Source organism: Rhizobium sp. N324 (genome assembly GCF_001664485.1).
Classification (GTDB): Bacteria; Pseudomonadota; Alphaproteobacteria; order Rhizobiales; family Rhizobiaceae; genus Rhizobium.
Genome location: NZ_CP013632.1, coordinates 112267 through 168747, shown reverse-complemented (window position 1 = coordinate 168747; position 56481 = coordinate 112267). Strand labels below are relative to the sequence as shown.

Sequence of the window (56481 nt, the reverse complement as noted above, 5' to 3'; positions counted from 1 at the left end):
TACTCGGCAGCGACTGCCCTGGTCGAAGGTGGACGGGCATTGGCACCAAAGCCCGGCAGCATCTCCCTGATCCTTCGGCAACCGATGGGGGTCGCGGCGGTCATTGCGCCTTGGAACTCTCCGGTTATTCTGACGATCCGATCACTCGCCCCAGCGCTTGCTGCTGGATGCACCACGGTCATCAAGCTCCCGGCGCAAGTAGCACAGACAGCGAGCGTCATGGCGGAGGTCATGGCCGAAGCAGAAGACCTGCCGAATGGCGTGATCAATTTGTTTTTCGAGAGCGGGCCTGAGGGCTCTGCCTATCTCGTGGATTCGCCGGAGGTTCCGGTTGTCAGTTTCACCGGGTCGACACGTACCGGCCGAGCCATCAGCAGCACCGGCGCGAAGTATCTCAAGCGCTTCGGAATGGAGCTCGGCGGTAAGACGCCGATGATCGTCTTTGACGATGCAGACCTTGATGCCGCCTTGCCGGTTCTGGAAAAGGCGCTGACTGTCTTCAGCGGCCAATTCTGCATGACGGGCTCCCGCTTGCTCGTGCAAAATGGGAAATACGAGGCCGTTCGCGACGGCTTGGCTGAGCGGTTGCGCAACGTCAAAGTCGGCCCTGCCGCCGAACCATCCAGCGACATGGGGCCTTTGATCGACCGCGCTAACGTCGAGCGGGTCGATGGTGTTGTCGAGGCCGCTATCGCAGCCGGGGCGAAGGTGGTCGAGCGTGGCGGTCCCATCAAAGAGGGTTTGCTCGCAAGCGGAGCGTTCTTCCGCCCAGCCCTTCTGGAAGTCTCCGACAACAGTCTCGCCATCATCCGAGAGGAAACCTTTGGTCCGGTGCTGACGATTCAGCGGTTCTCAGACGAGGCGGAAGCGATCCGGCTTGCCAACGACAATGAGTACGGACTGTCGGCCAGCATTTGGACACGCGATGTCGATCGATCCTTGCGCGTTGCGCAGGCGCTCGAAGCGGGCTCGGTGTGGATCAATGACTGGGCGAAAGTTTACGACGGTACCGAAGAGGGCGGGTTCAAGCAGTCTGGCCTTGGCCGCCTGAACGGTCTGGCGGCGCTCGACGATTTCATCGAACACAAGCACATCGCGCTCAAGCCGGGCTTGACGCAACGCTAACACCCCAAGGTCGCTCAAAAGGAGGAATAACCATGTCTACCGATACGAACGCCGAGAAGAAGTTATCGAAAGCAGAACCAGCGTCGCCGACATCGCCTTTGGGGGTGTTGCAGTCGATCCTGTCGAACCCGACCGACCTGGAGTTCGTCAAACAATTCACGACAGACGATTTCATTTATGTTTCGCTGAACTATGAGCACCCGGAGCTGAAACGGATCATGCCTTGGGCTGGTACCAACGAAGGTACCGAGGGGCTAGTTCAGACTTTCGTCGATGTCGGCCGTTACTGGACAACAGACAACTTCGAAATCCAGGACAGTTTCGAAAATAAGAACGGCGCGGCGATCTTCGGCACGTTCACCTACACATCAAACGTTTTGGGTAAAACGGTGACGTCGCCCTTCTCGGTTCTGGCGCGCGGCGAGAACGGCAAATTGTCCTACGTGCAGTTTATGGAAGATACCTTCGCAACCGTCCGCAGTTTCAGAGATGGCGGTGGGTATTCTATCAAAGCGAACCCGGATGGGTCCGAAATTACCGTCTGAAGGTAAGTCCCCTCGCCCGGCTTCAACTAACGAGCAGCTCTCTCTCTCAGCCGGCAGTCCCATCGTCCGGGGGGCACGGCACCATGCTTGATTGCAAGCATATGTGTGGGGCGTGACTGAAAACAGCGCCGATCCGCAAAAGATGGTCGAATGGCTCATGGTCGAATCCTGTGCCGAGCACCTGCGCCAGCATAGGCGGTCTCGAATGCCGAGCCGATCTGCAGGGCAAGCTTCTGACTTATCTCGATGGTCCCGGCAAGCCGTTCGTGCGCCATTTCCTGGCGATCAACCGGTGGGGCAAAGCCTGATCCAAAGCCGTCTTTGGAAGGAACAGGCATGATCGCGCCCTCCCTATAGCGGGAGGACCGGCGACACCGCAGCGCAACGTAGTGGGAGTCCTGCCGAGAACTACGGTGACTGAGTTTTTTGACAATTAAATATCGATATCAGGGGACCTCGATGCCGACAGCGTCATGCAGTTCGTCCACGTAACAGGGATACTCCTGCCGCTGGCGGGCAGAGACCTGCGCGTCAATGTCAATGAGCATGATGGCCGAACTGGTTTCAGTCCGCCCAGCCAGACCGCCCGCGGGAGTGATGGCAAAGCCGCCCCCGCCGAAGCATGGACCATCCCCAGATTGCCCAATCCTGTTCGAACTGACGACATAACTCAGTGAGGTAGCGGGGCCACGGTGACCGGCACTGCTTAGCAGCTACCGGCTAGACAGTGACGTCGCAGCGGCTGCATTTTTAGCTTCTTCGATGGAAAGGCGAACCGCTCGCTTCATGGCATCCTTTTCCCCGAATATCGCAACAAAAGCCGTGGCACCTTCCAAACGGGCTAATGTGTCAGTCGCGATGTTCCGAGCTACATCGGCTGGCATGGCGCGGGACAAGATGCTCGCCAGATTATCGCGGTGCGCTTGAAAAAAGGCTCGAACTGCATCCTTGGCAATCGGGGTCTCGTCACTCGTGCCATAAGCAAGATGCAGGCCTACGCATCGCCCGCGATCGGCGAGAGTGGTTGCAATCAGTTCTATGACCTCGAGGAACTCGGCGTCCCATTGCCTTGATCCTAGGTCTCTTTCACCGAATGTCTCTTGCAAGGTGAGATCCAGGACCGCCGGAACGAGAGCTTCCTTGTTGGGGAAGCGGACGTATAGCGATGATTTCTTCAGGCCCACGGCATCCGCGAGGTCGTTCATCGATGCGCCGGCATACCCTCTCGATCGAAACAATTCCCTCGCCGTCGATACGATCGTTTCTCTCATGACTTTCATACGTCTTCTCCGAGCCAGGCTTCTACGACACTTGATACAGCAACCTTGAAGGGTTGACAACCGACCGTTCGGTCGTATTTTACATCCATCCGTTGACTGTTGGTTTGCCGAGACGTTTGAGAAGGAGTTCCAAAAATGGTCGTAAGCTACAAAACGCAAAAGGTTAGAGACATCGAGGTTTTCTACAGAGAGGCCGGTTCAAAGGAAGCGCCGGTCCTACTCCTGCTCCACGGTTTTCCGTCATCCAGCCACATGTTCCGTGATCTGATCCCGCTGTTGGCAGATCGGTACCGCGTCATCGCACCAGACCTTCCTGGGTTCGGTCGAACGATCTCACCTCCACGTGGGGATTTTGCTTACACATTCGATAATCTCGCCGCTGTCGTGACTGGGTTCACAGAGGCGCTCGGCCTCAGCCGCTATGCACTTTACGTGTTCGATTACGGCGCACCGGTCGGGTTCAGGATGGCGACGGCCAATCCGGAGCGGATCACCGCCATAATCAGCCAGAATGGCAACGCCTACATTGACGGGTTCAGTGATGAATGGACTGCGTGGGAGGCCTATTGGCGGGAGCCCTCCACCGAAAACAGAGAGACATGTCGGGCCTCGTTGTCTTCGGAGGTTATCGAGAACTGGCAATACCGCACCGGTACATCAAAAGAGCGTCTTTCGCCCGATGGTTACCAACTCGATATCGCGTTCATGTCGCGGCCGGGTGCGGAAGACATTCAACTCGATCTTATCCTCGACTACAGAACAAACATCGACCGGTATGGGGAGTTTCAAGCGTATTTCCAGGATCATCAACCACCGTTCCTGGCGGTCTGGGGCAGACATGATCCAGCATTCGTCCCGGCGGGTGCCGAGGCCTATAAGCGTGACCTGCCCGCCGCGGAGGTCCATCTGCTCGATACCGGCCATTTCGCTTTGGAAACACATGCAGAGGAGATTGCTCAGTTCATCCGGAGCTTCCTGATCAGACACGTCTAAGCCCGATACGACAGTCTCGTGGTCGAGTTTGGCTCCAGGATCACTGAAAAGGAAACAATGGGTGAAGCTTCGCGGGGGAGACAGGTTCAGGTTTTATGAACCAGTCCCAGCGTTCCAGCTCACGCAACAGAGTTTTGCACGTCGCGCACCTACAGGATGCCAGCAAGCTCCACGAAATATTGTTCGCTAGTTCGGTTCGCAGCTTCGGCATCTTTCGCAAATGACTTGAAACACATCAACTTACCGTTGGAAGAAAGGAACAGATACATGATCAATCTTGAAGGCAAACGGGCATTGGTAACTGGCGGGTCGCGAGGCATTGGTGCTGCGATCGCATTGGCGCTGGCGGAAAACGGCGCAAATGTCGCGTTCACATACCAACGCTCCGCCGAAAAGGCTTCAAAGGTAACTGAAGCGATCGAAAAGATGGGGCGCCGCGTCGCTGCAATCCAAGCTGACAGTGCCGACCCCGAGGCAATTGCTAGCTCAGTAAGGGAGGCCGTCTCCATTTTGGGCGGGCTGGACATCCTTGTGAACAGCGCTGCGATCGGCCACAATGGCATGATCGTCGACCTAGATGTCTCAGCGTATCAGACGTTGATGGATGTCAACGTACGAGCTCCGGTCCTGTTCGCGAAAGCCGTCATCCCGCATCTCGGCAAAGGCGGCCGCATCGTCACAATCGGCTCGGCGCTGGGGGAGAGGGTACCGTTTCCCGGCATTACTCCCTACGCAATGTCCAAAGCAGCACTCACATCCTTCACACGCGGTCTTTCGCGTGAACTTGGTCCGAGTGGTATCACCGTCAATCTCGTGCAACCCGGAGCAACCGATACGGAGAGCAACCCGGCGGATGGACCAGCTGCAGACTTGCAGAAGAGCTTGACGTCCTTGGGGCGTTACGGCGAACCGCGGGAGATTGCCAACGCCGTGGTGTTTCTCGCAAGTCCGGCTGCGAGTGTCATTACGGGTGCCATTCTAACCGCAGACGGCGGAGCGATCGCCTGATTTTCTCTCGTGAAATTCCGAATAGGATAATGGTGCCCACCGTTGATCGCCTGTGCATGCCGGCCATTGATCACTTCGGTGGGCGTCTTCTCCATGCTTCTACTTTTGACAATAGGAGACCTTGATGGCCAAGCCTGAACTTTTCGTCACACCCGGGTATGGGCAGAAATTTCATGAGCTTTTGCACTTTTCACAAGCGCTCAAGATTGGTGATCGCATCGAGATTTCCGGCCAGGGCGGATGGAACGATGAGCTTGAAATCCCGGATTCGATCGTGAGCGAGATCGAGAGAGCGTTTGAGAATGTCCAGCGAACCTTGGCCACGGCTGGCGCGAAGTGGAGGGATGTCGTCCATGTCAATTCTTATCACGTTGGAGGCTTTCCACTGATTGTGAACGAGACGATTGCCGGTCTTTTCCGTAAGTACATGCCCGATCGCGCTCCGATTTGGACGCAAACCGGTGTGGAAGCCCTTGGGCTCCCCGCCATGCGAATTGAGATCCGTGTCACTGCCATCCTGGAATGACACTGGTGCCTGCCACGGCTGCATTAGTGCGCAATGACTAGTCGCGCTGAGCAACGGCCGAACCAGGGCTGTAGCCAGCTGACGCCTCAACGCGACCAGAACCTCAGCCTTCCACCAAGGAGAATGTGATGAAGACCGACAGCTGCCCCATTCCCACACCGCAGGAGCGCTCCTTCCTAGCCATCCAGCAAGCCGCCGAACAGACGATGCTTGAGAAGGTGGCGCGCGCCATCTCCGATGCAACAACCGAAGTTGCAACGAACGTTCGGGACGCCGGTTTGGGTTTCGAACCGACCAGTGAAGGCTACTTCATGTTTGCGGTTCAGCAGGCAACGTTCGTGCGCCTTTGTGGAGGCAATCCGGATACGCTGCGGGGAGGAAACCCGGAGGTTGGCGATCATGTCGTTCGGAACTGTCGCAACATCATTGACACCTATTGGAAGAGCCAAAATGCACACACCACGAGCTGCAAATTGGGATTAGCGGTGAATGACAGTTAGCCGTGCCGTTACGGAAAAGGAAGAACAGATGAAGGCTGCAGTCTATGACAATCCTGGTGTTTCGGCCGTTCTCGAATATGTCGACATGCCGGATCCCGTCTGCGGGCAGGGCGATGTGCTCATTGCCGTCGAGGCTATTTCCATCGAGGGAGGCGACCTCATTAATCGCCGTTCGACGAAACAGCAATCGCGGTGGATTGTCGGTTACGCCGCCGCGGGGACAATTGTCGCAGTCGGCGAAAACGTGAGGAACCGAACCGTCGGAGAAAAGTGGCGGCCTTCGACATGCAAGGGATCGCATGCCGAACTCTGGGCGGTGCCGGGAACACGCACATGGCTGGTCCCCGACGGCTTGAGCATGGCCGAGGCGGCGGTAGTGCCGATCTCATTCGGTGCGGCCTATCACTGCGTAATCACCAAGGGCCAGTTGAAGGCCGAAGAGGCGGTGCTGATCCATGCTGCTGCGGATGGACTCGGGATTGCTGCGGTTCAGCTGGCGCGTCAAGCCGGGGCGAAGGTGATCCGCGGGGCTCTAATCGCCGTTGGATGAAGCCCCCGCGGCCAAAGCGCTTCCTCATGTACTTGGCCATCGCAAAGGAGGGTCGAACCATCGCCATGTCGGTGACCGCCGACAAAGATGTTTTGAACGAGCTTGTGCCGGCCGCAGAAGCCATCGCGCAGTCATCTCTATTAAGCCTGGCAACTAATTTTGGGAGCGCCTCGCTCACGGCTGCGTCTTCGCCGCGGCAACAGACGCGACGAGCGGTACCTAGGCGCTGTTATCGCCTTGAGCGGACTCGAACTGTCGGCACCATATTCATCTTCATTTGTCTTCGCCACTTCGAATCAAATCAGCTGCTTAGCCTTGAAAGACGGCCTACTCTCCAAACGGAAGCTCAATTTCTTCGCGGTTTCTTTTGCGCCCTCGGTCAGGACCGTGTTGAGCCGCTCGGCATCTTGTGCTGGCAGCATTCCCGCCCCGGTTCGAATACCTTCTCGCCATGTAGGCCCGCGCTTCCATGCTTCGTTGTAGACGAGCGCCAAGTCGCTAGATCGCCTTGTCTGCCGCAGCGCTTCGAAGAGCAGCGCAGCTTGTCGGATGTCCTTCTCACGCTTCGCCGGCCCCTGCCCGTCGGTGTTTCGGCGGCTGGCGACTATCAGCTTGTGGACGGCATACCGGGACGGATCAGGGACGACGACCGGAACACCGCTTCGGTGGAGCAGCATTGTCCTGACTGGTTCGCTTATGAGGAAGTCGAGAAAGCGCAGTGGATCCGCGCTGGCGCCACCAAGAGCGGGCATCTTCGCCGGCTGATCGATGTAGTCATCCGAACCACGGTTCGACGTCAGGAACTCAACCCTGTAGCCGTCGGCATTCTGAAACGCTGACGAGACCGCGGCTCCCGATCGATGTGGAACTGGACGAAAGCTGGCGTCGACGCCCTGCAGCAACTCAAGGATCGGAGGCAGACTATCTTCGACCTCCCGACTGATGGCATAGTCCTGGGCGATGTCAGCATCGCCGGTCAGGATCGCAGCCATGGGAAGACGGACACCGAGCAGCCCTGAATAGCACTGAAAGGCCACCGTGCCTATGAGAATACCCCGGAGCCGAAAGAGACCGCCATCGGCAAGAGCCTCGACGATATCGCCCGACATGGCGTCAGGGGCGATCATCCCGCCTTCGCGGGTCAGGGTATTTACCAAGCGCCTGCGAGCGCGTAGATCGTCCTTGTCCCGCTTATGATCAGCTACGCGCTGTGCGATAACCGGATCATCAGCGGAACCGACGTAACGACGTTTCGTACCACCATGTCCATTCGGGATGTCGAAATACCAGTACTTGCGCCCCTTGATGTTTGCCGGTGTGAACCGACCCTCCGGAGGGAAATCGGCCGTCCAAAGCGGCGTCGAGCGACCGCTGACCGAGCTCAGCGAGCATCGTCTGATACATGAGGTCGATAGACTTCGTAGCTCGTCCCCAGTGTTATACTGTTTTTCAAAAACAGTATAACAGTCGTGAGGATAGGATGCCGCCTCTATCGCCTTGAACAGACTCGAAGCGTCCAATCTGAGACGTTCACCGCAACAGGCTTGCAATCGATCCTGGGTTAAAAGGCGGGCAGCGCGCCATGCTCACCGTTCGAACCGCTCCAGCATTTTTCTCAACTGCGCGTTTTGCAGCGTTAGCTTTCTGGCCAACTGATCCCTGAGCACCCTGATCTCGTCGTCAAGGCTCGTCTCGTTTGCAGTGTGGATAACCTGGCGATCGTTCGCTATCGCCACCGCTTCCTTGCCACGACTCCGTTGCTTGCGCGGTGCGACCTCGACTGTTCTCTTGGTCCTATGGGTATCATGTGCAGCGGTGACGGCGATACCAGTACCATCGGATAGAGCGGGATCAGCGACCTTCACGATTTTGCCGACGACTTCGCCGTCGAGCTTGTCGTGGACATCGTTCTCGGCTTCTTCGGAATGCACAGGCACCGCAGAGATTGCAGAGGCTTGATCGTGAGGAGGTAGCTCATCGCCTGCCGGTCGAGTAGCGCTAATCAGGCTCTCCTCGGCAGGCGTTTCAGTCGGACCGGAAATAACCAAAGGGTCCGGCGTAAACTCATCTGTCGAGCCGCTTTCTCTCTTTTGTGCGCGTCCCGGTGAGATCAGTCGGGTAAGGAATTTCCAGGGAGACGCCATCTATCCGACCTCGCGTTTTATCCCGCAAGCAGGCAGTGAGTATTAGTTTCAGCAACAGCATTCACCGTTGCCAAATTCTACGTCTTGATAAGCATGGAAATGCGGCGGGCGGTTGACCGGCTGCTTTTATCAATCGAGCTTCAGCCGCTTGCGCAGATCGGCATTTTCAGCGCGAAGTTTTTCAGCCAGAAGCTTGCGCAGCCGTTGATTTTCCTCTTCCAACTGCAGGAGATCTGCCATCTCATCGATCGCCGTCATCGGCGCGGTCGCGGCTGCCTGCACCGCCTTTGGAGCACGGCCCACAGGTGCACGCTTGGCGCTCGCCGCAGCTTCGATCCCCTTTGTCTTGCGCCCTCTCCTCTTCGCACCACCGGCGCCGGCCAGAGCAGCTGCTGGCTCTGCCGTAGTGTCAGCTGACGCGGTTTCGAGTGCCGCGGCTTTCTTGGCGCGGGGCTTGCGCTGTTTCTTCGGCGCAATCGGCGTTTCGACAACAGTCGGCCCATCGGCACTGGTTGTCGTAGCAGTCTCGTCGGTCATGCTCATCTCCTGTGTATTTGATGCAGTTGTTGACGGCCCGAGGGGCAGTGTCAACAACGACTCGGCTTGATCTGCTTTTGGCAAAGACATTTCTTTGTTGGAGCCACTCTGAGAGCTACCCGACAGATAGGGCAATGCCTCTTCCTCTAAGTCGCGAGCGACAGACTTTAGATCCACGTTACCCCAGATCGAGTTTGACCTGGTATCGAGTTTTCGCCTGCCGCTTCTGTATTCGACGGCAAAACTGCGTTGCGCTTTTTTCAATATAAGAGACCTTGGAGAATCCACGGATGGTGTGGTGATGCGCTGGTCCATCACGAATAGCGCCAACCGGACTGCCAGTCTATACCACCGTCACATCCGATTCACCGCAGCATCTCCGGGGTAGAATATGTGGCTAATCTAATAGGGGACGCTATACGCTCAAAGCTATGAACGGAAGCGGCGGCCAGTGGTTCGAACATTTTTCAAAAGGTTCCCGTCGATCCATTATGCGATCTTTCTGGCCCGGAACGTGAACACCATAGCAACAAGCGGGCTGACCTTGAAAGCTCACGCTGTGCCAGCGACATAGGAGCTGCCCAATCGGCCGAAACGGCTGTGGACTGACAGCTAGACCGATATCTCCAGGTCACGAAGTCGATCGTCGAGGAGACCTGTAATGCGCGGGCGACCTAATTCTTTTGGGTCGCTTTTCGCGCACCGTACACGCGTTATAACAATCTTGGCCGGAAATCCGGAGAGGGGTTAGAGGTCGGCCGGTTCACGCCCCTTAGCTGATCATCGGAGCTGCCGCAGGAGGCTTTTCGCACGCGCATAGTCCACTTGGGATTGCGCATCCATGCCGTGAGGGATCAAGAGCAACGAACTGGAACACATCGTCGACCTTCACGCCAGTCGGGCTTGCCCTGCGCGGCCGACCAGCCCACAAGGTGGTGTGCACGCTCGGCGACGCAGCGCATATCCTGATTAAGAACTGGCCTTCCGATGACGGCGAGGAATACGTCAGCGCAGTGAAGGCCTGCGTCGATGCGATCAGCGGCCAGATTGCTCCGGAGCAATTTCGCCAAATATTTTTGCGTGCGGCCAATGAGGCAGGTATCGCCGCGCTAGCCGTCGTTCACCGATGAGAACTCCTGTGGAAATGCTGAGCCATCATACTCAACTCTGCCTTCGAACATCGGCGGGCTGTTCTTACGCCCATTTGCCACTGGCTTGAGACCGAGTGGCCCCGGTCAGTCGCGGCGCCATAAGCTCGCGCGCTCGCCGGGGTCGCCTTGCGGCTCGTGCTGAGAATAACTAAGATTGCTGTGCTGGCTTTCTCGCCTTGAAACACCCCGAGCCGCCGACACATCGGGTTAGATTGTCGATCTGGTTCGGGAGAAGGTCTGCCCCTCGTTTGATTGGACGTCCTACCGCGCGCGCCACGTTCTGTCCCCTCGCTTAGAGCGCCTTTTCCAGTTCCGGCAGAGCCTCGAACAGATCGGCGACCAGACCGTAGTCGGCAACCTGGAAGATCGGCGCCTCCTCGTCCTTGTTGATGGCGACGATCAGCTTCGAATCCTTCATGCCGGCCAGATGCTGGATCGCCCCGGAGATGCCGGCGGCGATATAAAGCTGCGGCGCGACGACCTTGCCGGTCTGACCGACCTGCCAGTCGTTCGGCGCATAACCGGCGTCGACGGCCGCACGGCTGGCGCCGACGGCAGCCCCGAGCTTGTCGGCAAGCGGCAGGATGACTTCCCGGAACTTCTCCGCCGAGCCGAGTGCCCGGCCGCCGGAAAGGATGATTTTCGCCGAGGTCAGTTCCGGACGATCGGAAGCCGACAGCGCATCGTCGACGAAACGCGACAGGCCCGGATTGGAGATTGCCGCGATCGCCTCCACCGTTGCCGAGCCGCCTTCCGTGGCTGAGGCAAACGAGGCGGTGCGCACGGTGATCACTTTCTTGGCATCACTTGCCTGCACCGTCTGGATGGCATTGCCGGCATAGATCGGCCGCTTGAAGGTGTCGGGGCTGACGACCTCGATGATCTCCGAGACCTGGGCGACATCGAGCAGGGCGGCGACCCGCGGCAGCACGTTCTTGCCGACCGAGGTGGCGGCCGAGAGGATGGTGTCGTAGGCGCCGGCGAGCGAGACGATCAGGTCGGCGAGCGGCTCGGCCAGATTGTTAGCCAGTTCGTCGCTTTCGGCGAGCAGCACCTTGGAGACACCGGCGAGTTTGGCCGTGGCATCGGCCGCAGCCCTGGCGCCCTTGCCGGCGACGAGAATATGAATATCGGAGCCGATCTGGCTTGCGGCCGTCAGCGCCTTGGCGGTCTGGTCGGAAAGGCTGACATTGTCGTGGTCGGCCAGAAGAAGAATGGTCATGATGGTGTTCTCTCTTTCCTGCCTTAAAGCACGCCGGCTTCGTTCTTCAGCTTGTCGACGAGTTCGGCGACCGACTTGACCTTGACGCCGGCCTTGCGGCCCGAGGGCTCCTCGGTCTTCAGCACCTTCAGCCGCGGCGTGGTGGAGACGCCGAAATCAGCCGGGCTCTTCTTGTCGAGCGGCTTCTTCTTCGCCTTCATGATGTTCGGCAGCGAGGCATAACGCGGTTCGTTGAGACGCAGATCCGAGGTGATCACCGCCGGCAGCTTGATCTCGATCGTCTGCAGGCCGCCATCGACCTCGCGGGTGACCGTTGCCTTGCCGTCACCGATCTCGATCTTCGAGGCGAAGGTCGCCTGCGCCGAACCGAGCAGGGCGGCCAGCATCTGGCCGGTCTGGTTGCTGTCGTCGTCGATCGCCTGCTTGCCGACGATGACCAATCCCGGCTGCTCGGCATCGGCCACGCCCTTGAGGATCTTGGCGACAGCCAGCGGCTCGACGGCATCATCGGTCTCGACCAGGATCGCCCGGTCGGCACCCATGGCCAGCGCGGTGCGCAGCGTCTCCTCGGCCTTGGCCGGACCGATCGACACCACCACCACTTCCTCAGCCTTGCCGGCTTCCTTCAGCCGCAGCGCCTCTTCCACCGAGATCTCGTCGAACGGGTTCATCGACATCTTCACATTGGCAAGCTCGACACCGGAACCATCCGGCTTCACCCGGATCTTCACGTTGTAGTCGACGACGCGCTTGACGGGCACGAGAATCTTCATGGCCTATCTCCATCTTTGCCAATGTGTTAGCTGTGCCGACAAAGCTGCCCACTGCGCCGCGGCGGGCTTATGGCGCAGGCATCTCACGTCGATATTCAACACGCATTCGCCGAGCTAGGTCTTCGATGACCAATCAAAGGGAACCGCGCCATTGTGCTCACCCAACTTGGGCGATCTCCTGTTGGAGGTAAGCGCAGTTCCAGAGAAGATGATTGGTGTCCGGATGCCTGCAATCCCGTCATTTATGATCGACATTCCTCGATGCGCGACTTGCGGATCCGCGAAAACGTCTTCCACAGTGTTTATCGGTCCGGCCGGAACCCCCACGCGCGCCAGGTCGGCTAGCAAATCCGTCCGTTTGAACAGCTTCGTCCGCGCCTCCATCACCGACGTGAGTTCCTCTCGATGACGAACCCTGTCCGCGTTCGTCTTGAAACGGGCGTCGGCGGCCACAGACGACAGCCGCAGGACATCGCAGACGCGTGCGAACTGGCTGTCGTTTCCGCAGGCGATAATGATATTGCCGTCTGACACCGGGAATACCTGATATGGCGCGATGTTCGGATGCGCATTGCCGAGCCGCGTCGGCGCCTTTCCGGAGGCCAGGAAATTCATCGCCTGATTGGCCAGCACAGCGACCGTGCTATCGAAGAGGGACATATCGATATGCTGTCCCTTACCTGTGCTGTTCCGGAGGATCAGGGCGGCCTGGATTGCGATGACCGAATAGAGGCCGGTGAAGATATCGCCAAATGCCACGCCAATTTTCTGCGGTTCCCGGCCCGGCTCACCAGTCAAATCCATGATGCCGGCCATGCCCTGGACGATAAAATCATAACCTGCACGCCCGGCATATGGGCCGGTTTGGCCGAAGCCGGTAATAGAGCAGTAGATCAGCCTCGGATTGATCGCCTTCAGACTCTCGTAATCGAGACCGAACTTCTTCAGCCCGTCGACCTTGAAGTTCTCGATCACGACGTCCGCGTTTGCGATCAGTGCACGAAGTCTGTCGACGTCTTCCGCCGAGTTGAAATCCGCCGTTATGCTCAGTTTTCCGCGATTGCAGCTATGGAAGTAGGCTGCAGCGACATCATCGCCATCGCTGATGAAGGGAGGTCCCCAGCGGCGCGTATCGTCGCCCTCCGGACTTTCCACCTTGATGACGGTTGCTCCCAGGTCGGCAAGTGTCTGTCCAGCCCATGGACCGGCCAGGATACGCGCCAGTTCGACGATTCGAACGCCTTCAAGCGGAAATTGCATCGGTAACTCCTTTCATCATTCCCAAGCCCGCAGACCAACATCCTGCCCTACATGTTCGGATAGACCGGCCCCTCGCCGCCCTGTGGCGGCACCCAGTTGATGTTCTGGTTGGGGTCCTTGATGTCGCAGGTCTTGCAGTGCACGCAGTTCTGGGCGTTGATGACGAAGGTGTCCTGCCCGTCCTTCTCCACCCATTCGTAGACCCCGGCCGGACAGTAGCGCGTCGACGGGCCGGCATAGATGTCGTGTTCCGAACGCTTCTGCAGGCCCATGTCCTTGACCTGCAGATGCACCGGCTGATCCTCCTCGTGATTGGTGTTCGACAGGAACACCGAGGACAGGCGGTCGAAGGTCAAAACGCCGTCCGGCTTCGGATAGGCGATCGGCTTGTGCTGCGCGGCCGGTTCCAGGCTTTGCGCATCGGTCTTGCCGTGGCCAAGCGTGCCGAAGAAAGAAAAGCCGAACAGCGTGTTCGTCCACATGTCGAGGCCTCCGAGCGCCACACCGAGTGCCGTGCCGAACTTCGACCACAGCGGCTTGACGTTGCGCACCCGCTTGAGATCCTTGCCGATGTCGCCCTTGCGCCAGTCGTTCTCGATCTCGGCCACCTCGTCATGGCTGCGGCCAGCTTCGATGGCAGCGGCCAGCTTCTCGGCCGCGAGCATGCCCGACAGCACCGCATTGTGGCTGCCCTTGATGCGGGGAACGTTGACGAGACCGGCCGAACAGCCGATCAGCGCTCCGCCGGGGAAAGACAGCTTCGGCACCGACTGATAACCGCCCTCGGTGATGGCACGCGCCCCATAGGAGAGCCGCTTGCCGCCCTCGAAGGTTCCGCGGATCGCCGGATGGGTCTTAAAGCGCTGGAATTCCTCGAAGGGATAAAGGTAAGGGTTCTTGTAATTGAGATGAACGACGAAGCCGACCGCCACCAGATTGTCTTCGAGGTGATAGAGGAACGAACCGCCGCCGGTCTTCATCCCCAGTGGCCAGCCAAAGGAGTGCTGCACCAGGCCCTGCTTGTGGTTCTCCGGCTTGACCTGCCAGAGTTCCTTGATGCCGATGCCGAACTTCTGCGGCTCACGATCCTTCTGCAGATCGAACTTGGCGATCAGCTGCTTGGCAAGCGAACCGCGCACGCCTTCGCCGATCAGCGTGTACTTGCCGCGCAGCTCCATGCCGCGGGTATAGTTCGGGCCGGGCTCGCCGTTCTTCTCGATGCCCATGTCGCCGGTGGCGACACCGATGACCGCGCCCTTGTCGTCGTAGAGCACTTCGGCGGCGGCAAAGCCCGGATAGATCTCGACGCCGAGCTCTTCGGCCTTGCCCGCCAGCCAGCGACAGACGTTGCCGAGCGAGACGATGTAGTTGCCGTGATTGTTCATCAAGGGCGGCATCAGCGCATTCGGCAGGCGGATCGAGCCGGCCGGGCCGAGCAGCAGGAAGTGGTCTGATGTGACTTCCGTCTTGAACGGATGATCGGCCTCGTCGCGCCAGCCGGGCAGCAGCCGGTCGATGCCGATCGGATCGACCACGGCGCCGGAGAGAATATGGGCGCCGACCTCGGCGCCCTTCTCCAGGACCACGACCGACAATTCCGGATTGACCTGCTTCAGCCGGATCGCCGCAGAAAGACCGGCCGGACCACCGCCGACGATCACCACGTCGAATTCCATGCTCTCTCGACCCTCGCCTACGTGTTCTTCGCTCATGATCGATGCCTGACAATCTCGAGGTTGAAATGCGATGGGATCAGCGGGTTGGCCGCGCCGGAACGTAGCTGTAGTCGTAGAACCCGCGTTGCGCCTTGCGGCCGAGCCAGCCGGCCTCGACATACTTGACCAGCAGCGGGCATGGGCGGTATTTGCTATCAGCCAGTCCTTCGTGAAGGACCTGCATGATGGAAAGGCATGTGTCCAAACCGATGAAATCGGCCAGTTCGAGCGGCCCCATCGGATGATTGGCGCCGAGCTTCATGCCGGTGTCTATGGCTTCCACGTTTCCGACACCCTCATAGAGCGTGTAGATCGCTTCGTTGATCATGGGGATGAGGACGCGGTTTACGATGAAAGCCGGAAAATCCTCGGAGACGGTGACGGTTTTGCCGATGGATTCGGCGAAATCCCTCGCAATAGCAAACGTCTCCTGATCCGTACCGATGCCGCGAACTAGCTCGACCAGCTTCATAACCGGTACCGGATTCATGAAGTGTATCCCTATGAAACGATGGGGCCTGTCGGTCGACGCGGCGAGCCGCGTTATGGAGAGCGACGATGTGTTCGTCGCCACGATCGCCTCGGGCTTCAGGGCGGGGCAGACGCCCGTGAAGACCTTTCTCTTGACGTCTTCATTCTCACTGACCGCTTCGACGACCAAATCGGCGCTCGCCAGATCCGAGAGCGAGAACGCTCCCTTTATTCGGGAGATCGCTTGCGCAGCCGCCTCGCCCGGCATTTTGCCGGATTCGACCTGCCGTTCGAAATATCCGGCACTTGCTTCGATGCTCGCTCGCACTCGATTGCCATCGAGGTCGTAGACCATTGCCTCGTACCCGTGTTTCGCCACGACTTCCGCGATGCCAGTCCCCATCTGGCCGGCGCCGATGACGGCGACGGTAGATATCTTATTCGCTATAGGCATGCTGCCTCTCGTTGATCCGGAGATTGAAGGACGATCTCTGCCAAACAGTTTATGGGGAATTAGAAGAACGCCTGGAGGCTCGTCTGGGCCCGCCCAAGGATCAGGGCGTGGACGTCATGGGTGCCTTCATATGTGTTGACCGTTTCCAGATTCTGCGCGTGGCGCATGACATGGTATTCGATCTGGATGCCGTTGCCGCCATGCATATCCCGGGCCTGCCGCGCGATATCCAGCGCCTTCCCGCAATTGTTGCGCTTGACGAGCGAGACCATTTCCGGGGCCATCTTGTGCTCATCCATCAGGCGGCCAACCCGAAGCGAACCCTGCAGTCCGAGCGTGATCTCGGTCATCATATCGGCGAGCTTCTTTTGATAGAGCTGCATCCCTGCAAGCGGTTTGCCGAACTGCTTGCGGTCCAGGCCATATTGACGAGCGCGGAACCAGCAGTCCTCGGCCGCTCCCATGACGCCCCAGGAGATGCCGTAACGGGCGCGGTTGAGACAGCCGAACGGCCCCTTGAGACCGGAAACGCCGGGCAGGAGCGCATCCTCGGTAACCTCGACACTGTCCATCACGATTTCGCCTGTGATCGAGGCACGCAGCGAAAGCTTGCCGCCGATCTTCGGAGCCGAAAGTCCCTTCATGCCCTTTTCGAGAACGAAGCCGCGTATTTCATTGTTGTGGGCCTCGGATTTTGCCCAGACGACGAAAACATCGGCAATCGGCGAGTTCGAGATCCACATCTTCGAGCCGCGGAGTCGGTAGCCGCCTTCAATTTTCTCGGCGCGGGTTTTCATACCGCCGGGATCGGAGCCGGCATCGGGCTCGGTCAGGCCGAAACAGCCGATCAGTTCACCCGAAACGAGGCTCGGCAGATACTTCTTCTTCTGCTCGTCAGAGCCGTAGGCGAAGATCGGGTAGATGACCAGTGAGGATTGCACGCTCATCATCGAGCGATATCCGGAGTCGATGCGTTCGACCTCGCGAGCCACAAGGCCGTAAGCGACGTAGGATGCGTTCGCGGCCCCGTACTCTTCCGGCAGCGTCACACCGAGAAGGCCGGTCTGCCCCATCAACCTGAACAGCGCCGGATCGGTCGTTTCCTCGAGATAGGCGTCGTGGACGCGCGGCAAAAGTTCGGATTGTGCGAAAGCCGCAGCGGACTCGCGGATCATCCGTTCATCTTCGGTCAACTGGTCATCGAGCAGAAAAGGGTCATTCCAAGAAAAGGCCAAGATCGTTATCCTCCCGTTGAGGTTTTTGGCAGTTCAATTTGATGAAATAAAAGCCGGTTTTCCACCATCGAGAAAGCGAGGTTTACTCATCGGCCTATGAGCTGTAGTAATAGCCCATGGCAAACCTCTCGCGACGGCTCCTTCCCTCGACCTCCGCTCTCGCCGCTTTCGATTCCGTCGCACGGCTGAACACCTTCTCTGCGGCGGCCGAGGAGCTTTCGCTGACGCAGGGTGCCATCAGCCGGCAGATTGCCGCGCTGGAAGAACAACTGGGCGTTTTGCTTTTCGAGCGCACCAGCCGTGGTGTCATCCTCACCGACGCCGGCACCGACTATGCGCGGGCAATTGCCGCCGCTCTGGCGGAAATCCGTTCCGCGTCACTGCATGCCATGACCAAACAGCATAACGATCAACTCAATCTGGCGATCCTGCCAACATTCGGCACCCGCTGGCTGATGCCGCGCATTCCGCAGTTTGTCGCCAGACATCCGGAGATCACATTGAACTTCGCGACGCGCATAGGAGTGTTCGATTTCGACCGCGACGACATCGATATGGCGATCCATATCGGCCAGCCCGACTGGCCGGGTGCGGAAAGCACATTTCTCATGGAGGAGATGGTGGCGCCGGTCGCCTCCCCGTCTTTTCTGAACTCGCATCCCGTCCTGAAAGCTGAAGATCTACTTCGCCTTCCGCTTCTGCAGATGGCATCGCGGCCTGGAGCCTGGAGCCATTTTTTCGAAAGCCTCCAGGTCAGCGGGGCCCCGTCGCAGGCGATGCGGTTCGAACAGTTCAGCAGCGTGGCCCAAGCCTGCATTGCCGGGCTGGGGCTCGCTTTGATGCCGCTTTTCCTCATCGATTCCGAGCTTGCGAATGGCCAGCTCGTTCAAGCCTTCCCGCATCAGGTCAAAAGCCCCAGCGCCTATTATGCGGTCGCGCCGCTCAGCAGGAAGGACTTCCGCCCTGTCGTCGCATTCCGAGCATGGCTCTTGGAAGAGATCGCGCGTTACCAGCAAGGCGCTGCCGGCTAATCCGGAGCTATTCGACCCTTCGCTCCTGCTCGATTGCAAGCATTCTTGACTCTTCGGCCAAATCCTGCCAGTTTTATGCTAACGTTAGCATAAGGAATGCACATGTGGATCTTCAAGTGAGAAAAACAGGCATGCCGGGAAGGCGCCTCACGGCCAGGGCCCTGGTGAAGGATGTTCGACTGCTCGGCCGCCTTTTGTGCGAAGCCATTGAAGCCAGCGACGGCAGGGAGACCCGGGAGACCGTAGAACGCGTCCGCGCCCTCTCGGTAACCGGCCGCAGAAAGACCAGCCCACGCCTGAACGGCGAACTCGCCCCCTTCTGCGCAGACATGCCTCCCCGCACCCTGAAGCGCGTGATCCGCGCGTTCAGCCAGTTCTCTCAGCTCGTAAACATCGCCGAAGACGCTCATCAGGCCAGAGTGCAGCGCTTCGGCATCGCCGATGGCGAACCTGCCATGCCGGGAACGATTGCCAGATCGCTTTCGGTTCTCGCTGCCGCCGGCGTAGAGGTGGAGGATATCCGTAAGCTGCTGTCGGAAGCGATCGTCTCGCCCGTTTTTACCGCGCACCCCACCGAGGTTCGGCGAAAGAGCGTTATCGACATCGAGCAGGAGCTTGCACGATGCTTGAGCCGGCTCGACCATGCCGGCCTGACGGCGCAGGAGGCGGATCGATATCGGGAGGATTTGGAAAGAGCGACGACGACGCTTTGGCAAACGAACAGCCTGCGAGGGCGGCGGCTGCAGGTCGTGGACGAAATCCTCAATGGCCTGTCCTATTACGACAGTACCATTTTCCGCGTCATCCCGGAAGTTTATGGGGCTCTCGAAAATCAGCTTCGAGCCTCGCCCTGGAGCTTCGGTCATGACGCGCTGCCGCCATTCCTGCGCATGGGTTCGTGGATCGGCGGCGACAGGGATGGCAATCCCTATGTCAACGGCGAGACCCTGAGGGAGGCGCTCCGGCTGCAGAGTGAGAGAGTTTTCTCGTTCTATCTCGGCGAGCTGCACAGCCTTGGCGCCGAACTTTCCTTGGATGATCGGTATGTGAAGGTCTCGCGGGACCTTCAGCGCCTCGCGACCGTCTCTCCCGATAGATCGGAGCAACGCCGGCACGAGCCATATCGCTTGGCGATCTCGGGTATCTATGCTCGCCTGGCGGCCACGGCCCGTAAATTCGGCAGCACGGAGCTGGTTCGCGAACCTGTAGCCGCCGCCCCTCGCTACCAGAACCCTACAGAATTCGCCGCAGACCTGGCGACGATCAGCAAATCGCTAAAAGCCAATGGCGCAGAAAAGATCGCCGCTGGGAAGCTGCGCAACCTCCAACGCGCCGTAGACGTCTTCGGCTTTCACCTTGTCAGCCTCGATCTGAGACAGAATTCCGAGGTTCATCAGCGGGTTATTCATGAGCTTTTCGAGAACGTGCGCCCCGGCACAAGCTATGAAGCGCTCGCCGAGAGCGACAGGATCCGCTTGCTCACCGAGGAACTCCGCTCCTCCCAGCTGCTGGTTACACCGCTCAAGACCTATTCGGCCGAGACGATGTCGGAGCTATCCGTCCTGCGTGAAGCCGCCGAGGCGCATAAGCATTATGGCAGCGCCAGCATCCCGAATTACATCATCTCGAAGGCGGCAAGCCCTTCCGACCTTCTCGAGGTCATGATCCTATTCCGCGAGGTGGGAATGTTCCGGCCCGATGAGCCAGAAGCGGCGTCAGTCAACATCATACCGCTTTTCGAGACAATCTCGGATCTTCGAAACTCGCATGACGTGATGCAGACGGTTTTGGCCACAGAAGCTTATCGCACATACTTGAAGGCGCTCGGCGGCAAACAGGAAATCATGCTCGGCTATTCCGACAGCAACAAGGACGGCGGTTATCTGACGTCGGGATGGGAACTTTATAAGGCAGAGATGGCCTTCATTCGGCTTTTCGAGCGTGAGGGCATTCGCCTCAGCCTGTTTCACGGCCGCGGCGGCTCCGTAGGCCGCGGCGGCGGTCCGAGCTATGAGGCCATCACCGCCCTGCCGCCCGGCGCGGTTGCCGGATCGATCCGGCTGACGGAACAAGGCGAAGTCATTGCAGCGAAATATTCCAATCAAGCACTCGGCCGGCGAAATCTGGAACTGCTGATCGCCGCGACGCTGGAAGCGTCTTTACTGCCTTCCGACGCACACGAGCCGGATCCCGAATATCTCGACGCCATGGAAGAGCTGTCCGAGCTCGCTTTTGCCGCCTATCGCTCTTTGGTTTACGAGACCGAAGGATTTGAACGGTTCTTCTGGGAAGCCACAATCATTGGCGAAATCGCAAAACTGAACATTGGCAGCCGCCCAGCCTCACGCAGTTCGTCTCACCGCATCGAAGACCTTCGCGCGATCCCATGGGTGTTCGGCTGGTCGCAAAGCCGCATCATGCTGCCGGGCTGGTTTGGATTTGGCTCGGCCATCGGACAGTGGCTGGCCAGACACCCCGACGGATTGCAAACTCTTCAAAGGATGCGTCGGGATTGGCCTTTCTTTCAGACGCTGATCGCCAACATGGAGATGGTGCTGGCCAAAACCAACATGACGATCGCGGCAGGCTACGTGGCCCTCGCCCCTGATGCATCCGCCCACGAGAAAATCTTCGCACGCATAAAAGACGAATGGGAAGCGACGACGGCCGCATTGTTCGACATAACGGATCAGGCCTCGCTCCTGGAGAATAATCCGGCGTTGAAGCAGTCGATCCATCATCGCTTTCCATGCCTCGATCCACTGAACCACATGCAGATCGACCTTCTTCGCCGCCACCGCGCCGGAGAACGAGATCAGGATACGGAGGAGGCGCTGCACCTGACCATCAATGGAATCGCCGCCGGGCTGCGAAACAGCGGCTAGCGAGCCGTCAATGCGGATGGCGTCAGCCTATTTTTCTTGACCACGGTGAAATTATTGCGCTAACGTTTGCACAAATTGGGAGGAAATCATGACGCGGACCGTACTGTTGACGGACTACGCCTGGCCGGATGACAAGGTGGAGCGGGAGGTGATCGAGGGAGCCGGGTTTACCCTCGTCAGCGGCCCTGCCGAGCCGTCGCCCTCTTCCGATATCGACGCTTTGGCCGCAGAGCATAAGCCGGACGCCATCCTGACCTGCTGGGCTCAGGTCAGCGAGACGGCGATCGCTGCATCTCCCAATCTCAAGATCGTCGCGCGTCTCGGAGTCGGCCTGGACAATATTGCCGTCGATGCGGCCACCGAGCGGGGAATATGGGTCACGAACGTGCCCGACTACTGCGTCACGGAAGTGTCCGATCATGCCATCGGCTTTGCAATTGCCTGGGCCCGCGGCCTGATCCACTTCGATCGCGAGGTTCGCGATGGCCGCTGGGACCCGGCTTCGGCAAATCTCCGCCGGCTTTCGGAACTGACCTGCGGCATCGTCGGCTTCGGTCGCATCGGCCGTGCGACGGCGGCAAAGATGCAGGCGCTGGGATGCCGCGTGACGGCGCACGATCCCCATGCCTCGAACGTGCCTGATAATGTGGAGCTTGCCGACTTCGATACGCTTCTGGCCAAGAGCGATATCGTCATTGTCCATGCGCCGCTTTCGCCTGCGACGCGTCATCTGATCAACAGGGACGCCATCTCGAAGATGCGGCGTGGAAGCCTGCTGATCAACGTCAGCCGAGGCGGCGTCGTGGATACCGCCGCCGTGATCGAGGGCTTGGCCGCCGGCATTCTGAGCGGTGTCGGCCTCGATGTGCTCGAGGATGAGCCACGCGTTCCCCCGGAGTTGATTGCTCACCCGGGCGCGATGATCACGCCGCATGTCGCCTTCTCCTCGGATGCCTCGCTGATCGAGCTGCGCCGCCGGGCAGCAGAAGAGGTCGTCAGGGTTCTCTCTGGAGAGATGCCCGAACAAGCCCGCAACAGCCCCCGCCGCTAATGCCGCAAGGACACTGAATTCATGTCTGCAGCCGAGACCACGATTTTCGACGATTTCCTGCTGAAGAGCGGCCTGAAGAGCGCTTCCGAGGAAGCGATCTATAAGCCCCTGACGGGTGGCGTTTCTTCAGATATCTACCGCGTGGAGCTTCCCGGCCGGCTTATCTGCGTGAAACGCGCACTTGCCAAGCTTAAAGTATCCGCCGATTGGCAGGCGCCGGTGTCGAGAAATCTATACGAATGGAACTGGATCTCCTTCGTGGCCGAGCATTTCCCTTCCGCCGTTCCGAAGCCTCTCGCGCACGACGGGCCGTCTGGTGTTTTCGCAATGGAGTTTCTTCCGAGCGACGACTACCCGCTCTGGAAGACCAACCTGCTTCATGGGAGCGTCGACCGAAAGGCGGCAGAGGTCATTGGCCAGCGGATTGGACAGATCCATTCCGTCAGTGCCCGCACTCCGGGGTTGCCGGAAAAATTTGACTCCGGATCGAACTTCTTTGCGCTTCGGCTGGAGCCCTACCTGGTGGCGACTGCCGCCAAACATCCTTTCGTCAGCGATCGCCTGGCCGAGTTGGTTCAGCGCACGGCCGAAACAAAGCTGGCGCTGGTCCATGGCGACGTCAGCCCGAAGAACATCCTGCTGGGCAGGAACGGCCCTGTGTTCCTCGATGCCGAATGCGCCTGGTTCGGCGATCCGGCTTTCGACCTGGCCTTCTGCCTGAACCATCTGCTGCTGAAGAAGATCGTTGCCGCAAAGGCGGCATCCGAGCTCGCATCGTCATTCGCGGCCTTGACGGCAGCCTACATGGATCAGGTCGATTGGGAAGATCGGGACGCTCTCGAGGCCCGGGCCGCAAGCCTGCTGCCCACCCTCTTCCTCGCCCGGGTCGATGGCAAATCGCCCGTCGAATACATAAGCGACGAATGCCAGCGCGAGGCGGTCCGCAAGGCTGCTATTCCATTGATCGCGTCGCCTCCGCAAAAGCTCGCTGACGTGGCGCAGGCCTGGTTTCCGTAAGGAACCCAGGCTTTTCCGGAGCAGTACGCTTTTCACTGCAGATGAAAAAGAAAAAGCCACCGCGCTGTGTTCGCGATGGCGGATGAAGTGTTGCTCTGCTGCGGCTCAGAACCGGGCGACCCAGCTTTCGAACGCAACCAGGAAGCTCTCGATGAACTTCTGGGTTCCTTCGTTGAGGAATATCCCATGGTCGCCCACCAATTTGTCGGCCGTGCTGAGGTAAACTTCAGGCTGGGGCATAGTCGGCACGTTGATGTTGGTCAGGATAACTCGGAGCTGAAGTGCTGCCGCTGCGCCGCCGATGAGACCGGGAGAAGCGCCGGTCACCGCGCCGGGCTTGTGATCCCACACGCTATTCCCATACGGCCGGGAGCCGACTTCGATCGCATTCTTCAATGCCGCAGGCACGGATCTATTATATTCCGGCGTCACGAAGATTGCGCCATCGCAAGCCTTGATGCGCTCGCGGAAGGACGACCATTCCACCGGCGGCGTTTCGGTCTCAAGGTCCTGGTTATAGAGCGGAAGGTCGCCGATCGGCACGATTTCCAGGTTCAATCCGTCAGGCGCCACTTTCTGCATGGCACGGGCGAATTTCAGGTTGATCGAAGCCTGACGAAGGCTCCCGACCAGGACCGCGATATCTTTCTTGGACATGTTCTCTCTTCTCGCGTGAGGGAGGCGCCGGCCGCAGCCGGCGCCGGTGATTGTTATTGCCAGACGGCGGGAACCGGCGGAACGACCACGTAGTTGCTGAAGCCGCCATCGCGTTCGCCGATGCCGGAGATGGCTTCGTTCACCCGCTCGAGCGGATAGACCTTGTGCTCGAGATAGGAGAGGTCGAGCGCACCGGTGCGGACCATGTCGGCCATTTCCTGCCCCTGGGCAGCGCTGAACCAGTTAGAGCCGATGAGCTGAACCTGCTCGTCCATCAGCCACTTCACATCAACAGGAACATCTTCCGCGACGCCGCCAACCACAACCACACGGCCGCCTCGACGAACGCCGCGCATGGAATCGACCACGGTCGCGGCGGGGGCTCTGGCACCCAGCGCGCTGATGACGAAATCCACCCCCTCGCCGCCGGTTTGGGCCTTTGCCCATTCTCCGGTCGAGCCCTCGCCGAGCATGATCGTGTCGATGCGATCGGGAGCGATGGCCTTTATGCGGTCCATCAATTCCTTGTTTCTGCCGGTGCCCAGAATTTTGGAGAGGCCCATGGCGAGAGCGAGCTTGGTAGCCGCGACGCCAAGCGTGCCGGTAATCCCGTCGATGAGGCAAACTTGGCCGGGTCCGGCCTGTGCATTCTTCAGGGCGCCGTAGGATGTGCCGAGATAGCCGAAGCGGCCGGCCTGTTCGAAGCTGAGATTATCCGGCAGGCACACGAGTGAATATTCCGGGGCAGTCATGTACTGGCTGAAGCCGCCATAGGGATAAAGATCGAAGATTCTTTGACCATCGCGGCTGGTGCTGAAGTAGCCGTTCAAGGTGTAGTAGCGGCATTGGCTGCGGTTGCCTGACCGGCACGCCTTGCAGGAACCACAGGATCTGAGAGGGCTGACATAAACACGATCGCCAATTTTGACATTGGTGACCGCCTCGCCCACTTCGGCGACGACCCCGGCCGGATCCAGGCCGAACACTGCCGGAAACTTCGGCAGCGGCTGGTGGGGAAACCAGGTTGGCCAGTTATTGATGACGTTGGCCATGTTGGGCACGATACCGCAAGCCCTGACCTGCACCAGGACGTCGTTGGGCCGGGGCGTGGGAACCGGAATCTCATCCAACGACATCGGCTGATGCAGAGCATGCAGCCGGGCGGCGATCATAGTTTTAACCATTTACTCCTCCATAGGGACATCGGTCGAACCGTGCCCGACCGAATGCATTTTTTCAGTTTCAGACAGGTGCGCGGCAGCGCCGAGCGGTTTCGTCAGAGGGCGGCCAGGAACTCCTTGCCGGCCGGTCGGAAGTCCGCAGGCCAGACAGTCACCCAATCCTTTCCTTGAACTTGCTTGAGCTTCGTCGATGGCTTTCCGGCATTGAACTTGCCGTCGAAAGTCCTTGTCCCGACGACCGTCTCGACGGGATTTGCGCGCAGCCACGCAGCCATCGCGGCATCGTCCAGCTTCCCCGCCCCTTCAGCTGCCGCCGCAAGGATCTGCCACGCAGCATATTCGACGGCGGCCTGATATTCGGCGCGCGGATAGGGGAAGCCTGCCGCCTTCGCCTTTCCGTCATAGGCGCTTACGAACTCCTGGGCGCCGTGATTTTTGAGGAATGGTTCGTGCTCTTCGAACCAGGTCAGCGAGGTCAGGCCACTCGCTTTGGGGTGCGCCGCAGTCGGGCCGGGCGCCGGGAACAGATAGAACTGGTTTCTTGGCTGGTAATCGATCCGGCTCATCGCATCGAGAAGCTGCACGGCCTCCATGCCGATCGCACCGGACCACAACAGATCCGGATCTGCCGCCTTGATGCGGTTGGCGATGGCGCCGAAGTCCTTGGTGCCGAATTCGTATTCAAGCTCCAGCACGTTCTTGATGCCACGCTTCTCGGCGACTTGCTGGCCGCCCTTGGCGATTGTCAGTGCCGACGGGAATTTGCTGGTGACGAAGGCGATCGTCTTGGGAGGGGTCGGCAGGCTCGCATAGGCATCGAGAACGACCTCGGTGTCGGTCAACTGCGGCTCGGCCCCGATCGGAAGCGACGGGAACTGCAGCGGATAGGGCGCGAGGCTCGGGTCGCCGAGGCTGCTCTGAACGAGCATCTTCTTGAACCGCGCGGCAACGCCCATCGCCGCGATAATCGAGGAGGTGCCATAAGGCCCCATCAGCAGATCGACCTTATCGGCCGTCACCAGACGCTCGTAAAGGGTTCGCGCATTGGCGGGAAGCGATTGGTCGTCGAGAAGGACGAACTCCACCTTCCGTCCGAGAATACCGCCTTTGGCGTTGATCTGTTCGACGAACACCTCTGCCGCAAGCTTATGGATTGCGCCGACGCCTGCAAGCGGACCTGTCAACGGCAGCGTTCCGCCGACGCGGATGGGCCCACCTTGCGCGAAAACCTTCGGCATCGCGCCGAAAGCCGCCGCGGCGGCGGCAGAGCCGAGAAATGCACGTCTGTTCAGTTTAATGGAATTCGCACTCATCTCATCCTCCCAAGTGTTTCCGGCATGGCATCGCGCTCACGGGTCCGCGGCGCCTCGGTCTCCTGCCGCCGGCGGCAGGTCTCAGCTCTTCGCGAGCCCTTCCGCGTAGCGTTCCAGCGTCATCGGGTTCGGCATTCTCTCGGGGTGCTCCAGCGGTACTCCCGTAAATTCGCTGGCCTCGAAGAACCACTTCGAGACGGCCGGCATGCCCCAATGGACATTGGTGCTCAGAGATGCCGCGTCCCAGCGAATGGGCTCCAATTCCGCATCTATCGTGGTGTAGTGATTGTTGAAGAACTCCACCCGGTGGCCATCCGGATCGCGCAGATAGACGAACAGGACTCCCGAAGGGCCATGACGGCCAGGCCCTCGCTCGACGCTGTCTCCATATCCGTAACGGCTGGCAAAGTCGCAGACGGCGAAGATGTCGCTGCTTTCGGGAACCGTATAAGCAAAATGATGCAGCTGCGGGCCGATGCCGGGCACCAGGGCCAGGTCGAGGCAGACACCTTTGCGATACATGAAGTTCGCAATGAGATCGTCGCCCGCCGCGATATATTCCGACGTCCGGAAACCGAGTTCGCCATAGAAGGCGCTCAGACCCAGCGGATCGGCGACGATGACCTGGCAATGGTCGAGCCCCTGGGCCCGGGCGCCGCGATGTTCATGCACTTCGAGAAACTTGCGGGGATGAACGCTCATGCTGGAGCAAAGCTCGATGCGAGCCCCCGAGGGATCGCTGACAAGCAGGGTCCGCCCCTGGTTTCGAACGTCGATCCATTCCGCCGGAAGCCCCTTCTCCTCGAAGAAGACCTTGGCCTTGTCCAGATCCTCCTCCAGGAACACCCTGTAACCGATCCGCCTGCACGCCGGCTTGCCGCCGGCGGGTGCGAGCACCAGGCTGTGGTGACAGGCCTCTGACAGTCCGCGAAGGTAGGAGACACCATCTTCGAATTCCGTTTCGACGAGGCCGCCGACATTGACATAGAAATCCCGGCTGCGTCCCACATCATTGACCTCAAGCACGACATGGCTGAAGCGCGTGATGTTGAAGGGAGGTTTCAAATTAACAGCCGGAAGCATGTCATCCTCATCGAGTTTTGCTAACGTTAGCATAAAACGGCCGAGTGTTTTGTCAACGCCTGTTTTTACGCGAGACCCGCACCCGGCCCATCCAAATTCTAACCGACGGCGGCAACGACGGCTGGCTTTTCAGCCAAGTCCAGCGCCGACCACCCGGCGAACGAAGCCTCTTTTCCAAGCGCCTCCTCGATCCGAAGAACCTCGTTCCACTTGGCCATCCGCTCGGAGCGTGAGAACGATCCGACCTTGAGCTGCCTGGCATTCCAGCCGACCGAGAGATGGGCGATCGTCACGTCTTCCGTCTCGCCTGATCTCGCCGAAACGATTGTCCGGAAACCCGCTTTCTTGGCGACGGAGAGCGCCTCGAAGGTCTCAGTGATCGTGCCCGCCTGGTTCGGCTTGATCAGAACGGCATTGGCGCTTTTATCCCTGATCGCTTCGGTTACCCGCGCCGCGTTCGTCACGAAGAAGTCGTCGCCGATGATCTGGCATCTGGAGCCGTAGCGGGCGGTAAATTCCTTGAAGCCGTCAGGATCGTCCTCGGCGAGCGGATCCTCGATCGAGACGATCGGATAGGCCTTGAGCCAGCCGCCAAGCATATCGATCATCTTGGCCGTATCGAGCTGCCGATCTTCCAGCGCCAGCGAATACTTGCCCTTACGGCCGAATTCGGAAGCCGCAATGTCGAGCGATATCGCAACTTCGGCGCCTGGCTTCAGCCCCGCAGCCTCGATCGAGCGCACCAGGGCATCGAGAGCCTCTTCGTTGCTGGTGAAGGCTGGCCAGTAACCTCCCTCGTCCGCCACGCCCTGGAGCTTGCCGGCACGTTTCATAATCTCACCCGCGGCGCGGTAGACTTCAGCGGTCCACTCCAGAGCCTCCGAGAATGTCGAGGCGGCAGGGCACATGATCATGAAATCCTGGACATCGACCCGGCGCGCCGCGTGTGCTCCGCCGCCGAAAATCTGGATTTCCGGCAGCGGCATGGTAATTCCCTTGTCGGAGCCTGCAAGATATCGCCAGATCGGTTGATCGGCCGCCGCCGCTGCGGCGTGAAGCAGCGCCATCGATGTTGCTACCGATGCATTTCCACCCAGCCTGCTCCGGTTCTTAGTGCCGTCAAGCTCGATGATGGCGTGGTCCAGCTCGGCTTGATCGCTGGCATCCCGACCAACCAGCAGCTTGGCGATCTCGCCATTGACGGCAGTCAGGGCCTTGTTGATGCCCAGGCCGGCAAGGGCGCTGCCGCCGTCACGAAGGTCGAGAGCTTCGCCGGTGCCGGTCGATGCGCCGGCGGGTGCGATGGCCCGGCCGATGGCACCGGAGGCCAGCTCGATTTCTACCTCGACGGTGGGCCTGCCACGAGAATCCCAGACGCGGCGGCCCTGCACTTTTCGGATTTCGGTGTTGGTCATGTTCAGTTGGTCCACATGGTCAGATTGAAATTTTGGCTCATCGAGGCCTCGGAGGCCGTCATCTTAATCCGTCGTATCGGCGGTCCGTGCGCCAACCAGCACCACGGCGATGGTTGCCGGTCTGTCGCTTTTGTTTCGCCAGGCATGGCGCGTTCCATTCTGTACGAAGGCGTCGAACTGGCCCAAGCGCGTCTCGTTGCCATCGTCGAGTTCCATCCAGATCTCGCCGTCGAGAACGATTCCATAATCGACGGTGGGCGTTTGATGTTTGCCATCCGGTTCAAAGCGTTCGGCCAAACCGGGACTGACCGCCAGATTCTCCGCCATAGCTGCCGGACCGTCAAAGTCCGGCGACATAAAAACGGCATCCGGTGGGAACGTTAGCACTAAAAACCGCGTTTCGCCGGGTTCCGGGACGAAGCTTGTCACCTGCGAAGTGGGATCGGTTCCGTTGAACGGCACGGCCGTCGAAGCCGACGTCGACCAGATCATCCGCGACACCAATCCAGGGACCGTCCTGAATATATCCGTGCGCGGCGCGGCGCCGTCCTCAGCGAAGCTGGCAGCACCCTTATTGCCGTGCTCGGTCACAACGCGCCTAATATGCACGGGGACTCTCCCGCTCGACGTTTCAGATGCCAAGATAGGCCTCCCTGATGCTTGGATCGTTGACGAGAACCTCAGGCGCTCCGGAGGCCGTCACGCGGCCCTGCTCGATCACGTAGGCCTGATGGGCGATTTCCAGCGCCTTGTTGACGTTCTGCTCAACGAGCAGCACGGCTACGCCTCGCTCGTTGATCATCTGGATGATTTTGAACATTTCACCGACGATCAACGGCGACAGCCCGAGCGACGGCTCGTCCATGAGCAGCACGCGCGGCTTGGCCATCAGGCCGCGGCCGATCGCCACCATCTGCTGCTGCCCGCCCGACAAGGAGCCAGCCAATGAAGCCTGGCGCTCTTTCAAAACAGGGAAAAGCTGAAACACCTCAGCGAGCGTGGCGTCGCGCTCCGCACGAGCGAGCGAGCGGTAGGCACCGAGCAGCAGGTTATCGAGGACCGTCATCGCAGTGAAGAGACGGCGCCCTTCCGGGACCACCGCTATGCCGTAGTCGCAGACCCGGTGGCTCGGCACTTTCGAAACGTCGTTACCCTCGATAACGATCTTTCCTTTGTGCGGCCGAAGAATGCCGGCGATGGCGTTTACCAGCGTGCTCTTGCCCGCGCCGTTCGGGCCGACGACCGAAACAATCTCGCCTGGCCTTACACTGATGGACAGGTCCCACAGAGCGATCGCATCTCCGTAGCCGACCTCGATCCTATCGACCTCAAGCAGCATGACTGCCTCCCAGATATACGCGGACCACTGCCGGATCCCGCATCGTTTCGCTTGGTTGTCCAAGCGCCAGAACTTTGCCCTGATCCAGCACCGCGACACGGTCCGCCAGCGCGACAACCGCCCTCATGAGATGTTCGACGAAGATGATCGTCGTACCGCCGGCCTTGATCCGCTTGATCATTTCGACCGCGTGGTCGACCTCGGCCGGATTCAAGCCGCAAAGCACCTCGTCGAGCAGGAGCAGCCGCGGTTTTGCAGCCAGCGCCCTGGCGAATTCGACAAACTTCCGGTCATGCAGGTTCAGTGCGTCGGGCAGAACGGTGGCCTTGTCGGCCAGGCCGGTGAAGGCGAGCGCCTGCCTGGCGACTGCGTCGGTCGCAGCCGCGCCCATGCCATCCGCACTGCCGAATTTCGCGCAGAGCTCAACGTTTTCGAGGACGCTCAGATTGTCGAACAAACGCGGGATCTGGTAGGTCCGCGCCACGCCCTGCTGCGCGATCCAGTGCGGTGATCGACCGGAGATCTCCTCGCCCTCGAGAGTGATCGTACCTGAGGTCATGGCGTAGTGGCCGCTGATCATGTTGATCAGTGTGGATTTGCCGGAGCCATTCGGCCCAACCAGGGCTAGGATTTCGCCCCGCCAGACGTCCAAGCTCACGCCGGTTAAGGCGCGGATACCGCCAAAGGACTTCGTGACATCCTCGCATTTGAGAAGCACCGGATCCGAACCTGCCGCGGTTGACGGGGCGAGCTCAGTAACGGCCTGGGCAGCCGCCTTAGCTGCGCCAATTCCGCTGCGTTTGCCGGCGAACCTGCGAATAAGGCTGGGAACGATGCCTGACGGCAGCACCAGAATGACGACGATCAGCGCAAGAGCCACGCCCGCACGGCCGAATTCCGCATGAGCGCCGCTGACGATAGCGCTCTGCAGCACGGTGATCATGACCGCGCCGATCGCAGGCCCGGCCCAATGGCGCGCACCGCCAAGAATGCTCATGAGCACGACATAGAGGGGCACGGTCACAGCAAATGTCTCACCAACCGTGACGTATCCGACATATACGGCGTGGATCGCACCCATTGCGCCGGCAAGCGCCGACGAGACGGCAAACGAGATCAGCTTATAGCGGAACGTCGGAACGCCCTTCACCTCTGCGACGTCTTCATCGTCGTGGATTGCCAGCAAGCCCAGACCGAATTTGCTGTGAAAGATGAAGTATGAGGTGGCCAGCGCCGCAAGAGCCGCGATAAGCCCGAACATATAAAGGGAACCGGACGCCGTCGCGCCGATCATCGGGATTTCGATCCCCGAGAGGAAGACGCCTGTGCCGGAGTCCAGAGAGGTGTTCGACACAATGGCCGCGATGACAAACGTCACCGACAGAGTCAGCAGCGCAAAAAACTCACCGCGCAGAGCGCCTGAGCGAAAGACGACCAAGCCAATCAGGACGGCGACCGCGGCCGCCAGCAGGGCCGCGGCAGGAATCGTGGCGACGAAAGGCCAGGACAACTGCGTCGTCAGCGTGGCCGTCGTATAGACACCAATCCCGAAGAATGCGGCGTGACCAAAGCTCCAGTAGCCCGTGTAACCGCTGAGGATGCCCCAGCTCGTTGCCAGCACGACCCAGAAGAAGATGATGTACAGGTAGGAAAGGTAGTAATCCGCCATTCCCAGATAAGGCAGCGAGGCCAAAATCGCCACGATCGGTGCTGTGATGAGAAGCTTTTTCATGGTCAAATCACCGGTTTACGCAGGAGGATGACGATGAGCACGCTGAATGCCACGAGCGGCGCCCAGGCGGGATTGACGACGGACATGGTAAGGCTCTCGGCCACGCCAATCAGCACTCCGGCACCCAGCGCCCCGATGGGGCTGCCCAATCCGCCAATGATGGCGACAGCAAATACGACGCCGATCCAGGCCTCGATTTGAGATGGCGCCAAAGTTCCGATCAGGGCAATGAAGACGCCGGCGATCCCGGCTGTCGCCGAGCAAAGGCCGGCCAGAATATATGACACACGCGTGGCATTGATTCCGAATGCTGACGCTACGGGGGCGTCATGGGCAGCGGCACGCAGCGCCTTGCCGAGCATGGTCCTGTTCAACGCGTACCAGGCGCCCCCAGCAAGCACGCCGGCGCAGACAAAGGCCGAAAGGTCCAGCACGGGCACGAAGATCGGGCCGAGCCGGATGGTGGTTTGGGCATAGGGTGTTTCGTAACGAAGGAAGTCGGCCGACCAGACCCATTGGATCAGCGACTCGATCAGGATCGTGACGCCGAACGTCACCAGCAGAGAGGCGAACTCCTTCACCTTGAAGCGCACGAACACGCTGTGCAGGGCAACGCCGAGCGCAAAGAACAGCGGTGCAATCAGAAGAGCGCTCAAGAATGCCGGAACGCCATAAACGGTGCCGAGTTGGTAGGTCAGGTAAGCGCCAAGGAAAGCCAGCGCGAAGTGGCTGAGATTCACCAGCCTCAACAGGCCCCAGCTCAGGCTGAGACCCATCGCCAGCAGGCCATAGATCCCGCCCAACAGGACGCCGCCAACAGCGGATTGCAAGAAGAGAGCGGCGGTCATCAGGATCCACGCCCTGCTGAGGTGATGACCGATGCCAGGAACACCAGAATATCCATACGTTATGCCTCCTCCCGCTTGCGCTAACGTTCGCACAAACATTCGTGCCACAGCAAGGGCCTCCTGTCAACGGCTTTGACGACGTTAATTGGCTCCGAAGCGCCTGCGCGAGCGCGCCGCCGTCGGCGCAGCAATCCCGACCGATAGACTTAAGTGTCTGAAAGATTTTTACTTAAAATCGCGATCGGCGACGCCGGCCAAGTCATGGGGGCGAAAAATCAAATGATTGCTACTTAAACGGTATAGAAGGTTTGACAACCGCGACGCCAATGCTATCGTTGGCCAAAGCGACAATTCCGAGCTCGACACGATGGTAACAATTAAAGACATCGCCGCGATACTTCAAGTTTCCCCCTCGACCGTGGGCCGCGCCCTGGCCGACGATCGCCGCATCAGCGCGGAGATGAAGCGAAAGGTGAACGAAGCCGCCGCTCAAGCGGGCTACGTTGCCAATCGTGCTGCACGCATGATGCGTGGGGTGCAGAGCAATCTCGTCGGGCTGATCGTTCCAGATATCCGGAACAGCTTTTATTCGACGATTGCCCACGCCCTCTCGCAGTGCCTTCTGTCGGCGAATTACCAGCTGACCTTGTGCGAAACCGATGACGACAGAATGCACGAGCTTCGCCACATCAGGGAACTCACGAGCGTCAACGTCGCCGGGATCATTCTGGTCCCGAGTGCAAAACCTCATCCCGATTCCGCGCGAATCCTGAAGATGACGCCGCATATCCAATTGCTGCGAAAGGCGCCGCTGCTCGGCGACCAATGGTTTGGGATCGATGACAGACGGGCGCTTTACGAGAGCACCGAACACATCATCAACGCAGGTCACAAACGCATCGCCTATATCGGCGGCACGGAAGAACTGCCCACCGGCGCGGCGCGCGTGCAGGGTTTCCGGGACGCCGTCAAAAGCGCCGGCCGAGCCATAACCGTTCACGAGGAGCTTGGCGCGCCCTCCTTGCCCGAATTTGGACGGGAGGCCGTGCGCCGCCTCCTTTCCCTAAAGGATCGACCGACGGCGCTTGTGATCGGCGCGGTGCAAAATACCTCCGGCGTCATTGACGAAATCCAGGACCAGGCCTTGAGCGTCCCTCGAGATATTTCGGTCGTCGGATTTGGCGATGAGCTTGGGTATCGGTGGTGGGGTCCGGGACTGACGACAGTCCAATTGCCCGTTTCGGAGTTGGCGACCGCCTGCGGACTTTGGTTCCTGCACCACCTTCAGAACAAGGGCGACCTCAGCAAGCCCTACAGCTTCATCTCCCCGCCCCACCTGGTCATCCGCGGCAGCACGGGCACTCCGTGAAACGCCGGCAGGCCAGAGATCTCCCGCTGCAAGCGGGATCGGAGAGAGGCGCCCGTCCGGCGACACGCACCTCTCTTCGATCGGCTGCGACTCATCCCGTATCCAGGGTCGGACGCTGAAAGCCCTGGAAGATCTCGATGATCGCCGCTAGACCATGCGGCAAGCCGAGGCGGCGCGGCTTGCGCGCCGCCTGGCTGCTCAGCGGTATCCCTCTTCAAGGTCGATCTTCAATGCGCCCATGAGGCGAACGCCGGAATTGTACCAAGCGACGTTGATCGAGAGCTCGACAAGTTGCTTCTCCGACAGGAACTTTGCGACTCCGTTCCACACCTCATCGGGAACATCGACGTTCAGCGTCGATTCCTTGGCAAAGGCCATCACAGCCTTTTCCTGCTCGTCAAAGAGATCCGAGGTCTCGAAATGCGGAATTGCATGGAACTGCTCCTCCGTCAGGCCGGCCTTGAGCCCATGAGAGTGGTGATGCTTCACCTCATATTCGGAGTTTGTGCAGTACCCGACCGTCAGGATTGCCATCTCCCGCAGCTTCGGGCTGAGGTCGGCAGCCCGCACCGCATTGGCGTAAGTGAGGAAATCATCGAGGATCGCGGGAGCGTTGGCGAGCGCCAGGAAGATATTTCCGGTCGGAACTTTCCTCTCCTTCAGCAAGCGCTCATTGAGCGCTGGCTGCGTCGCGGCCAGCTCGGTATTCGAGACATATTTTACGCGTGCCATTTCTCCACCCTCAGCTTTGTCTTCGCAAATCTCCCTGTCCAAGGCAGCCCGATGTGGAACCAGTCTGCTCAACAGGTGCTAACGTTAGCATTAATAGCGCCAGAGATTCTGAGGTCAACCAGAATTTTCGGCCGCAGCCGAACCCCTGCAAGAATCCCCGGTTAGTGCGGTGCCGCAACCACTGGATTCGTCAAGATGCCGATACCGGGAATCTCTACCTTGAGTTCGTCGCCGGGAATGATCGGCCCAACGCCCGCGGGCGTCCCGGTCATGATCACATCGCCGGGCAGCAGCGTCATGAAGCGGCTCAAGTAGGCAACTATGTCGGCAACCGAATAGACGAGGTCTCGCGTATTGCCCGACTGTTTCACGGTGCCGTTCTGGCGAAGGATGACGTCAAGGTTCGTCGGATCGAGATCCGTGACGATGGCCGGCCCCATCGGCGCAAACGTATCGTAACCCTTGCCGGCCAGCAGGCAGCCGAACTTGCTTTCCTGCCGCTGGATGATGCGGTCGCTGATATCATTGCCGCATGTGTAGCCGAGAATGTGCTGCAGGGCCTGCTCCTTGCCGATATGGCGCCCGCCTTTGCCGATGATGGCCACCAGCTCGGCCTCGTAATGAACAATTTCGCCATCGCTCGGATATTCAATGGCATCTCCATTGCCGCTCGCTGCCGTGCTCGGCTTCATGAACAGCACCGGAAGCGTCGGCTGCTCTTTTCCGGACTCGTCAGTGTGCTGCCGGTAATTGTAGGCAACGCCGAATATCCGGGGCCGTTCGACCGGGCACAGCAGACGGATGTCGGCAAGGTGATCCACCTTTCCCGTCCGCTCGACAGCCTCGAACGGATCGCCGACGATCCGCTCAATCCTATCCTCAGTTTCGATCCCATAGTGAATTCCGTCGACGGCCCGGTAGCGCACAATCTTCATATTGATCTCCATTTTTTGCTAACGTTAGCGCAATAAAGCCGGAGTCGTCAACAGATGACGGTCCCCGGTCGGACCACCGTTGCGCGACGACTATTGTCGAGGGCGCAAACGGAGCATCAAAGAAGATGTTGATCGAGGACGACCCTGGGCTTTTCAAAGTGCCGGGCGCTTTGATGGGGAGCCGCTACCACAGGACTTACTCAGGATTTTTTGTTCGTAGCGATTGATGATCGGCTTGCTCAATACGGATGATTCTTCCTGGCACGACTCTGATTCCGTTCTTCAGGAAGATACGTGGAACGGCAACACGGCCAGCCAGTCGATGTTGTCGAGCAAATGGCCCGGACGTTTGGGAGCCGGCTGACGCCGGCTCTTGCGGTCTAGGCCGGCAGAACGCCGCTCTTTTTCGCCGTCCAAGTGGCGATGTAATCCATCAGGCCAGGAGACAGGCAATCGTAAGGCTCGAGCTTTAGTTCGCGAAGGCGGTCGCGGACATTGCCCATTTGTGCTGGGTCGGAACCACTCTCGATGACCGACGATACGAATGCCGCAAAACCGGGCTCCGCCCAGCCGTCCTCCTCGAAGCGCTCCGGATGCAGGAACGAGAGCCCCTTGAACGGATGATCGCGCTCGACGGGTCCGTGCATGTGAACGCCGCATTCCTTGCAGGCATGCCGCTGGATGAGGGCATTGGCATCGATAACAGCAAGCTTGTCGCCGTTTTCGATGACCTCGACGCTCTCAGACGGGGCAATGGCAACGATCGAGAAAGCCGCGCCTTCAGGCTTCCAGCACTTGGTGCAGCCACAGGCGTGGTTATGGGCGATATCGCTCTTGATCCTCACTTTCACCGGATTCGTGGTGCATTCGCAGATCAGCGTGCCGCCCGCAAAGGATGCCGCATCCTTCTTCAATCCCCCATCGAGGTAAGGATGTATGCCGATATTTGCCATTGTTTCTTCCTTCGTTTTTGCCGGGCACCATGCCCGGCCTTCTGGCGGCAGGCAGATCAGCGGTTGAGCCGCTCAGCGTGCCACTTCAAATGGTCTTCCATGAAAGTCGAAATAAAATAGTAGGAGTGGCCATAGCCCTCCTGCATTCGAAGGTTCAGCCGGATGCCGGCTTTTTCGCAGGCTCTCTGCAGTTCAGATGGACGCAGTCCGTCCTCGATAAACCCGTCGACCGTTCCCTGGTCGACAAGGAGCTCGGGGAAAAGAAAGCCGTCTTCGATGAGCGCGCAACTGTCGTATTGCCGCCAGGCGCCTTCGTCAGTGCCGAGATAGCGCTCGAAGGCGGGGCGGGACCACCCAGCCACTGTGGGCCGCGCAATCGGCGCGAATGCAGAGCAGCTGCAGAAGCGGTCGGGGTGCTTCAGGGCAAGCGTGATCGCCCCATGGCCACCCATGGAATGTCCGAACACGCCCTGGCGGGCCATGTCCGCGGGGAATTCCGAAGCAATAAGACGGGGAAGCTCCTCCGAGACATAGGAATACATACGGTAGTTCACATCGGCGGGCATGTCGCGTCGAGATAAAAGCCGGCACCACTGCCAAACTGCCAATTGCCGGGATCGTCCGGCACGCCGTCGCCTCTTGGGCTTGTGTCTGGGCAAATGACGATCAACCCCAGGAGTGCGGCGACCCGCCGATACTCACCCTTTTCCATGGCATTGGCATGGGAGCAGGTCAGTCCCGACAGATACCAGACCACTGGGCACGGACGCTCCTGCGCTTGCGGCGGCAGATAGACGGCGAAAGTCATGTCGCAGCTGCAGGTGTCGGAGCGATGGGCGTAGACCCCTTGGGTGCCGCCATACGACCGCTCGAGCGAAATCGTCTTCATGTCATGATCCTCGATTGCCTCCGGTGTCAGCGTTTCAGGGACTTCATGAAGCTGCCGATATGCGGGAACAGTTCCTTGAAAGGCGGATCCGCCCGGTGTCTCATGAGCACCTCTGCGAACAGCTTCAATCCGACAGTAAACTCTGCTGCCTCGTCGTCAGGCAGCAGCTGCTTTTGGCGCACTGCCGAGAGGATTTTGAACAGATCGTCGTGGTTGGTGGCGTGGAAAACGAGAGCTTCGTCGGCAGCCGAAGGGACGTCGCCCTCCAGCCGCTCCACCGTGACGCGGTAATTGTGAGCCATTGACGCTTCCTTACAGTTCGATGGCGTAGTAGGTGAACCCGCCCTCGTCCTTGCCGACGCCGGAGATGGCATCATTGATCTTCTCCAACGGCCATACCATTGGCGACATGACCGACATGTCGATGATTCCAGCCTCGACCATCGCAGCGATTTCCATGCCTTCAGCGGCGGTGAACCAGACAGAACCGATCAATTCCATCTGCTCGTCCATCCACCACTTGACGTCGACGGGCAAAGCTCCGGAGGTGCCGCCGATGTTGACGATGCGACCGCCGCGTTTGACGCCGCCCATGGCGTCCAGCATGGAATCCAAAGGGGCCTTTGCGCCGAGCGTATCGAGCATGAGGTCGGCGCCGCTTCCATTGGTCTGCTCTTTGACGAAGCCTCCCGACGATCCATTGACATTCGAGAAGGTGACGATCCGGTCGGGAGCGATCGCCTTCAGCCGCTTAAGCAGCGTCTCGCCCCTAGCGACGGCATAGATTTTTGCGACGCCCATGGCCAGCGCGAACAGCGTGGCTCCCAGCCCTAGAGTGCCGGTCGCACCGTTGATGATCAGGTTCTTGCCCATCAGCGGCCCGCATTTCTTGAGGGCGGCGTAGGCGGTGCCAAGATAACCAAGGCGAGAGCCTTGGACGAAACTCATGTTGCCGGGGATCTTGATGACCTGCGCCTGTGGGGCGAGCATGAATTCGCCGAAGCCACCGTAAGGATAGCGCGCGAACATCTCCAGGCTTTTTTGATTGTAGCCGAAGTAACCGCCGAGGGTCCAATGTTCGCAAGCCTGCGGCTTGCCCGACGAACAATGGTGGCAAGCTCCGCAGAATCGACCGGGGTTCACATACACCCTGTCGCCCGGCTTGAGGTTGACGACCTGGGGGCCGACCTCATGGACGATCCCGCTCGGATCGAGGCCATGGATTGCCGGGCGCGGCGGGAGTGGCATCTGCGGATACCAGGTCTCCCAATTGGCCAGGACGTTCGCCAAATTCGGGACCATTCCACATGCCTTCACGCGGACGACGACATCGCTTCCCGTTGCCTTCGGCCGCTCGACTTCATCAATCCTCATCGGTTGACCAACGGCATGCAGGCGCGCAGCAAGCATCATTTTCATAAGCTTTCCCTCCCAAACTCAGAGATCGAGTCGTATTGACATCCTAACTGGATTGTGAATACCGTTTAGTATTTGAAAAAGCAAGCGAGGATTGCCAATTATCCTCGCGGACGCGGCGAGAGGCCGGCGTCAAGGAGGAGACATGGACTTCGTGTTGGTTGACTGGCTCCGCATTCTTTGCGGCACTTGGCTTATTCCCCATCTCCTCGGCAAGGGACTGCATTATGAGAAGGCCGGTGGAACATTCGAGGCGGCAGGCTTCAGGCCCGGGAGACTGTTCGTTGGCCTCACCATGATTGCGGAGGCGTGCGCGGCGGTCGGTCTGATTTTCTCGATATACCCGCGGGTTGCAGCCCTTTTCGGCGCTCTGGTGCTGCTCGGAGCGGGCTATGCGGTTGTGAAAATCAACGGCAAGAATTGGCGCTGGCAGAAGATGGGTCCCGAGTATCCGATTTTCTGGGCACTCGTTTGTCTTCTAACGGCTCTTGTGTGACGACCTCGTTTTGAGGTACGCCTCGGTGTCTGGATACGCACGAAACGGATTTGCGAATGGCACGGCTGACACGTGAGCAAAGTCAGGCTCGCACAAAGGAAAAGCTTTTGGCGTCCGCTTACGAAGTCATGGCACGCTACGGCTATGCCGGGGCTTCGATCGAACGCATCGCCGAAGAGGCGGGCTACTCGAAGGGGGCGTTTTATTCAAATTTTGCCAATAAGGAAGATATCTTCCTGCAACTTCTTGCCGGTAACGCGGGTGGCGACGTCGTTCAGCTGACCGAGCTCCTCGGAAAACACGATGACCCGATGGGACTGATCGATGTCTTGGCAGGGTGGGCAAATGATCGCGGCGACGATCGCCGATGGGGTATGCTGGCGATAGAGCTTCTTCGGATGGCCCAGCATGACCACACGCTCGGAGACCGGCATATAAAACTATTCAGGGATCAGTGGGAAGGCGTCGGCAAGATCCTTATCGACAAGCTGAACCTTGTTCTGCAGCCGCCGGCGAGCCCATTTTATATCGGCGGTATCGTGCTCGAGCTGACTTATGGCGGTATTTCGAGCTTCCTCAAGGACGGCGCTCCTGGGGACATGGTCCGGGTCGTGCTGAGGGAAATGTACCGGTCCTCACGCGCGTCGACGCCCGGCAAAGCGGCTACAGCATAACCAAAATCATCCACGATCTGATCATGTGAAGTGCGCGCCGCGGCCGGGCGCGCTCTTGAGCATGAGCAATAGCTCGGCTCATGTCGAAAGGACTTGCCAAGCGCGGGAAAGCAAATCTTTCCGGGCAGATCGGCTTGACATGGGATAACTCAAAGACTAGCCTTCATCCAGAAACTATTTGGTATGTGAAAATCAAATGGTATTTGGGCCGGGAATGGCGACCGCTGTTAAAGAGCATGCGGGTTATGGGGGGATCATGGACAAAGTCATAATCGTGACGACCTGTCAAAGTGCACGAGCCGCAGGATAAGACACCACCTGGTCGTGCGCGTCAGCGGCACGTCGTGGATTGGCAATTCGGAAAATCACTACATGCTTGGATTTGGCAACTCCCCTCAGGCGGCGCTGGTCGCGTCCCTGCTCGCCATGGCGCTTGTTGGCTTTCTTGTGTCGGGCCTGATGCGCTGGCGCGGCTTGGCTCGGCCGACCGACCTCTTGATGCCCGCAGCATTGCTGGCAGCCTATTGGCTCACCTACAACAAAGTGCCGACGTTTCCGCCCGTCGGTGCGGTCAATAAGGTATTTTACGTGATCGTTGTCGGAACGGCGCTCGGCTTTGCCGCCGAGATAGCGGCCCCACGCGCGGTGCGCCTTCTCGCGCTTCTGCAGCCGGTCGCGGCCGCATTCTATGTCGGTTCGCCGCGAGTGGGGACAGCGTCCTGGGAAGTCGCGCTCGCCGCGGTCGCCGGAATGGCGATCATGGGGATGGTCATGTTGCGCAGAGCAACAGGCGCAGAGGAGGGCGTGAAGCGAGGCGGCGGCGTTGCCGTACTTGCTACCGGCTTTGCACCGATTGCCCTTCTCGGCGCCTCATCTTCCTCGTTTCAGCTCTGCCTGATGTTTGCGGCTGGATGCTTCGGAATTCTAATTGTTCACACAGCAAAGCCGGCCTTCCGTTTTGGCGGCGCCTCGTCCCTCGGCGCCTTGGGCGGCCTCATCGCCATCGCCGATACCGTCGTGCTGATCACGCGCAAAGCCGATCTCATCGGACTTGCGGTACTCGCTCTCTGCGCTGTGCTGCCGGCGCTCTCGGAACGTATCTGCCTGAAGCTCGGCCTTTTTCGGCCGTTTCCACGCCTTTTCGTCCATGTCGCCTTGGCTGCACTGCCGGCTGCAGCGGCGTTTGCCGTCGCGTTCGTCGATTATGGATCGAGCTTTCCAGTTTAACAGGAGGAGGAGAATGAAAATGAAATACAGATTAGCAGCATTGCTATTTTCGATGACGGCGCTCGCCGGCGTGGTGTCGCCCGCCTCGGCCGCGAAATTCGACATCGATCCGGTGCATTCGGGTATTGCGTTCTACATCGACCACCTTGGCTTCTCAAAGGTGATCGGAGTCGCGCAAGAGTTCTCCGGCACGTTCGATTTCGACGCTTCCAAGCCGGACGCCAGCAGTCTCGATGTCAAGGTCACCGTTGCGTCGATCTCGACGAATAACAAACAGCGTGATGGCGACATCCAGGGCGCCGACTGGTTCAACGCCACGGAATTTCCGGACATCACATTTGTCGGCAAGGAGTTCAAAAAGACGAGCGACAACACCGGCCAGGTCGTCGGAGATCTGACGATAGCGGGAGTGACGAAACCCATGAGCTTGGACGTCACGTTCAACAAGGAAGGGCAGAACCCCTGGGATAAGAGCCACGTTGTCGGTTTCAGCGCCACGACCAAAGTCAAACGCAGCGATTTCGGCATGAAGGCCGCGCTCGGCATGATCGGCGATGAGGTGGATCTCGTGATCCAAGTGGAAGGCCGCGAACACAAGGCGTGATGCGAGACCGTCAGGTCGCCTCCCGAAACGGCGCCGTCGTGTTATCGCGACGGCGCCTTTTTTGTTCAGCTTCGCCTCAGGCTGGCCTCGGCCGACTCCGCCGAGACGGCGATCGCGCCCGCTACTCCGTCACCGACAGCGGCTGCGGATTTGGCGATCAGCCCCTTGATTTCCATCGCCGATTTCGCTGAGCGCTGTGAAGGTTCGTAGGCATGCCTGAGGATCCGTAGTCGTTCAGATACTTTTTAGTATGCAGATGCTATTTGGTATGTTAACGAGGAGCCAGTGCAGTTTGAGAGTGAAGACGTTGCTGCGCCGACCTGAAGGAGGGCTACGATTTCTACGATTGCGATCTCGGTCACGGGAGCCTCTCCGTATCCTTTTCCTGGACGTGGCTAGCCCACTTCATTCCCTGGTTCCTCCGGCATCGGACATTGATCACTGCTCCATCGAAGCAGGTTTGGTTTTCATTGAAAGGAAATTCTAAATGGACGTTCGCGCCGCCGTAGCCGTTCAGGCCGGCAAACCGCTCGAAGTGATGACCGTGCAGCTCGACGGCCCGAAGGCCGGCGAAGTCCTGATCGAGGTCAAGGCGACCGGCATCTGCCACACCGACGATTTCACCCTGTCGGGCGCCGATCCGGAGGGCCTGTTTCCGGCCATTCTCGGCCATGAGGGTGCCGGCATCGTCGTCGATGTCGGCCCTGGTGTGACCTCGGTCAAGAAGGGCGACCACGTCATCCCGCTCTACACGCCCGAATGCCGCGAATGCTATTCCTGCCTGTCGCGCAAGACCAATCTCTGCACCGCCATCCGCTCGACCCAGGGCCAGGGTCTGATGCCGGACGGTACCTCGCGCTTTTCGATCGGCAAGGACAAGATCCATCACTATATGGGCTGCTCGACCTTCGCCAATTTCACCGTGCTGCCGGAGATTGCGCTTGCCAAGGTCAATCCCGACGCCCCCTTCGACAAGATCTGCTATATCGGCTGCGGGGTCACCACCGGCATCGGCGCGGTGATCAACACCGCCAAGGTGGAGATCGGTTCGACGGCGATCGTCTTCGGTCTCGGCGGCATCGGCCTCAACGTGCTGCAGGGCCTGCGGCTTGCCGGCGCCGACATGATCATCGGCGTCGACATCAACAATGACCGCAAGGCCTGGGGCGAGAAGTTCGGCATGACGCATTTCGTCAATCCGAAGGAGGTCGGCGACGACATCGTGCCGCATCTCGTCAATATGACCAAGCGCAATGGCGACTTGATCGGCGGCGCCGATTACACCTTCGACTGCACCGGCAACACCAAGGTGATGCGCCAGGCGCTGGAAGCCTCCCATCGCGGCTGGGGCAAATCGATCATCATCGGCGTTGCCGGCGCCGGCCAGGAGATCTCGACGCGTCCGTTCCAGCTGGTCACCGGCCGCAACTGGATGGGCACCGCCTTCGGCGGCGCCCGCGGCCGCACCGACGTGCCGAAGATCGTCGACTGGTACATGCAGGGCAAGATCCAGATCGACCCGATGATCACCCACACCATGCCGCTCGACGATATCAACAAGGGCTTCGACATGATGCACAAGGGCGAAAGCATCCGCGGCGTGGTCGTGTACTGACGCAAATCTCCGAACGGAATGCGGCGAAGGTTTTCATTGGTTTAGCCTCGGCCGGACCGAAACCCAGCGTCGCGTCGGACCAGTGACTTTCTAATTTTGAGGGAGGGATACGTGCTAATAGGGTCGCCTCGAGAGAGGCTGGAAGGAGAGGCGCGCGTTGCAATGACGCCTGACAGCGCCACACAGCTTCAGAAACTTGGATATCAATGTGCCATCGAAACTGGCGCCGGCAAACCCGCGGGCTTCTCCGACGATGCCTACCGCGCTGCCGGGGTAACGGTTGTCGACAGCGCCGAAACGCTCTTTGCAAGCGCCGACGTGATCGCCAAAGTCCGCCCGCCGGAGTCAAGCGAGGTGGCGAGGCTTTCGAGCGGCAAGACGCTGATCTCGTTCTTCTATCCGGCACAGAACAAGGACCTGCTGGACCAGGCGAAATCGACCGGCGCCAACGTGATCGCCATGGATATGGTGCCGCGCATCTCGCGCGCCCAGAAGATGGACGCGCTCTCCTCCATGGCCAATATTGCCGGTTATCGCGCCCTGATCGAGGCCGGAAATAATTTCGGCCGATTCTTTACGGGCCAGGTGACGGCTGCCGGAAAGATCCCGCCGGCCAAGGTCCTGGTCATCGGCGCAGGCGTCGCCGGCCTTGCGGCCGTTGGCACCAGCGTTTCGCTCGGCGCCATCACCTATGCTTTCGACGTGCGGCCGGAAGTGGCGGAGCAGATCGAATCCATGGGCGCGGAATTCGTCTTTCTCGACTTCGAGGAACAGCAGCAGGACGGCGCTGCGACGGGCGGCTATGCTGCCCCCTCCTCACCCGAATTCCGCGAAGCGCAACTGAAGAAGTTCCGCGAAATCGCGACTGACATCGACATCGTCATCACGACGGCGCTAATCCCGGGCCGCGACGCGCCGAAGCTCTGGCTTGCCGACATGGTCGCCACAATGAAGCCGGGTTCGGTCATCGTCGACCTTGCCGCCGAGCGCGGCGGCAATTGCGACCTGACAGTCCCGGACCAGAAAATCGTATCCGACAACAGCGTCACCATCATCGGCTACACCGACTTCCCAAGCCGCATGGCCGCACAGGCTTCGACGCTCTATTCGACCAACATCCGCCACATGATGACGGACCTGACCCCAAATAAGGATGGCGTCATCGTCCACAACATGGAGGATGACGTGATCCGTGGTGCGACGATCGCTTTGAAGGGCGAGATCACCTATCCGCCGCCGCCGCCAAAGATCCAGGCGATTGCCGCCCAGAAACCCAAGGAAAAGCCCAAGGAGCTGACGCCTGAAGAAAAGAAGGCCGCGGAGGCCGCCGGCTTCAGGTCTGCGACGCGAAACCAGGTCGGGCTTCTCATCATTGGTGGTCTGCTCATGCTCCTCATCGGCGCTTTTGCGCCGCCGGTGTTCATGGGCCATTTCATCGTCTTCGCACTCGCCTGCTTCGTCGGCTTCCAGGTGATCTGGGGCGTGTCGCACTCGCTGCATACGCCGCTCATGGCAATCACCAACGCCATCTCCGGCATCATCATCATTGGAGCGGTCCTGCAGATCACCGCGGGCGGTTGGCTGGTGACGGCGCTTGCTGCCATTTCCGTGGCGATCGCAACGATCAACATCGTCGGCGGGTTCATGGTGACACGCCGCATGCTGAACATGTTCCAGAAGTCCTGACCGGGTCGAGGGAGAATTGACAATGTCTATCGGTATCCAGACCGCGGCCTATATCGCAGCCTCGGTTCTCTTCATCCTCGCGCTTGGCGGTCTTTCGGGCCAGGAAAACGCAAAGCGCGCCGTGTGGTACGGTATCGTCGGCATGGCGATCGCCGTCATTGCGACGATCTTCGGGCCAGGCGTCGGCCTTTCGGCGGTACTCATTGTCATGCTCGTGATCGGCGCCGTCGTCGGGGCGGTCATGGCGCGGCGCGTCGAAATGACCGGCATGCCGCAACTCGTGGCGGCCCTTCACTCCTTCGTCGGCGTCGCCGCCGTCTTGATCGGCCTCAATTCCGATATGACGGCGCATGAATTCACTGCGCATGCCGAGCAGATCATCCACGAGGTGGAAATCTTCCTCGGAGTCTTCATCGGAGCTGTGACCTTCACCGGTTCGATTATCGCCTATGGGAAGCTTTCAGGCCGCATCGGCGGCAAGGCGCTAATCCTGCCTGGGCGTCATGTCTTCAACATCGCGATGGTCGCCGCCTCGTTCGGCCTCATGCTGCTCTACATGAACGGCGCGGGCTCATGGACGCTTTATATGATGACGCTGATCGCCTTCGTCATCGGTGCGCATCTCGTCATGGCGATCGGCGGGGCCGACATGCCTGTCGTCGTTTCCATGCTCAACTCCTATTCCGGCTGGGCAGCGGCGGCGACCGGCTTCCTGCTTGGAAACGACCTTCTAATCGTCACCGGTGCGTTGGTCGGCTCCTCCGGCGCAATCCTCTCCTACATCATGTGCAAGGCAATGAACCGGCAGTTCCTGTCCGTGATCCTCGGCGGTTTCGGCAATGCCACGGGCCCGGCGATGGCCGTCGAAGGCGAACAAATCGCGATCGATGCCGAAGGCGCTGCCGCGGCGCTCAACGATGCGGACTCGGTCATCATCGTGCCGGGCTACGGCATGGCCGTTGCGCAGGCGCAGGGTGCAGTCTCCGAGCTTACCCGCAAGCTGCGTGCGACCGGCAAGGACGTACGCTTCGCCATTCATCCCGTCGCTGGCCGCCTGCCCGGCCACATGAATGTGCTTCTGGCCGAAGCAAAGGTGCCCTACGACATCGTTCTGGAAATGGACGAAATCAACGAGGATTTTTCGAACACGGACGTCGTCATCGTCATCGGCTCCAACGACATCGTCAATCCCGCAGCACAGGAAGATCCGAATTCGCCGATATCAGGCATGCCGGTTCTGGAAGTTTGGAAGGCCAAGCAGGTCTTTGTGTCCAAGCGCGGCCAGGGCACCGGTTACTCCGGCATCGAGAACCCGCTGTTCTACAAAGAAAACACCCGGATGTACTACGGCGACGCGAAGGACTCGATCAACAAGCTGCTGCCGATAATCAACTGATCTCCGCTCCAGGAGGGAGGAGTCTCGTCTACCTGGCGACTAGCCTCCCCCCAAGCAGACTGCGGATCCCATCGGTTCGCATGCGAGGGCCATACGTCCGGCTCGCTATTCATCATTTCAGGTGCGGTGACCTCCAGCAAGCCGCAGCCGATACCAAGTCTATCTTGATTGGCGTTCGGACGATTCAAAACTTTGTCCGCGGCAGCGTTTGCTGACCCTTGCTGCGCCGGTTCCTGCGCCCCAGCTGGCCGCGACCTACAGTTGACCACCAAAAGAAGCCGCAGACCTTTGAATTCCTCACTTGGAATTGTTCACCCATGCATCCGATACCGCGACCGGTTCAAGGCAGGCCTTTTTGTTGTTCTTTGCCGATCGAGATGCTTACCTCATCGCCGAGGTGTTCAACATGAAACTGGCTCACATAAACTTGGTTGCGTGAAACGCCGAAGCGCTCGCATCCTTCTACGCAAATGTCTTGAGGTGCAAGCACCCTCGGGCACCCAAAGTCTTGTCAGAAGAAATAGTGTCGCGAGGCAAGGGGATTGCCAACTCAGAAATATACTCGATCTGGCTCAAGTTCCCCGAACTCGACAGCCCGTTCCTCGAAATACACGAACACAAAGTCACGTTTGATAGAGAGCAGCCGAGAGTGAATGAACCCGGTTTCGGTCACCTGTCGTTCCAGACACCAGATATCGGCAGTAGCTGTCGGAAATCACTCGAGCGGGTGGCGCGCAGATTGGCGAAATCACGGACTTCAGGATGGCGGAAAAGCCAGTTCTCATCGCCTACGCACGCGATCCCGGGGAAATGTCCTTGAGCTTGAGCAGACCTGATCGTCAGGTCTACCAGGGCGGCGTTCAGCCGCCCAGGATGTTCGGTAGATTAACGTGCACCATCCTCACACCCTAGTCTTCGGGCGCAATTCCAATCACGATGCCACTGAGTGTCTCGTCGAACGGTAGCTGACAGGAAAGCCGGGAGTTCTCCTGGCGGTGGTCGGATCCCTCGAGCAGCTCGGTCTCATCGATCGAGGATACCGGCAAATTTGCGCTCGTGGGAAGCTGCTCTACATACACGTGACAGGTGGCACAGGACAGACAGCCGCCGCACATCGCCAAAAGTTCATCAAACCCAGCATTCCGGATATTCTCCATGAGCGAGGCGCCTATCCGACCGTCGAAGCTATGAAGCTCTCCGTCTCGGGTCCGTACTGATATCGTAGCCATTTTCCCTCCACTTTTTCTGCGCCTGACGCGTCACGATGTGACGAGGTCGATTTCCTTGAGTTGTCTCGATGTATCCGCCAAAGCGGCGGGATCGATCCTTGCCGCGCTGTCGACAAGCTTTCGCCCCTGGACGTAATCGCGCGGCGAATTGATGCAGTCGAGGGCGAGAACCGCCCCGTTCTTCAGATAGATGACACTGAAGCTTCGGGAGGCGGGATCTCCTCTCGTGACGACACTGTCGAAGCCGTAATTGAGGCCGACCGTCTGCATTTTCAGGTCGTACTGATTGGACCAGAACCAGGGCATCGCATCGTAAGGCTTGAACTCCCCGCAGATGGCTTTGGCAGCCGTGGTTGCCTGATCAGTCGCGTTCTGCACAGATTCAATGCGGATGCCCGGACCGTATTGCAGACGCGCGCAGTCGCCGACGCAGTAGATGTCGGGCAAGGACGTACGGCAAAACGCATCGACATCCACACCGTTTGGACCTTCAGCTCCGGCCGCCTTAAGAGGCCCGTCCGACGGAATAATGCCAATTCCGACGACGACGATGTCGGCTGCAATCGCCTCGCCGGAGGCAAGAGCAACGCTCGACACGCGGCCGTTCGTTTCCTCCAAAGAGGTGACGCCGCTGTTGAGACGGATGTCGACGCCGCGCGCCCGATGCTCGTTTTCGTAAAAACGTGATATTGGCTCCCCCGCAACGCGCGCCAGCACACGGTCAAGGGCCTCGACCAAGGTCACGTCCTTGCCGATCTCCCGGAACACTGCGGCCGCTTCCAAGCCGACGTACCCGCCGCCAATGATCACGATCCTTTGCGCATCGGGAAGAACATCGAGCAGTGCGTCGCAATCCGCCTTGCTGCGGATGTAGAAAACGCCTGTCAGGTCGCTGCCGGGACAGGTAAGCTTCCGCGGATCGCCCCCCGCGGCCCAAACCAGCTGGCCGTAGGAAAAATGTTCGCCGCGATCGGTCATCACGGTGCGAGCCGTGGGATCGACCCGGCTAACGTGCCGCCCAAGCAACAATTCCACATCGCGCGCGCCCCAGAAATCCTGGGGGCGCAGATGCATCCTGTCGAACGTCTTCTTGCCGGCCAGGTAGTCCTTCGAAAGTGAGGGGCGGTCGTAAGGAATTTCCGGTTCAGCGCCAATCAGCGCGATGCTTCCCGTAAAGCCGCACTGCCTGAGTGCGGCCGCCGTCTGCGAGCCGCCGTGTCCGCCACCGACGATCACGCAGTCGAAAGATTGGGTGAGGTTCCCCGGTTTCATCTCACGCCACTCTTTCGGCGCCGATGAGGACGAAGCACATGGTGGCGGGCCTGTCGCCCTTGTTGCGCCAGGCGTGGCGGGTTCCGCACTGGACCACGACATCGCCCTGCTTCAGCAAGGTTTCAGCGCCGTCGTCGAGTTCGAGCCAGATCTCGCCGTCGAGCACAATGTCAAAATCGACCGTATCGGTGGTATGCATGCCGGGCGCGTCAGGTTCGAAAGCGTGGATCAGGCCGGGGATGTGGACTGTCTGCTCCGCGAAGACGGAGGCGTGATCGACGGTTGCGAACACCGAATCCGGCGGGAAGACGACGATCATGAGTTTCGTCGCTCCCGGCTCAGGCGTGATCAATATTTGCGGCGGCGCCTGCTCAGCCTGGTCTTGCGGGAGGACAGGTTTGGCGGCGGTGGCGTAAAGAACCGACGTCAAATGTCCCGGCACAGAATCGTAGGCGTGGGCGTTGGGCGTCGGGCCGTCGCTGACAAACACCGACTTGCCGTCCCTGATACCCGTGACGATGCGGCGAGGAATGCGCACTTCAGCCGCCTTATTCATAGATCAGGCCTTTCGCTTCGAGCTGCTGACGCATGTTGTTGATGTCGAGGCTGAGTTGGCCCGACTCGTAAAGGCCGCGCTTTTCGTCTTCCATCTGTTGTCGCTTGCGGGCCTTTTCGAGCACCTGAGCTGCCTCATCGCGCTTGACCACGCAGACCCCGTCGTCATCGGCGATGATGACGTCACCCGGTTCGATAAAGGCGCCGGCACAGACCACGGGCACCTGCACGTTCGCCAGCGTTTCCTTGACGGTGCCCTGGGCTGATATGGCCTTGGCCCATACCGGAAACTTCATCGCACGAAGATCGGCTACGTCGCGGACGCCGGCGTCGGTCACCAGGCCGAGAATCCCTCGCGCCTTGCAGGAGGTGGCGAGCAGGTCGCCGAAATAGCCGTCGATGCATGGTGAGGTCGGTGCGACAACCAGGACGTCCCCCGGTTGGGCCATTTCCAGCGCCACATGGATCATCCAGTTGTCGCCGGGCGGAACCTCGCAGGTCAGTGCCGTTCCACCGATGCGCGCGCCGTCGATTACCGGACGCAGGTGCGGCGCCAGCAGCCCTTTCCGTCCCTGAGCTTCATGAACCGTGGCGACGCCGAGCTTACCCAGCGCCTCACATATTTCGCGGTCCGTCCGCGGGGTCTTTGTCATTACTTTCATCGAAAATCTCCTGGTGTGACCATGGAACGCTCCTCAACAGATCGCTTAGCTGGATGCAGCTTCGAGGAGACCGCGATCGAATACGTCCCCCCCTAGAGGTCTGGCGGCTTCGTCAAGCAGGTTCGCGCGGATCATAAGGTCGATGGTCGTATCCATCGCAGCTTGTGGGATGGACAGGTCACTGGGCCACATACCCATGTCGCGCATATAGCGAAGCCCATGTGACGCCAGATCGATATCCTCCTTCGTCGTGATCCGCTGGAAAATTGGCAGCGTGACATCGTCTCGACTGGGATCGTTGGTGATCGCATAGGCATCGATGAGCGCCCGCAGGAAACGGACAACCTTGTCGCGGTTGCCGTCCAGCCAGCTCTTGCGGCCGATGACCGCGGCGAAGACGATTTCAGGGATGACGTCGTTGATCTCGCCGATCAGGTTAAAGCCGTCCCGCTCGGCCAGGAAATTCCAGGGTGCCGGCTGCGGCGCGCAGTCGATCTCCCCTGCCTGGAGTGCTTCCCAGCGCTTGGTGTGGATGCCGGCGAGTTCGAATTCATAGTCGCCTGGATAATGCAGCCCATCCTTGGCGAGCAGCATCTGCGTGTAGATCGCAGTGCCTTCGGTGAGCGACGACGTACCGATCTTCTTGCCCTTGAGGTCCTTGATCGACTTGATCGAAGGCTGGGCGACGAGCGACATCGGCAGACGGTTCGAGTTCGACGCGATCACACGCAATTCGCCGCCCTTGACGAAGTTGGAGACCGCGCCTTCCGGCGGCGTGATGGCAAGGTCCGCTTCACCCACGAGTACGGCGCTGGTCGCCTTGTCGACAGTACCCATCTTTTTATATTCGATGGACAGCCCATGCTTGGCGAAGATGCCGAGTTCTTCGGCGACGAAAATCGGTAGCCAGTTGAACCCTTGCGCCCCGCCTGCGAGGCTCAGATGTTGGCTCGAAGCCATGTGATTTCTCCCTGGTAGTTGCGCCTTCAAAGGCCGCGCTTGCGTAGTCTCTTGTCCAACAGCGGATAGACGCGCCGCGCGTTTCCTTCGAAGACTGCGTGTCTCTGGTCGTCGTCGAGGGCGAGCTGGTCGATGTATCTCTTTGTGTCGTCGAACGGATGCCCGGTCTCGGGATCGATCGCCTTGACCGCGCCGAGCAACTCCGAGCCGAAGAGGACGTTCTTGACATCGACCACCTTGAACAGAGTGTCGATGCCTGCCTGATGGTAAACGCAGGTGTCGAAGAACAGGTTGTTCATCAGGTGCGTGTCGAGGCTCGGCTTTTCGAGCATGATCGACAGACCTCGGTAACGGCCCCAATGATACGGCGCAGCCCCGCCGCCATGCGGTATGATCAGCTTGAGTTCCGGGTAACGCTCGAACAGATCTCCCTGGATGAGCTGCATGAATACCGCGGTGTCGGCGTTGATGTAGTGCGCTCCCGTCATGTGGAGGCAGCGTTCGCAGGAGCTTGACACGTGAATCATCGCGGGAAGCTGGAGGGCGACCATGGCCTCCCATATCGGGTCCCACCACGGATCGTAGATCGGCGGGGCGCTCCACCGTCCGCCCGAGGGATCGGGATTGAGATTACAACCAACGAAGCCGTTCTCGACGCAGCGCTGCAACTCGTCGATGACCGCAGAAAGGTCGCCGTCGATCGTCTGCGGAAGCTGGCAGACGGCGGCGAAATTGTCAGGAAACATGTCGACGATGCGGCCGACATTGTCGTTCGACAGACGCGACCACTCCTTGGCCACTGCCAGGCCTGGAACGTGGTGGCCCATGCCGGAGGCACGCGGGCTTAGGAGCGTCACATGCGAACCGCGCTCGCGCTGTATCTTCAGCTGGTTTTCTTCGATGATGTCATGGAGCTGCTTGTCCGGAATGCCGGGATAAATGGGCTGCTCGGCCGCCTTGCCTTCCGCATAGGCGACCTGCGCCGTCCGGAAGGCGTGGTGCTCCGGTGGCTCCGTTGTGAAGTGGCCGTGGCAGTCGATGATGAGCGACATCAGGCGTTCCACTTCGCGGGCAGATCGGAGATGCCGCGGAACCGCCAACCCTTGCCCTTCATCTCGTGCGAGGGGTCGAGCCGGAGGTCAGGCAATTGCCGGAATACCTCCGCCAGTGCGATCTCGCCCATGGCCCTCGAAAGGAAGTGGCCAGAACAGAAGTGCGGGCGGAAGCCGAATGAGAGGTGCTGCTTCTTCTTGCGGAACATGTCGAACGTGTCGGCATTTTCGAAGCGGGTCTCGTCACGGTTGGCAGAACCCAGGACGATCGCCACCGACGCTCCTTGTGGAATGACAGTTCCCGCGATCTCGAAATCCTCCCGGGCGACGCGCGGTGTGACCCCGATCGGAGCAATCCAGCGGAGGCCCTCATCGAAGGCGCGCATGGCGTTTTCCTGTGGCTGCTCCGCCATCATCTTCGCTTGAGCGGCATTTGTCAGAAGGCCTGCGCAGGCGTTCGCTGCGGCGTGGCCCGGCTCCTGCAGGCCCCCGAGAATGATGACGCGCATTGTGGGCGAAATTTCTTCCCAGCTGCGGACCTCGCCCTTCGGCATGCCGCCATACATGACGTGGCTCAGAAGCGAGTTGTTAGGCTTGGAAAGGCAGGTCTGATAAAGATCGCCCATCTGACTATCGATGTCGGCAAGCGCATCGTCGAGCCGCTTCCAGACTGCCGCGTCGTTGCTGACATTCTGCAGGCCGAGCGCCATAGCGTGGAACCACTCGACGAGCGTCTCGTTGGGGGTTTCCGTCAGGCCGATAACGTCGCCGATACACCGCACCGAGATCGGCTCGAAGAGTTCGGCCGTGAGGTTCGCTTCTCCATTCTTCTTGACGGAGTCGATATAGCGCTCCACGACCGGGCGTGTCAGACCCTCGACAAACGAGCGCACGCGCTCCTGAGTAAGGTTCTGATCAATGCCCTCACGAAGGCATTGGTGGTCTTCGCCGGACATGGTCAGGACGTTTGGCATGCCCATAACACGGGCCTCGGGGCGGTCGGCCGATCCGGATGGTCCGAAGATCTTGTCGTTGCCGCCGACTGTTCGACAATCGTCGAACCGCGTGATGAAATATTCCTTCGTTCCCTCGAAGAAAGCGACGGGCCGCTCTGAGCGCAAACGCGCGTAGACGGGATACGGATCCCGGTAGAGGTTTTCGCCCGTTAGTTCGGTATGTGATCGCGTCATCGATTTCCTCCCAGAACTCCCGCTTGGGGAGTTGTCGCCAGTTCTCCCCGGTCTCCAGCCGGGGGCACGCATCTCTGGACGTTTCGGGAAAGCAATCGAACGAGATTGAGACTTGACATACCGAAACGTCTTCAGATACGAACTGGTATCCAAAGCGGGATTGGCTGTCAACAACAGAAATTGACGGACAGGAGGAGAAGCCGCTTCAGGAGGGAGGAATAAAGTGAACGACAGCAGCATCGAAGAGGTGCGCCCGGTGCTCCAGGCGCGGGGTGTTTCCGTGCAGTTTGGCGGCGTAAAAGCGCTGACAGACGTGTCGCTTTATGTAAGGCCGGGTGAAATCTGTGGCCTCATCGGGCCGAACGGCGCCGGAAAATCAACTTTTCTCAACGCCGCGACCCATCTCGTGAACTACGCAGCCGGATCGATCATGCTCGACGGCCAGCCGCTCGAAGGCGTTGAAACGCGCGACATGATTGGACGGGGCGTCGCACGGACGTTTCAGAATTTAGGCATCTACGCATCGATGACGGTTCTCGAGAACGTCATGCTGGGCGCCCACCATCGGTTTGGCGGGAATTTCGCAAAGGCGATCTTCGCACCGCTCCGCGCAAGAGCATTGGAGCGGTCCACGCGTGAAAAGGCGATGGCGGTGCTCGATGAGGTCGGCATGGCGGATCTGGCCCCCCGCGCGGCCGGTTCGCTGCCCTATCCCCTGCAGAAACGGATGGAAATCGCCCGGGCGCTCGCCGCGGAGCCGAAGATCCTCCTGCTCGATGAACCCGCCGGCGGACTGACCCATGGCGAGGTCCACGAATTCGGCGCGCTCGTCGACGGGATAAGGCGCAGACGCAATCTCTCCATCCTTCTCATCGAGCATCACATGGGTTTGGTGATGAGCCTTTGCGACCGGATCGTCGTTTTTCACCTCGGCCGCAACCTGGCCGAAGGCACTCCTGCCGAAATCAAGTCAAACGATGCGGTGATCGCCGCTTACCTCGGGAAAGCGGCATGACCCTTTTGGATATCAAAGATCTGTGCGTTTTCTACGGAAAGACGCAGGCACTGTTCGACTGTTCGTTCTCAGTGGGCGAAGGCGAATTCGTCGCCCTGCTCGGCGCAAATGGGGCCGGAAAGACGACGCTGCTGCGCGCAGTCTCAGGCCTCCTGTCCTTCAAGGGTTCGGTTTCATTTGCCGGCAAAGCGCTCGATAGGATCTCCGCCCAGACGCGCCTTGCCCTCGGTGTTGCGCATATCCCGCAAGGTCGCGGCACATTCACGGAGTTTACCGTGGAGGAAAACCTGTCGCTCGGCGCCACGATCCTGACCAGCCGCTCGCAGGTAAGGGAAGACAAAGAACGTTGGTACGAGACGTTTCCGAGATTGCGGGAACGGCGCAACCAGCTCGCCGGAAACCTCAGCGGCGGCGAACAACAGATGCTCGCCGTGGCTCGGGCTCTGATGTCCAGGCCGAAACTGCTGATGTGCGATGAACCATCTCTCGGATTGGCGCCGTCGATCACGCAGGAGATCCTTGCGATCTTCAAGTCCTTGAACAAGGAGGCCGGTATGACTTTGCTCGTGGTCGAGCAGAACGTCGACATCACCCTTCAATATGCAGACAGGGCCTTCGTGATCGAGGCTGGCCAGATCGTCGCGAACGGCGCCGCGAGCGAGCTGATCGGCAACGAAGACATCAAGAAATCATATCTGGGAGTCGCCTGATGAGCCTCTTCTTCCAGCTCGTCGTCAGCGGCTTGACCACGGGTGCTATCTACGCGGCGCTCGCACTGGCGCTCGTCCTCATCTTCAGGGCGACGAACGTCGTCAATTTTGGCCAGGGCGAGATGGCGACATTCTCGGCCTATGGCGCCTGGCAATTGATGCAGTGGGGTGTGCCGTTCTGGCTCTCCGTCCTGGTGAGCCTCGCGGCGGCATTCGCCATCGGCATCGTGACATTTCGTCTAATCATCCGACCCATGATGGACGCGCCTGTGGAAGCGGTCGTCGTCATCACGCTTGGCATCCTCGTGTTGTTCCAGGCTGCCTGCATGTGGATTTGGGGGGCGGAACAGCTCTCCTTCCCCAGCCTTTTCCCGGATGGCGGGGTTAGCATCGGCGACGTTCGCGTGCTTGCCTCAGCCATCGGGACGCTGGCGATCCTCCTGGCGATTGCGCTGACCATGGGCTTTATCTTCCGCTTCACCAAGCTCGGATTGTCGATGCGCGCAGCCGCCTTCGACCGGACACGCAGCGTTCTCGTCGGTGTCGATGTCGAACGCATGCTGATGCTCGGCTGGGGCTTCGCCGCTGTCATCGGGGCACTCGCAGCGATTCTGATCGCACCCCGCTTGTTTCTCAGCCCTACGATGATGACGCCGATCCTCTTTTATGGCCTGGCGGCCGCGACCCTCGGCGGCTGGGATAGTCCGCTGGGCGCCATCGTCGGCGGCCTCGCCGTCGGCGTCGCCGAAAGCCTGGGGGCAAGCTACCTCCCGTTCATCGGAGCCGACATGCGTATCGCGGTC

52 protein-coding genes and 4 pseudogenes (2 of these 56 cut by a window edge) are annotated in these 56481 nt (G+C 59.7%); 24 read left to right on the top strand and 32 right to left on the bottom strand.

Annotated features, from left to right (window positions below):
- The 3 genes and pseudogenes from AMK05_RS24570 to AMK05_RS33605 all read left to right on the top strand — a co-directional run.
- On the top strand, window positions 1–1125 hold the 3' portion of the coding sequence (locus AMK05_RS24570; RefSeq protein WP_064842296.1) for an aldehyde dehydrogenase family protein. Its footprint begins 354 nt before the window's first position; the window shows 1125 of its 1479 coding nt (coding positions 355–1479); the start codon falls outside the window, past its left edge; its stop codon occupies window positions 1123–1125.
- A gap of 32 nt (window positions 1126–1157) precedes the next feature.
- Window positions 1158–1670, top strand: a complete 513-nt coding sequence (locus AMK05_RS24565) for a nuclear transport factor 2 family protein (RefSeq protein WP_064841916.1) — start codon at window positions 1158–1160, stop codon at window positions 1668–1670.
- Window positions 1671–1767: 97 nt separating this feature from the next.
- A pseudogene (locus AMK05_RS33605) lies at window positions 1768–1978 on the top strand (MFS transporter); the annotation flags it as partial.
- Between the two features lie 405 nt (window positions 1979–2383).
- Here the strand turns inward: AMK05_RS33605 and AMK05_RS24560 are convergent.
- Entirely contained in the window at window positions 2384–2950 is a 567-nt protein-coding gene (locus AMK05_RS24560; protein ID WP_082935731.1) for a TetR/AcrR family transcriptional regulator, read from the bottom strand.
- A gap of 135 nt (window positions 2951–3085) precedes the next feature.
- Here AMK05_RS24560 and AMK05_RS24555 point away from each other — a divergent pair, with 135 nt between their 5' ends.
- The 5 genes and pseudogenes from AMK05_RS24555 to AMK05_RS24535 form a co-directional block, all read left to right on the top strand.
- Window positions 3086–3943: an alpha/beta fold hydrolase gene (locus AMK05_RS24555; protein ID WP_064841915.1), complete on the top strand. Its 858-nt coding sequence runs from the start codon at window positions 3086–3088 to the stop codon at window positions 3941–3943.
- A 267-nt stretch (window positions 3944–4210) separates the two neighbouring features.
- Complete coding sequence (locus tag AMK05_RS24550; protein WP_064841914.1) at window positions 4211–4951, top strand: SDR family NAD(P)-dependent oxidoreductase; 741 nt, start codon at window positions 4211–4213, stop codon at window positions 4949–4951.
- A gap of 124 nt (window positions 4952–5075) precedes the next feature.
- Complete coding sequence (locus tag AMK05_RS24545) at window positions 5076–5477, top strand: RidA family protein (protein WP_064841913.1); 402 nt, start codon at window positions 5076–5078, stop codon at window positions 5475–5477.
- 128 nt (window positions 5478–5605) lie between these two features.
- Window positions 5606–5977 (top strand): hypothetical protein, encoded by a 372-nt coding sequence (locus AMK05_RS24540; RefSeq protein ID WP_064841912.1) that lies wholly within the window; start codon window positions 5606–5608, stop codon window positions 5975–5977.
- A gap of 28 nt (window positions 5978–6005) precedes the next feature.
- Window positions 6006–6524 (top strand): annotated as a pseudogene (locus AMK05_RS24535) (quinone oxidoreductase family protein); the annotation flags it as partial.
- A gap of 330 nt (window positions 6525–6854) precedes the next feature.
- Here the strand turns inward: AMK05_RS24535 and AMK05_RS24530 are convergent.
- The 3 genes and pseudogenes from AMK05_RS24530 to AMK05_RS33595 all read right to left on the bottom strand — a co-directional run bounded on the left by AMK05_RS24530 (window position 6855) and on the right by AMK05_RS33595 (window position 9472).
- A pseudogene (locus AMK05_RS24530) lies at window positions 6855–7931 on the bottom strand (nucleotidyltransferase family protein).
- Between the two features lie 182 nt (window positions 7932–8113).
- Window positions 8114–8671 carry a hypothetical protein gene (locus tag AMK05_RS24525; protein WP_064841911.1) on the bottom strand — a complete coding sequence of 186 codons (558 nt, stop codon included), beginning with the start codon at window positions 8669–8671 and terminating at the stop codon, window positions 8114–8116.
- Between the two features lie 129 nt (window positions 8672–8800).
- Window positions 8801–9472: a transcriptional regulator gene (locus AMK05_RS33595; protein ID WP_082935739.1), complete on the bottom strand. Its 672-nt coding sequence runs from the start codon at window positions 9470–9472 to the stop codon at window positions 8801–8803.
- A 566-nt stretch (window positions 9473–10038) separates the two neighbouring features.
- Here AMK05_RS33595 and AMK05_RS24515 point away from each other — a divergent pair.
- Window positions 10039–10338, top strand: coding sequence for a DUF982 domain-containing protein (locus tag AMK05_RS24515; RefSeq protein WP_064841909.1), 300 nt, complete (start codon window positions 10039–10041; stop codon window positions 10336–10338).
- A 313-nt stretch (window positions 10339–10651) separates the two neighbouring features.
- Here AMK05_RS24515 and AMK05_RS24510 read toward each other — a convergent pair whose 3' ends face one another.
- The 6 genes from AMK05_RS24510 to AMK05_RS24485 all read right to left on the bottom strand — a co-directional run bounded on the left by AMK05_RS24510 (window position 10652) and on the right by AMK05_RS24485 (window position 17489).
- Window positions 10652–11581, bottom strand: coding sequence for an electron transfer flavoprotein subunit alpha/FixB family protein (locus AMK05_RS24510; RefSeq protein WP_064840891.1), 930 nt, complete (start codon window positions 11579–11581; stop codon window positions 10652–10654).
- 23 nt (window positions 11582–11604) lie between these two features.
- Window positions 11605–12354 carry an electron transfer flavoprotein subunit beta/FixA family protein gene (locus tag AMK05_RS24505; RefSeq protein ID WP_064840890.1) on the bottom strand — a complete coding sequence of 250 codons (750 nt, stop codon included), beginning with the start codon at window positions 12352–12354 and terminating at the stop codon, window positions 11605–11607.
- A gap of 114 nt (window positions 12355–12468) precedes the next feature.
- Window positions 12469–13614, bottom strand: a complete 1146-nt coding sequence (locus AMK05_RS24500; protein ID WP_064841908.1) for a CaiB/BaiF CoA transferase family protein — start codon at window positions 13612–13614, stop codon at window positions 12469–12471.
- A gap of 47 nt (window positions 13615–13661) precedes the next feature.
- The gene (locus AMK05_RS24495; RefSeq protein ID WP_064841907.1) at window positions 13662–15326 is read right to left on the bottom strand and encodes an electron transfer flavoprotein-ubiquinone oxidoreductase; all 1665 of its coding nucleotides are present in this window, start codon (window positions 15324–15326) and stop codon (window positions 13662–13664) included.
- 40 nt (window positions 15327–15366) lie between these two features.
- Window positions 15367–16254, bottom strand: coding sequence for a 3-hydroxybutyryl-CoA dehydrogenase (locus AMK05_RS24490; RefSeq protein WP_064841906.1), 888 nt, complete (start codon window positions 16252–16254; stop codon window positions 15367–15369).
- Window positions 16255–16313: 59 nt separating this feature from the next.
- A complete protein-coding gene (locus tag AMK05_RS24485; RefSeq protein WP_064841905.1) occupies window positions 16314–17489 on the bottom strand; it encodes an acyl-CoA dehydrogenase in 1176 nt (391 codons plus the stop codon).
- A 116-nt stretch (window positions 17490–17605) separates the two neighbouring features.
- Here AMK05_RS24485 and AMK05_RS24480 point away from each other — a divergent pair, with 116 nt between their 5' ends.
- From AMK05_RS24480 to AMK05_RS24465, 4 genes are all read left to right on the top strand, one after another.
- Window positions 17606–18520 (top strand): LysR family transcriptional regulator, encoded by a 915-nt coding sequence (locus tag AMK05_RS24480; protein WP_064841904.1) that lies wholly within the window; start codon window positions 17606–17608, stop codon window positions 18518–18520.
- 131 nt (window positions 18521–18651) lie between these two features.
- Window positions 18652–21405: a phosphoenolpyruvate carboxylase gene (gene ppc, locus AMK05_RS24475; RefSeq protein ID WP_064841903.1), complete on the top strand. Its 2754-nt coding sequence runs from the start codon at window positions 18652–18654 to the stop codon at window positions 21403–21405.
- Between the two features lie 88 nt (window positions 21406–21493).
- Window positions 21494–22456: a C-terminal binding protein gene (locus AMK05_RS24470; protein ID WP_064841902.1), complete on the top strand. Its 963-nt coding sequence runs from the start codon at window positions 21494–21496 to the stop codon at window positions 22454–22456.
- Window positions 22457–22477: 21 nt separating this feature from the next.
- Complete coding sequence (locus AMK05_RS24465; protein ID WP_064841901.1) at window positions 22478–23473, top strand: phosphotransferase family protein; 996 nt, start codon at window positions 22478–22480, stop codon at window positions 23471–23473.
- 105 nt (window positions 23474–23578) lie between these two features.
- Here AMK05_RS24465 and AMK05_RS24460 read toward each other — a convergent pair whose 3' ends face one another.
- From AMK05_RS24460 to AMK05_RS24420, 9 genes are all read right to left on the bottom strand, one after another.
- Window positions 23579–24130 (bottom strand): NADPH-dependent FMN reductase, encoded by a 552-nt coding sequence (locus AMK05_RS24460; RefSeq protein WP_064841900.1) that lies wholly within the window; start codon window positions 24128–24130, stop codon window positions 23579–23581.
- Between the two features lie 53 nt (window positions 24131–24183).
- Window positions 24184–25314, bottom strand: a complete 1131-nt coding sequence (locus AMK05_RS24455; RefSeq protein ID WP_064841899.1) for an alcohol dehydrogenase catalytic domain-containing protein — start codon at window positions 25312–25314, stop codon at window positions 24184–24186.
- A 92-nt stretch (window positions 25315–25406) separates the two neighbouring features.
- The gene (locus AMK05_RS24450; protein WP_190237349.1) at window positions 25407–26624 is read right to left on the bottom strand and encodes an amino acid ABC transporter substrate-binding protein; all 1218 of its coding nucleotides are present in this window, start codon (window positions 26622–26624) and stop codon (window positions 25407–25409) included.
- Between the two features lie 81 nt (window positions 26625–26705).
- Window positions 26706–27707 (bottom strand): VOC family protein, encoded by a 1002-nt coding sequence (locus AMK05_RS24445; protein ID WP_064841898.1) that lies wholly within the window; start codon window positions 27705–27707, stop codon window positions 26706–26708.
- Between the two features lie 98 nt (window positions 27708–27805).
- Window positions 27806–29122 carry a phosphopyruvate hydratase gene (gene eno / locus AMK05_RS24440; protein WP_064841897.1) on the bottom strand — a complete coding sequence of 439 codons (1317 nt, stop codon included), beginning with the start codon at window positions 29120–29122 and terminating at the stop codon, window positions 27806–27808.
- 63 nt (window positions 29123–29185) lie between these two features.
- On the bottom strand, window positions 29186–29764 hold the full coding sequence (locus tag AMK05_RS24435; protein WP_064841896.1) for a cupin domain-containing protein: 579 nt from the start codon (window positions 29762–29764) through the stop codon (window positions 29186–29188).
- Window positions 29754–30461: an ABC transporter ATP-binding protein gene (locus tag AMK05_RS24430; protein WP_064841895.1), complete on the bottom strand. Its 708-nt coding sequence runs from the start codon at window positions 30459–30461 to the stop codon at window positions 29754–29756. Before AMK05_RS24430 ends, AMK05_RS24435 begins: the two co-directional genes overlap by 11 nt.
- On the bottom strand, window positions 30451–32193 hold the full coding sequence (locus AMK05_RS24425; RefSeq protein ID WP_064841894.1) for a branched-chain amino acid ABC transporter ATP-binding protein/permease: 1743 nt from the start codon (window positions 32191–32193) through the stop codon (window positions 30451–30453). The genes AMK05_RS24430 and AMK05_RS24425 overlap by 11 nt, the downstream gene beginning before the upstream one ends.
- A 2-nt stretch (window positions 32194–32195) precedes the next feature.
- Window positions 32196–33041 (bottom strand): branched-chain amino acid ABC transporter permease, encoded by an 846-nt coding sequence (locus AMK05_RS24420; protein WP_171899852.1) that lies wholly within the window; start codon window positions 33039–33041, stop codon window positions 32196–32198.
- A gap of 367 nt (window positions 33042–33408) precedes the next feature.
- On the opposite strand from AMK05_RS24420, the gene AMK05_RS24415 reads away from it, so the two are divergent.
- On the top strand, window positions 33409–34410 hold the full coding sequence (locus AMK05_RS24415) for a LacI family DNA-binding transcriptional regulator (RefSeq protein ID WP_064842288.1): 1002 nt from the start codon (window positions 33409–33411) through the stop codon (window positions 34408–34410).
- Window positions 34411–34608: 198 nt separating this feature from the next.
- On the opposite strand, the gene AMK05_RS24410 is transcribed toward AMK05_RS24415, so the two are convergent.
- From AMK05_RS24410 to AMK05_RS24385, 6 genes and pseudogenes are all read right to left on the bottom strand, one after another.
- Complete coding sequence (locus AMK05_RS24410; protein ID WP_064841893.1) at window positions 34609–35142, bottom strand: carboxymuconolactone decarboxylase family protein; 534 nt, start codon at window positions 35140–35142, stop codon at window positions 34609–34611.
- A gap of 161 nt (window positions 35143–35303) precedes the next feature.
- Window positions 35304–36077: a fumarylacetoacetate hydrolase family protein gene (locus AMK05_RS24405; RefSeq protein ID WP_064842286.1), complete on the bottom strand. Its 774-nt coding sequence runs from the start codon at window positions 36075–36077 to the stop codon at window positions 35304–35306.
- A gap of 380 nt (window positions 36078–36457) precedes the next feature.
- Complete coding sequence (gene gfa, locus AMK05_RS24400; protein ID WP_064841892.1) at window positions 36458–37030, bottom strand: S-(hydroxymethyl)glutathione synthase; 573 nt, start codon at window positions 37028–37030, stop codon at window positions 36458–36460.
- A gap of 56 nt (window positions 37031–37086) precedes the next feature.
- Window positions 37087–37919 (bottom strand): annotated as a pseudogene (fghA, locus tag AMK05_RS24395) (S-formylglutathione hydrolase).
- A 26-nt stretch (window positions 37920–37945) separates the two neighbouring features.
- Window positions 37946–38221, bottom strand: coding sequence for a DUF3861 domain-containing protein (locus tag AMK05_RS24390; RefSeq protein ID WP_064841891.1), 276 nt, complete (start codon window positions 38219–38221; stop codon window positions 37946–37948).
- Between the two features lie 10 nt (window positions 38222–38231).
- The gene (locus AMK05_RS24385) at window positions 38232–39338 is read right to left on the bottom strand and encodes an alcohol dehydrogenase catalytic domain-containing protein (RefSeq protein ID WP_064841890.1); all 1107 of its coding nucleotides are present in this window, start codon (window positions 39336–39338) and stop codon (window positions 38232–38234) included.
- 142 nt (window positions 39339–39480) lie between these two features.
- On the opposite strand from AMK05_RS24385, the gene AMK05_RS24380 reads away from it, so the two are divergent.
- From AMK05_RS24380 to AMK05_RS24350, 7 genes are all read left to right on the top strand, one after another.
- A complete protein-coding gene (locus AMK05_RS24380; protein WP_064841889.1) occupies window positions 39481–39831 on the top strand; it encodes a DoxX family protein in 351 nt (116 codons plus the stop codon).
- A 56-nt stretch (window positions 39832–39887) separates the two neighbouring features.
- Window positions 39888–40505: a TetR/AcrR family transcriptional regulator gene (locus AMK05_RS24375; RefSeq protein ID WP_064841888.1), complete on the top strand. Its 618-nt coding sequence runs from the start codon at window positions 39888–39890 to the stop codon at window positions 40503–40505.
- A gap of 372 nt (window positions 40506–40877) precedes the next feature.
- Entirely contained in the window at window positions 40878–41732 is an 855-nt protein-coding gene (locus AMK05_RS24370; RefSeq protein ID WP_064841887.1) for a hypothetical protein, read from the top strand.
- 13 nt (window positions 41733–41745) lie between these two features.
- Window positions 41746–42336, top strand: coding sequence for a YceI family protein (locus AMK05_RS24365; RefSeq protein ID WP_237352238.1), 591 nt, complete (start codon window positions 41746–41748; stop codon window positions 42334–42336).
- A 487-nt stretch (window positions 42337–42823) separates the two neighbouring features.
- Window positions 42824–43951 carry an S-(hydroxymethyl)glutathione dehydrogenase/class III alcohol dehydrogenase gene (locus tag AMK05_RS24360; RefSeq protein WP_064841885.1) on the top strand — a complete coding sequence of 376 codons (1128 nt, stop codon included), beginning with the start codon at window positions 42824–42826 and terminating at the stop codon, window positions 43949–43951.
- Between the two features lie 111 nt (window positions 43952–44062).
- Window positions 44063–45637, top strand: a complete 1575-nt coding sequence (locus tag AMK05_RS24355) for a Re/Si-specific NAD(P)(+) transhydrogenase subunit alpha (RefSeq protein WP_064841884.1) — start codon at window positions 44063–44065, stop codon at window positions 45635–45637.
- Between the two features lie 22 nt (window positions 45638–45659).
- On the top strand, window positions 45660–47033 hold the full coding sequence (locus AMK05_RS24350; RefSeq protein WP_064841883.1) for an NAD(P)(+) transhydrogenase (Re/Si-specific) subunit beta: 1374 nt from the start codon (window positions 45660–45662) through the stop codon (window positions 47031–47033).
- Between the two features lie 908 nt (window positions 47034–47941).
- Here the strand turns inward: AMK05_RS24350 and AMK05_RS24345 are convergent.
- From AMK05_RS24345 to AMK05_RS24315, 7 genes are read right to left on the bottom strand one after another with little or no spacing between them, the layout of a single operon-like run.
- Window positions 47942–48262 carry a 2Fe-2S iron-sulfur cluster-binding protein gene (locus tag AMK05_RS24345; RefSeq protein ID WP_064841882.1) on the bottom strand — a complete coding sequence of 107 codons (321 nt, stop codon included), beginning with the start codon at window positions 48260–48262 and terminating at the stop codon, window positions 47942–47944.
- Window positions 48263–48292: 30 nt separating this feature from the next.
- Window positions 48293–49534, bottom strand: coding sequence for an NAD(P)/FAD-dependent oxidoreductase (locus AMK05_RS24340; protein WP_064841881.1), 1242 nt, complete (start codon window positions 49532–49534; stop codon window positions 48293–48295).
- Between the two features lies 1 nt (window position 49535).
- Window positions 49536–50090, bottom strand: coding sequence for a cupin domain-containing protein (locus AMK05_RS24335; RefSeq protein ID WP_064841880.1), 555 nt, complete (start codon window positions 50088–50090; stop codon window positions 49536–49538).
- Window positions 50083–50751 (bottom strand): 4-carboxy-4-hydroxy-2-oxoadipate aldolase/oxaloacetate decarboxylase, encoded by a 669-nt coding sequence (locus AMK05_RS24330; protein WP_064841879.1) that lies wholly within the window; start codon window positions 50749–50751, stop codon window positions 50083–50085. Before AMK05_RS24330 ends, AMK05_RS24335 begins: the two co-directional genes overlap by 8 nt.
- Before the next feature lie 45 nt (window positions 50752–50796).
- On the bottom strand, window positions 50797–51711 hold the full coding sequence (locus AMK05_RS24325) for an ABC transporter substrate-binding protein (RefSeq protein ID WP_064841878.1): 915 nt from the start codon (window positions 51709–51711) through the stop codon (window positions 50797–50799).
- Between the two features lie 26 nt (window positions 51712–51737).
- On the bottom strand, window positions 51738–52763 hold the full coding sequence (locus AMK05_RS24320) for an amidohydrolase family protein (protein ID WP_064841877.1): 1026 nt from the start codon (window positions 52761–52763) through the stop codon (window positions 51738–51740).
- The gene (locus AMK05_RS24315; protein ID WP_237352237.1) at window positions 52763–54193 is read right to left on the bottom strand and encodes a cytochrome P450; all 1431 of its coding nucleotides are present in this window, start codon (window positions 54191–54193) and stop codon (window positions 52763–52765) included. The genes AMK05_RS24320 and AMK05_RS24315 overlap by 1 nt, the downstream gene beginning before the upstream one ends.
- On the opposite strand from AMK05_RS24315, the gene AMK05_RS24310 reads away from it, so the two are divergent.
- The 3 genes in view from AMK05_RS24310 to AMK05_RS24300 are tightly spaced (each overlapping or abutting the next) and all read left to right on the top strand, a layout consistent with a single transcriptional unit that may run on beyond the window.
- The gene (locus tag AMK05_RS24310; protein WP_064841875.1) at window positions 54177–54968 is read left to right on the top strand and encodes an ABC transporter ATP-binding protein; all 792 of its coding nucleotides are present in this window, start codon (window positions 54177–54179) and stop codon (window positions 54966–54968) included. The genes AMK05_RS24315 and AMK05_RS24310 overlap by 17 nt on opposite strands.
- Window positions 54965–55678 carry an ABC transporter ATP-binding protein gene (locus AMK05_RS24305; protein ID WP_064841874.1) on the top strand — a complete coding sequence of 238 codons (714 nt, stop codon included), beginning with the start codon at window positions 54965–54967 and terminating at the stop codon, window positions 55676–55678. The genes AMK05_RS24310 and AMK05_RS24305 overlap by 4 nt, the downstream gene beginning before the upstream one ends.
- Window positions 55678–56481: the 5' portion of a branched-chain amino acid ABC transporter permease gene (locus AMK05_RS24300; RefSeq protein ID WP_064841873.1), read on the top strand. 78 nt of this gene lie beyond the right edge of the window; 804 of the gene's 882 nt are visible here — the first part of the coding sequence; the start codon lies at window positions 55678–55680; its stop codon lies off the right edge, out of view. Before AMK05_RS24305 ends, AMK05_RS24300 begins: the two co-directional genes overlap by 1 nt.

Excerpts from the sequence above, each read along its gene's own strand:
- AMK05_RS24365 (WP_237352238.1), top strand. The coding sequence starts at position 41,746 with ATGAAAATGAAATACAGATTAGCAGCATTGCTATTTTCGATGACGGCG.
- ppc (WP_064841903.1), top strand. The coding sequence starts at position 18,652 with ATGCCGGGAAGGCGCCTCACGGCCAGGGCCCTGGTGAAGGATGTTCGA.
- AMK05_RS24405 (WP_064842286.1), bottom strand. The coding sequence starts at position 36,077 with ATGAAGATTGTGCGCTACCGGGCCGTCGACGGAATTCACTATGGGATC.
- AMK05_RS24320 (WP_064841877.1), bottom strand. The coding sequence starts at position 52,763 with ATGTCGCTCATCATCGACTGCCACGGCCACTTCACAACGGAGCCACCG.
- eno (WP_064841897.1), bottom strand. The coding sequence starts at position 29,122 with ATGACCAACACCGAAATCCGAAAAGTGCAGGGCCGCCGCGTCTGGGAT.
- AMK05_RS24470 (WP_064841902.1), top strand. The coding sequence starts at position 21,494 with ATGACGCGGACCGTACTGTTGACGGACTACGCCTGGCCGGATGACAAG.
- AMK05_RS24480 (WP_064841904.1), top strand. The coding sequence starts at position 17,606 with ATGGCAAACCTCTCGCGACGGCTCCTTCCCTCGACCTCCGCTCTCGCC.
- AMK05_RS24325 (WP_064841878.1), bottom strand. The coding sequence starts at position 51,711 with ATGGCTTCGAGCCAACATCTGAGCCTCGCAGGCGGGGCGCAAGGGTTC.
- AMK05_RS24565 (WP_064841916.1), top strand. The coding sequence starts at position 1,158 with ATGTCTACCGATACGAACGCCGAGAAGAAGTTATCGAAAGCAGAACCA.
- AMK05_RS24340 (WP_064841881.1), bottom strand. The coding sequence starts at position 49,534 with ATGAAACCGGGGAACCTCACCCAATCTTTCGACTGCGTGATCGTCGGT.
- AMK05_RS24555 (WP_064841915.1), top strand. The coding sequence starts at position 3,086 with ATGGTCGTAAGCTACAAAACGCAAAAGGTTAGAGACATCGAGGTTTTC.
- AMK05_RS24305 (WP_064841874.1), top strand. The coding sequence starts at position 54,965 with ATGACCCTTTTGGATATCAAAGATCTGTGCGTTTTCTACGGAAAGACG.
- AMK05_RS24450 (WP_190237349.1), bottom strand. The coding sequence starts at position 26,624 with ATGAGTGCGAATTCCATTAAACTGAACAGACGTGCATTTCTCGGCTCT.
- AMK05_RS24335 (WP_064841880.1), bottom strand. The coding sequence starts at position 50,090 with ATGAATAAGGCGGCTGAAGTGCGCATTCCTCGCCGCATCGTCACGGGT.
- AMK05_RS24390 (WP_064841891.1), bottom strand. The coding sequence starts at position 38,221 with ATGGCTCACAATTACCGCGTCACGGTGGAGCGGCTGGAGGGCGACGTC.
- AMK05_RS24425 (WP_064841894.1), bottom strand. The coding sequence starts at position 32,193 with ATGAAAAAGCTTCTCATCACAGCACCGATCGTGGCGATTTTGGCCTCG.
- AMK05_RS24375 (WP_064841888.1), top strand. The coding sequence starts at position 39,888 with ATGGCACGGCTGACACGTGAGCAAAGTCAGGCTCGCACAAAGGAAAAG.
- AMK05_RS24560 (WP_082935731.1), bottom strand. The coding sequence starts at position 2,950 with ATGAAAGTCATGAGAGAAACGATCGTATCGACGGCGAGGGAATTGTTT.
- AMK05_RS24350 (WP_064841883.1), top strand. The coding sequence starts at position 45,660 with ATGTCTATCGGTATCCAGACCGCGGCCTATATCGCAGCCTCGGTTCTC.
- AMK05_RS24370 (WP_064841887.1), top strand. The coding sequence starts at position 40,878 with ATGCTTGGATTTGGCAACTCCCCTCAGGCGGCGCTGGTCGCGTCCCTG.
- AMK05_RS24430 (WP_064841895.1), bottom strand. The coding sequence starts at position 30,461 with ATGCTGCTTGAGGTCGATAGGATCGAGGTCGGCTACGGAGATGCGATC.
- AMK05_RS24500 (WP_064841908.1), bottom strand. The coding sequence starts at position 13,614 with ATGCAATTTCCGCTTGAAGGCGTTCGAATCGTCGAACTGGCGCGTATC.
- AMK05_RS24360 (WP_064841885.1), top strand. The coding sequence starts at position 42,824 with ATGGACGTTCGCGCCGCCGTAGCCGTTCAGGCCGGCAAACCGCTCGAA.
- AMK05_RS24330 (WP_064841879.1), bottom strand. The coding sequence starts at position 50,751 with ATGAAAGTAATGACAAAGACCCCGCGGACGGACCGCGAAATATGTGAG.
- AMK05_RS24510 (WP_064840891.1), bottom strand. The coding sequence starts at position 11,581 with ATGACCATTCTTCTTCTGGCCGACCACGACAATGTCAGCCTTTCCGAC.
- AMK05_RS24525 (WP_064841911.1), bottom strand. The coding sequence starts at position 8,671 with ATGGCGTCTCCCTGGAAATTCCTTACCCGACTGATCTCACCGGGACGC.
- AMK05_RS24490 (WP_064841906.1), bottom strand. The coding sequence starts at position 16,254 with ATGCCTATAGCGAATAAGATATCTACCGTCGCCGTCATCGGCGCCGGC.
- AMK05_RS24345 (WP_064841882.1), bottom strand. The coding sequence starts at position 48,262 with ATGGCTACGATATCAGTACGGACCCGAGACGGAGAGCTTCATAGCTTC.
- AMK05_RS24545 (WP_064841913.1), top strand. The coding sequence starts at position 5,076 with ATGGCCAAGCCTGAACTTTTCGTCACACCCGGGTATGGGCAGAAATTT.
- AMK05_RS24420 (WP_171899852.1), bottom strand. The coding sequence starts at position 33,041 with ATGACCGCCGCTCTCTTCTTGCAATCCGCTGTTGGCGGCGTCCTGTTG.
- AMK05_RS24445 (WP_064841898.1), bottom strand. The coding sequence starts at position 27,707 with ATGCTTCCGGCTGTTAATTTGAAACCTCCCTTCAACATCACGCGCTTC.
- AMK05_RS24455 (WP_064841899.1), bottom strand. The coding sequence starts at position 25,314 with ATGGTTAAAACTATGATCGCCGCCCGGCTGCATGCTCTGCATCAGCCG.
- AMK05_RS24315 (WP_237352237.1), bottom strand. The coding sequence starts at position 54,193 with ATGCTGCTGTCGTTCACTTTATTCCTCCCTCCTGAAGCGGCTTCTCCT.
- AMK05_RS24415 (WP_064842288.1), top strand. The coding sequence starts at position 33,409 with ATGGTAACAATTAAAGACATCGCCGCGATACTTCAAGTTTCCCCCTCG.
- AMK05_RS24540 (WP_064841912.1), top strand. The coding sequence starts at position 5,606 with ATGAAGACCGACAGCTGCCCCATTCCCACACCGCAGGAGCGCTCCTTC.
- AMK05_RS24465 (WP_064841901.1), top strand. The coding sequence starts at position 22,478 with ATGTCTGCAGCCGAGACCACGATTTTCGACGATTTCCTGCTGAAGAGC.
- AMK05_RS24410 (WP_064841893.1), bottom strand. The coding sequence starts at position 35,142 with ATGGCACGCGTAAAATATGTCTCGAATACCGAGCTGGCCGCGACGCAG.
- AMK05_RS24550 (WP_064841914.1), top strand. The coding sequence starts at position 4,211 with ATGATCAATCTTGAAGGCAAACGGGCATTGGTAACTGGCGGGTCGCGA.
- gfa (WP_064841892.1), bottom strand. The coding sequence starts at position 37,030 with ATGGCAAATATCGGCATACATCCTTACCTCGATGGGGGATTGAAGAAG.
- AMK05_RS24380 (WP_064841889.1), top strand. The coding sequence starts at position 39,481 with ATGGACTTCGTGTTGGTTGACTGGCTCCGCATTCTTTGCGGCACTTGG.
- AMK05_RS24460 (WP_064841900.1), bottom strand. The coding sequence starts at position 24,130 with ATGTCCAAGAAAGATATCGCGGTCCTGGTCGGGAGCCTTCGTCAGGCT.
- AMK05_RS24505 (WP_064840890.1), bottom strand. The coding sequence starts at position 12,354 with ATGAAGATTCTCGTGCCCGTCAAGCGCGTCGTCGACTACAACGTGAAG.
- AMK05_RS24385 (WP_064841890.1), bottom strand. The coding sequence starts at position 39,338 with ATGAAAATGATGCTTGCTGCGCGCCTGCATGCCGTTGGTCAACCGATG.
- AMK05_RS24495 (WP_064841907.1), bottom strand. The coding sequence starts at position 15,326 with ATGAGCGAAGAACACGTAGGCGAGGGTCGAGAGAGCATGGAATTCGAC.